Origin of the sequence: Comamonas avium (assembly GCF_014836675.1) — a bacterium.
Taxonomy (GTDB): domain Bacteria; phylum Pseudomonadota; class Gammaproteobacteria; order Burkholderiales; family Burkholderiaceae_C; genus Comamonas; species Comamonas avium.
The window spans coordinates 114421-171598 of the sequence record NZ_JACSQK010000006.1 but is presented as its reverse complement, the minus strand read 5'-3'; the positions used below and the strand labels follow the sequence as shown (position 1 = coordinate 171598).

Sequence of the window (57178 nt, the reverse complement as noted above, 5' to 3'; positions counted from 1 at the left end):
GCAGATCCAGCCGGTTCAGCCAGCCTCTGGGCATGTCACTCAATGCCATCGCTGGCTCTGTAATCATCGAAAAATCAGGCTCTGGCACCGGACCAATGTCCTGCCCTGCGTTGCGCAAAGCCTTGTTGAGCCGGATGACGAAGTTAAACAGATTCAGGTCATGCTTGAGAAACAGTTCGTCCTTGATATCGTCCAGCGTGGTGGGTGCAATCGGGTAGGTGGCAACCTTTGTCGGAGCATTCGCAGCCACAAAAGCCAGGATGTGCGAACCCAGGTGAAAGTGGCGCATGATCAACCAGTTGGCCTCGGGCGAGACAAAGGTTTTCATGCTGAACGCCAGCACTTTGTGCAGCAAGATTGAATGCGCCCAGCGCTTGGGCAGCAGCACTTTGAGCACCTGAATCAAGATGATGCTCAAGCGTGCCAAAGGCCGTAAAAAGGGCAGTAAATACTGGCGCGAACCACTGCTGCAGTCACGCAGCCATGCGGCTTTGACCGCATCTGGCAGCGGGGTGCTCTGGTCCAGGTACAGCGCCAGCCAGGGGCTGGGGTCGCGCTCATCCCAGGGCTGCTCCAGAAAATCATTGTGTTTCTTCATAGCCGCTCCTTGATGCTCAAGCCTGCGCAGTCAGCACATGCTGAAACTGCATCAGGTAAATCGCAGCAGTATGGCGGGCAGTCTGGATGATGGCTGGCTGCGCCGTACCCGTGGTGTCCATCTCCAGCGTCATCTGCACCGCCATCAGCCAGCGCTCCAGATGGTGCTCATCGTTGGCACCGTGATATTCCAGAAAACGGAAGGCATCAGGTGGCAGCGGCAAGGCCTGACGCAACAAAGGCAGCAAGCTGGGCACAATGCGCTGGCCCGTGCCTTCAATGATGTAGATCGCCCCCAGCAAACCGATCGGATTGGGTGTGGCCGCCAAGCCATGCAGGTAGGCATTCAGCGCTTCACCACCGGGGTTGCGCCGCAACTGGCTGATGTCGGCTTGCGTCCCCCCGGCTTTCAGATAGTCGCTGTGCAGCACTTTAAAGTCGTGCTGCTCGTCGTCGGCATGCAGATCAATCAGCGCCGCCAGTGCAGCGTAATCCCCTGTCAGCGAGGCTGCGCCTTCGCGCATCCACAGACTGCCTTCACGCACCTGTGGAATCCAGTGCTCCATCCAGCGCACATAGTCGGCGGTGTGCAACTGGCGGGTACGCATTCGCTGCAGCAGCGGTGTGCGCCAGACCTGAGAGCGGTAGTCTTGCCACACGCTGGCCAGCTCAGTCAACAAAGGAGCCAATGCTGCAGGCGCAGCGGCCGGGTCATGCGGCGGTGCAATGGCCGCCACATCAGGCAGTGCATCATTGGCAGGCGATACTGCACTTGCTTTCTGAGCAAAAAAAGGCTTTTGCTCAGTTTCCACTGGCGCATCCTGCTCAACCTCCCAGAGCATGTAACCTGCCGTGAAACGCCCCGACTCAGGGATAAAGCACAGCACCGTATCGCCAGCCTTCAAGCGAGCCGTCTCCTTGTCCAGAAACTCAGCCAGCATGATGAAAATGGACGCCGCACCAGTATTGCCACGCCATGCCAGATTGCTCCACCAGCGCTCTTTAGGAATACCCAGCTGCGCTTTCTCCAGCAACTCTTGCACCACAGGCATGAAGCGCTCAGAGGAGTAGTGGCACAGAAAGTGGTCAATCCCGCGCTCAGGCACCCAGCCCTTGTGGGCCAGATCGGCATATTCATGGATGCAGACGTCAAACAGATGCGGCAGCAAGCGGATGTCTTGGCGCAACGCCAAAGCGCCTGCGGCTTCAGCATCTGCCCACGCGGGAAAGTCCAAGTGGCTTTTGGCCCGGTCTGGCGTCAACCCCAGTTGCATGCACACTGGGTAGTCGCCCGCAAAACTGCGCAAATGCGTCCACTTGAGCTTCAGGCGCAAGCCGGGTGCCCGGGGCAGTGCCTGTGGCCCTCCCAGCAGCACTGCGCCCGCACCATCAGAAAGCATCCAGCGCAAAAAATGGGCATCGAAATCGGTGTCATAGCCTTGTGCTGCGAAACGCGAACGCTTGAACAGCCGCGAGGGCATTTCACTGGCCACAGCCAGCGACTGTGCATGCGCCCCGCTCTCAATGGCCAGCGCAGCCGCTTGCAGTGCACCCACACTGGCCGCACATACACCATGTACAGACAGCGTTTCCATGGGTGGTGCCGCCATCTCACCTTGAATCATGCTGGCAAAACCAGGCATCAGGGCATCGCCGCCCGATGAGCCGCTGGCCAAAAATCCCACCTCATCCAGCTTACGTCCCGCACCTTGCATGCATGCGGCAATCGCAGCAGCCGCCATCTGTGTATTGCTGAATACTGTCTGGCCCTGCGCATCCAGTGCGTAATGGCGCAACTGAATACCGTTTTCACCCAGGATGCGGCGCTTGATGCGTTCAGACAAGCGGTTCAGCGGTGCAACAAAAGCATCCATACCGGCGTTATCCACCGGAGAGCCCGGCAAGAACCAGCCGGCAGACTGCAGATAGACATTGGAATAAGCAACAGGCATAGGTAGTGTCGTTCTGGTTAACAGATATCTTGGGGCGGCAGCAAAGACTGGGTACGAGCCTTGGGCCACACGAGGCCCAGCACAAACACGCGCCCCATGTAGGCAAGCAGCCCCGCTTCGTTCAATGCAGGTGCCACACGGTGCTGGTAGTGCTCACAGTGCAGGCGCTGCAAATCCGACCAATGCGCCTGCGGGTGTTCATGGTGCGCTGTGTGCAGCCCAATATTGAACAGCAAGGGGTTGACCCAGCCCTGAAAATTGCGCGCGTAATTCAACACGGCATGGGGGGACTGGCGCTGCGCCCGGCTCAAGGGGCGACCATCGGCATGGGCGTGCTGCAGATAGTTGGTGGCCAGCAGCCAGTGCAAACCATGCAGCTGCGGCACGATGACAAACAGCAAAGCTTTTTGCCAGTCCAGCACCAGAAAGAAAGCCCAGCTGCCCACCCACAGCACGTACTGCCCCATGCAATAACGAAATGCGCCCGGTGCGCTCAGGCGCAAACGCAGCAGCCAGCGCACAAACAGCGGGTACAGCACCCACGCCGCCTGCAAGGGGTGCACCAGGTAGCCCCAAAGGTTGTTGGTATCACCTCCAAATGCAGGCTGGTAGGTGCGTGCCAAATCTTGCGGGCCATGGCGAAAACGGTGGTGATTGCCCACATGCGCAGGCCAAAAAACAAAGGTGGGGTGGCCTTGCAGCACAGTCAGCACGTAGTCGGTTACCCGGTTGGCCCAACGCCCGCGCCACATGCGCAAGTGCGTGTGGTTGTGGTGAATTACGCCAATGCCCAGTGTCAAAAACAGCAGTGCGGCATACAGCCACCAGACAAATCCGTTGTGCCATTGCCAAGCCACCAGCAGCGGCAGCGCTACCAGATATGCCAGAGACTGCACATCACGCCAATGGCGCAGGCCAGGCAAGCCTGCAAACGCATGCTGCATCAGTCCCATTCAGTGCGTACCACGGCTGCTGGATGCCGGTGCTGCCTCGGCCTGCGTGCGCATCCACCGATCCATGAACGCCAACGCAAAGCCATAGTTGCCTTTGGGCCGTGCGTGGTGCAAATAGTGGCGGCGGCTGGCAGCCAGCGGGTGGTTGTCAGACACACGCGGAAAGAAATCGTAGTTGGAGTGACCAACGAGATTGAGTAGCAGGCTGAGCACCGGCACTGCTGCCAAAGACCAGAAATAAAAATCGTGCACCAGCATGGGCAACAAGATGATGTTGCCCAGCATCAGCGCCTCTACCGGGTGAAAACTGTAGGTGGACCACGGTGTGGTCACGATGGAGCGATGGTGGTCAGTATGAAAGCGCGCCAGCGGGCGGGTATGCAGCAAGCGGTGATTGATCCAGAAGTGCACATCGTTCCAGATCATCAGCACCACAATTTCCAGCGCCACACGCCCCGCGCTGGCACTGGGCGCCAGTTGCGCCCACCCCAGTTGCAACAGCCCCCAGGGCACCACCATGCCAATGCCAAACAGCAGCACCGAGTGCAGTGACTGGCGCCATTCACGCTGCAGTTGATCGGGCTTGAGAGGACGCGTATCCAGCACATGACCAACACCTTTGCGCGAGAGGCTGCGTGTCAAAGCCTGCATGCTTGCACCGCCCAGCAGATACAGGCTGCCAAAAAAGACCAACCCCAGCAGCATGACCTGCCAGGCGCTCAATTGCGTGAACCACTCCCCCGCGCTCATGCGACGCTGCGCCCCCACACATCGCAGACATACGCACACACAGGGCAGCCAACGCTGTTGGCCGAATCCATAAACTTTTGCATGCGAGGGATGATAGCGAAGGCCGCAGCAAAGCACCCAGATGCTACGAAGTATTACTTAACAGGAGCCACCTTGGGCAGCAGTCCGTGCTTGAACTGCGCCAAAGCTGGCTCACGGGTGGCAAGGCGCATTCCCTCCATCACCCATGGATCGGTGCAGGATGAACCGGCCCATAAATCATTGCGCTACTTTGGTGATGGCAGCGCTTAAAAGGCTTCCACCGGCATCTGTGCACAAGTCATATCGCGTGCGTTCACCACGTTCAGCCATGCAGTAATTTTTGGCAATTCATAGCGGTAAAAATAACTGATTGCATTGATCCGGCCTGCGTTAGCCGCTAAGGCCTGCGAAGCATCCTGCTCCAGCACCTTGCACGCCACATCCAGCCATACCCATGCCAGCACGGTGTGGCCAAAGGCTTGCATATAGGGCACGGCATTGGCCAGTGCTTCTTGCGGATTGCCTGTCAGCCATGCGGCCTGCGTAGCAGCGCTGACGTCTTGCAAGGCCTGGTTCAAGTCGTGCGCATACTGCGCAAGCTCGGGCCGGGCGGCTGCCTTCTTGATCGTGGCTTGCATGGTCTGAGCCAGCAGTTGCAAACCCGCACCGTCTTGCATGCGTACTTTGCGCCCCAGCAAGTCAGCTGCCTGAATACCGTGCGTACCTTCATGAATCATGTTCAGGCGGTTGTCGCGCCAGTACTGCTCCACGGGGAAGTCGCGCGTATAGCCATAGCCACCATGAATCTGGATGGCCAGAGAGTTGGCCTCCAGGCAATTCTCACTGGGCCAGCTCTTGGCAATCGGCGTCAGCACCTCCAGCAAAAGCTTGGAGCGGACCGCTTCCTCGGCAGCGCCGGTGCGTCCTTCGTCCACCAAACGGGCACAGTACATGTTCAGCGCCAGTGCGCCTTCGCAATACGCCTTTTGTGCCAGCAGCATGCGCTTGACGTCGGTGTGTTCAATGATGGCTACCTGGGCGCTGGCTGCGTCTTTGCCGCCCTCTGTCGTGGGCCGGCCTTGCGGGCGGTTCTTGGCATATTCCAGGCTGGCGTAATAGCCTGCCAGGCCCAGCATGGTGGCAGCCATGCCAATGCCGATGCGCGCCTCGTTCATCATGTGGAACATGCATTTGAGGCCTTCGTGCGGCTTGCCCACCAAGTAGCCAATCGCCCCTGCACCGCCACGCACCGGGTATTTGCCTTCACCAAAATTGAGCAGCGTGTTGGTGGTGCCGCGCCATCCCAGTTTGTGGTTTAACCCTGCCAGCGCCACATCGTTGCGCTCACCCGTCAGATTGCCGTCGGTATCCACCAGCTTTTTGGGCACGATGAACAGCGAGATACCTTTCACGCCCGCAATCAGTTTTCCGTCCGGCCCGGGAATCTTGGCCAGCACCAGGTGCACGATGTTTTCGGTCAGCTCATGATCGCCCGAGCTGATCCACATCTTGTTGCCCTTGAGGCGGTAGCGCGCCCCCAGTGCATCGCTGTCAAAATCGGCACCGTCGGGCTCAGCACGCGTGAGGATGTCGCTTAGACTGGAGCCAGCCTGTGGCTCAGACAAGGCCATGGTGCCTGCCCAGCGGCCATTGAATTCATTGTCGGCAAACACCTGTTGCTGCATGGGCGTGCCGTGCACGCGCAGCAAGTTGGCGTTGCCCACGGTCAGCAGGTTGGAGCCAATGCTGATGCTGGCGCAGCCAAAGAAACTGTTGGCCGCAGCCTCCACCACATAGGGCAGTTGCATGCCGCCTTTTTCATACGGCTGTGCGGCGCTGAGCATGCCACTGTCGGCAAAGGCTTTGCGGGCATCGTGCGTGCACTGTGGCTGGCTGACTTTCTCGCCATCAAACGTGGGTTCCTGCGTGTCTACCGTGCGATTGAAGGGAGCATATTTTTCGCGTGCAATGCGCTCGCAGGTGTCCATGACCGCATCGAACGTTTCGCGGCTGTGGTCGGCGTAGCGGTCACGGCTGGTCAGATTTTCGGCTTGCAGCCAGTCGTACACCAGGAATTCAAGGGTAGATCGCAACTGAGACATAGTTTTAATAAAAATCAGGCTCTAACGCTTATGCAGAAAGCGCCAGCAGCTATGGTTATTTAAAATTCAAGGCGGTAAAAAAGCCGCCTCCTCGGCCATCAAGGTGCGGCGGCTCAGATTCCTGCGGCCCCAAGGCACGTCGTAGCGCCAGCCCATCGCAGATGGGTGGTGGAGACCAGGCGCCAAAGCGCAGTCAGCAGCAGCGCTACGACCGGCTTTGGCAACGGCGACTCCTGACGCCAGGCCGTGACTTACAGGACTTCAAACACACCGGCAGCGCCCATGCCCCCGCCAATGCACATGGTCACGCACACCAGCTTGCCGCCACGGCGCTTGCCTTCGATCAGTGCATGGCCTGTGAGGCGCTGGCCCGAGACACCATAGGGGTGGCCCAAGGCAATTGCGCCACCATTGACATTGAGCTTTTCGTTGGGAATGCCCAGCTTGTCGCGGCAGTAGATCACCTGTACGGCAAATGCTTCGTTGAGCTCCCACAGGTCAATGTCCTGCACCTTAAGACCCAGCTTTTTGAGCACCTTGGGAATGGCGAACACCGGGCCAATACCCATTTCATCGGGCTCGCAGCCAGCCACCGCAAAGCCCAGAAAGCGGCCAATGGGTTGCAGGCCCTTCTTGCTGGCATAGTCTTCGTGCACCACCACACAGGCACCGGCACCGTCAGAGAACTGGCTGGCGTTGCCCGCCGTGATCAAGCCACCGGGCAAGGCGCTGCGCAGGCCGGAAATAGCCTCCACAGTCGTGCCTTCGCGGGTGCCCTCGTCTTTGCTGACGGTGACTTGCTTGGTGGTCAGGCCCATGACTTTGTCGGCGACACCCATGGTGACGGTGATGGGGGCAATTTCGGCATCAAACAGCCCGGCAGCTTGCGCTGCGCAGGCTTTTTGCTGGCTGGCTGCGCCGTACTCGTCCATGGCTTCGCGACCGATGTTGTAGCGCTTGGCCACTTGCTCGGCCGTTTGCAGCATGGACCAGTAGATCTCGGGCTTCATCTTGGTCAGCTCAGGGTCATGCGCCATATGCTGGTTCACTTCCTGCTGCACGCAGGAAATGCTTTCCAGGCCACCGGCCACCAGCACCTCGTTTTCACCCGCAATGATGCGTTGCGAAGCCAGGGCAATGGCCTGCAGGCCCGAAGAGCAAAAGCGGTTGATGGTCATGCCCGACGTCGTCACAGGCAGGCCTGCACGCACGGCAATCAGGCGGGCAACGTTGCCACCCGTCGTGCCTTCGGGCAGCGACAGGCCCATCACCACATCTTCCACATCGGCACCGTCAATGCCTGCACGCTGCACAGCGTGTTGCACGACGTGGCCACCCAGCGTGGGGCCATACGTCATATTGAACGAACCCTTCCAGCTCTTGGCCAGCGGGGTGCGCGCGGTAGAAACAATCACAGCGGATGTCATAACTTCAATCCTTTAACTCGTACAGTTCAAGCGGCACACACCGCTTACGCAAAGCGCTGGCCTTCAGCGGCCAGACGCGCCAGCAAAGGTGCGGGCTGCCAGAATTTGGCATCGTCGTGCGGGTTCTGAGCAAAGCGCTGCATGGCTTGCACCACGTTGATCAGGCCAAGCTCGCTGGCGTAATGCATGGGGCCACCGCGGTAGATAGGAAAGCCGTATCCAGTCAGATACACCATGTCGATGTCACCGGACTTGCTGGCAATGCCGTCTTCCAGAATGTGAGCGCCTTCGTTGACCAGCGAGAACACCAGGCGCTGCACGATTTCTTCGTCTGAAATCTTGCGCGGCGTGATGCCGATGGCCTTGCGGTGCGCATCAATCATGTCCAGCACTTCCTGGCTGGGGATGGCATCGCGCTTGCCGGCCTGGTAGTCATACCAGCCTTTGCCGGTTTTCTGCCCAAAGCGGCCCAGCTCACACAGGCGGTCAGCACTGGCGCTGTACTTCATGCCGGGTTTTTCGACTACGCGGCGCTTGCGGATGGCCCAGCCAATGTCGTTGCCCGCCAGGTCGCCCATGCGAAATGGCCCCATGGCAAAGCCAAATTTTTCTGCGGCTTTGTCCACTTGCTGGGGCGTGGCACCTTCATCCAGCAAAAAGCCAGCCTGGCGGCTGTACTGCTCAATCATGCGGTTGCCAATGAAACCATCGCACACGCCCGAGACCACGGCGGTCTTTTTGATCTTCTTGGCGATCTGCATGACGGTGGCCATCACGTCTTTGGCGGTGGCCTTGCCGCGCACCACTTCCAGCAGTTTCATGACGTTGGCAGGACTGAAGAAGTGCATGCCCACCACGTCTTGTGGGCGGCTGGTGAAAGCCGCAATCTTGTCCACGTCCAGCGTTGATGTGTTGGAGGCCAAAATGGCACCGGGCTTGGCCACTGCATCCAGTTGCTTGAACACGATCTCCTTAACGCCCAGCTCTTCAAACACGGCCTCAATGATCAGGTCACAGTCTTTGAGGTCGTCATAGCTCAGCGTGGTGCTCAGCAGCGCCATGCGCTGTGCGTACTTGTCTTCCTTGAGCTTGCCCTTCTTGACCTGCGCTTCGTAGTTCTTCTTGATGGTGGCCACGCCGCGCTCCAGCGCTTCGGCTTTGGTCTCCAAAATAGTGACCGGAATACCGGCATTCAGGAAGTTCATGCTGATGCCGCCACCCATGGTGCCCGCACCAATCACGCCCACCTTCTGGATGTTGCGCACGGGTGTATCGGCTGGAATATCGGCAATCTTGGTGGTGGCGCGCTCGGCCATGAACAGGTGGCGCAGTGCGCGCGACTCGGGCGTCCACATCAGGTTCACGAACAGCTCGCGCTCAAAGTCCAGGCCATCCTGGAATTTGCGCTTGGTGGCCGCTTGCACCGCATCCACACACTTGAGTGGTGCGGGGTAATTCTTGGACATGCCCTTGACCATGTTGCGCACAAAGCCAAAGTAGGCATCGCCTTTGGGATGCTTGCACTGGAGGTCGCGCACCAGGGGCAGAGGCTCGTTGCCTGCCACGTGCCGCTCGCCTACTTCCTGTGCAAAGATCAAGACCTCTGCCGCCAGCGTCTGCGCGCTGCCCGAGAGTTTGTCAAACAGCTTTTGCCCCGGAATTTGCGCCAGCATGTCGCTCTGAATGGATTCACCACTGACGATCATGTTCAGCGCCGGCTCCACCCCAATCGCGCGTGGCAGCCTTTGTGTGCCACCCGCGCCGGGCAGCAGACCCAGCTTGACTTCAGGCAAAGCAACAAGGGTGCCGGGTGCCGCCATGCGGTAGTGACAACCCAGGGCCAGCTCCAGCCCACCGCCCATGCACACGGAGTGAATGGCGGCCACAACGGGCTTGCTCGAATGCTCGAGCTGCGCAATCACAGTGTGCAAGTTGGGTTCTTGCAAAGCCGACTCTTTGCCAAATTCCTTGATGTCAGCGCCGCCCGAGAACGCCTTGCCTGCACCCGTGATCACGATGGCTTGCACCGCAGCATCGGCGTTGGCCTTGTTCAAGCCTTCAATCACGGCACGGCGGGTGGACAAACCCAGACCATTGACAGGCGGGTTGTTGAGCGTGATCACGGCCACTGCGCCGTGAACCTTGTATTCAGCCGTCATGGCTTGTCTCCTTCAGTTCTATGAAAAAAGAACGGGCGTTCTGCAATTCATTCTAGGAAGGGATGCCAGTGAGCGCTATCGCGTTTTGCCCTCGAATTGTCTCGATTGGGACATGCCTCAAAAGGCAAGTTCCGAACAGCGGAACTATGCAGTCACACAGCGTTTGTTCTTTATCAGAAAAGACCGGGGTGCCACCCTGCTTTCTGACGCCATAAATCCGATCAACGGCATGCCATGTGCTCACGCGTGGCTCACTTCTTGCGACAGTTTGTTTGCATCAACTGCACATGCCGTGCCTTGTGGGTGTGGCTGCAATAAAACGCTGGGGAAACCCATACCCATGCGCCCAAGCGCCGCCCCAACAATGTGCATTGCGCGTGCAGCGGGCACACGCAATCCCAAGCTATTTACGGAAGGCTCACTCCAATATGCAACGCAAAACATTCATCCGCCTGAGCACATCCTGGGCCGCCGCCACCTTGATGGGCGCAGCCTCCCTCAGCGCCCACGCGGCCGAACCCATTTTGATCGGTGTTCCGATCCCCATGACGGGCCCCAACACCCAGTACGGCGATGAAGTGAAAGCCGGTTTGCTGACCGCTATAGAAACCATGAACGCCGCAGGCGGCATGAATGGCCGCGAGTACAAGCCCGTGTTTGTGGACGATGCCTGCGAACCCAAGCAAGCCGTACCCGCTGCCAACCGTGTGCTCAACTCCGGGGCCAAATTTGCGGTCGCCCACGTGTGCTCGGGCGTGACTATTCCGGCCTCGAAGATTTATGAAGAAGAAGGCATTGTGGCCATCACCCCCGGTGCCACAGCCCCGCAGGTGACCGACGGCCTCAAAGGCCACTACTTCTTTCGCACCATTGGCCGCGATGACCAGCAAGGGCCTTTCGCTGCCAAGTTCATTGCAGAAAAGCTCAAGCCCAAGGCTGTGGCCGTGCTGCACGACAAGCAAACCTACGGTGCCGGTGTGGCCCAGCACGTGAAAAACACGCTGGACAAGCTCAAAGCCCCCGTGGTGATGTATGACGGCCTGAACGCCGGTGACAGCGATTACTCCGCCGTCATCACCAAGCTCAAGAGCGCCAAGGTGGACGTGGTGTTCTTTGGTGGCTACCACCCAGAAATGGGCCTGCTGCTGCGCCAGGCCAAAGAGCAAGGTCTGAAGACACAGTTTGTAGGCGCAGAAGGTGCATTCAACCAGGGCCTGATTGAAATCGCCGGCCCGGCAGTGGAAGGCATGATGTTTACCTTCCCGGCTGACTTCAGCCAGCGCCCTGAGAACAAGGGCATTGTGGAGGCCTTCAAAAAGGCCAACCGCTCTGCCAACGGTGCCTACCAGATGCCTGCCTACGCAGCCCTGCAAGTGCTGGACAAGTCGATGAAGGCCGTGGGCGCCGATGCCAAGAAAGTGGCTGACTACATGCACGCCAACACCTTTGACACCGCCATTGGCAAGGTGGCCTTTGATGCCAAGGGCGATTTGAAGGACTTCGAGTTTGTGGTGTTCAAGCTGGCCAAAGATGGCAGCCGCACACAGGTGAAATGATTGAGTGTTTAACCCACCCACAAAAAGGGCACCTTGCGGTGCCTTTTTTTATATGCGCCATTGCAGAGCACATTAGAAATAAGAGCTGCCAGCGCTTACCTACTGGTGTTTTCCAATAGTTTTAATACTGAAAACCAATGTACAAGCGCGCTGAAAGCTATAGTTTCAAACCTCCAGCCATTCCTTGCGAATGTGCTGATTGCTGTTGAGCGACTGGGGTGTGCCGTCAAACACAATGGCCCCGTGGCCCATGACCAGTGCACGGTCCGAGATGCGCATGGCAATGGTGAGCTTTTGCTCAATCAGCAGTACTGAGACGCCACGCTCCTTGATCTTTTTGAGGTACTCGCCCACCAGTTCCACAATTTTGGGCGCAAGGCCTTCGGTGGGCTCATCGATGATGATGAGATCGGGATCTCCCATCAGGGTGCGGCACAGGGTCAGCATTTGCTGCTCGCCCCCCGACATGACACCCGCCTCGGTGTGCTGGCGCTCCTTGAGGCGCGGAAACATGGCGTACATGTCATCAAAAGTCCAGCGGCTGCCTTTGCCGCGGCCTTTCTGGCCCAGCAGCAAGTTCTGGTGCACGGTCAGGTTCGGGAACACGTCGCGGCTTTCGGGCACATAACCCAGGCCCAGATGGGCAATCTCAAACGCCTTCTTGCCATCCAGACGCTGGGTTTTCCACTCGATATCACCTTCCCAGTCCACCAGCCCCATGATGGCCTTGGCGGTGGTGGAGCGGCCCGATCCATTGCGCCCCAGCAGGGCCACAATCTCACCGGGCTGCACCTCAAAATCTACACCGTGCAGCACATGGCTTTTGCCGTAGTAGGCGTGCAAGTTATTAATCTTCAACATGGCACATTCCTCTCAATGCAAAGCCGCTTGCTCATCGGCCACCGCTGAGCCCAGATACGCCTCTTGCACGCGGGCATTGGCACGCACGTTTTCGGGCGTATCAAAGGCAATCACCTCGCCATAAACCACCACGGCAATCTTGTCGGCCAGCCCAAACACCACACCCATGTCGTGCTCTACCGTCAGCAAGGTTTTGCCTTCGGTCACTTCGCGGATGAGCTGGATAAAGCGCCGCGTTTCACTGTTGCTCATGCCCGCGGTGGGCTCGTCCAGCAAGATCACATCGGCACCGCCGGCAATGGTGATGCCGATCTCCAGCGCGCGCTGCTCGGCGTACGTCAGGTTCACGGCCAGCTCATCGCGTTTTTTCTGCAGCCCGATCTGCTCCATCAACTGCTTGGCGCGTTCATTGACCGCATCCATGCGCGACAGAAACCGCAAAAAGGTGTAGCGGTAACCCATGCTCCACAGCACCCCGCAGCGCAGGTTTTCAAACACGCTGAGCTTGGGAAAGATGTTGGTGATCTGAAAGCTGCGCGACAGGCCCAGACGGTTGATCTCGTACGGCTCTTTGCCGTTGATGGACTGGCCGTGCAGCAGTACATCGCCGCTGGTGGGGGCAAAGCGCCCGCTGATCAGGTTGAACAAGGTGCTCTTGCCAGCGCCATTGGGGCCGATGATGGCCACGCGCTCACCGGCCTGCACAGCCAGGTTGGCACCACGGATGATTTCGGTCTTGCCAAAGCTTTTGCGCAGATCGCGCAGCTCCAGCGCATAAGGTGTTGCGGCGCTCATCAGACGGACTCCCTACGCTGGATGTCATGTTCAATTTCTTCCTGAATCTCTCCCCACTGGCGCATGTACTGCCTGCGCACCAGCTCAAACAGGCCCAGCCCTGTCAGAAAGATCAAACCAGCGCCCACCCAGCTGTCCACACTGTGCACATTGAGTGTGGTGCCCATGAAGCGCAGCTCACTGCCCAGCCCGCTGTTGAGCTGCAGGTGGTAGAGCATTTCCACCAGCGCAGCAAAGCCCACCACCATGGCCAGCCCCGTGCCCAGCAGCGCCAGATACGCACCAAAGATGCGGCCCAGCTTGCCGTATTTGGCAAGGCGCAGATTCATCATGATCAGGCCGGCAATGCCACCGGGCGCATACATCACCATGAACAGGAACACCAGCCCCAGGTACAGCATCCAGGCCTTGGTAATTTCAGACAGGAACACGGTGGCCAGCACCAGCAGCACGCCGCCGATGATGGGGCCAAAGAAAAAGGTGGCGCCCCCAAAAAAAGTGAACAGCAAATAGGTGCCCGAGCGGATGATGCTCACGCTGTCCATGGCAGTGACGATCTCAAAGTTGATGGCCGCCAGCCCCCCGCCAATACCGGCAAAAAAGCCGGCAATGATGAAGCCCATATAGCGCACACGCTGCGTGCTGTAACCCACAAAGGCCACGCGCTCGGGGTTGTCGCGCACTGCGTTGAGCATGCGGCCCAGCGGTGTGGCGGTGAAGGCAAACATCAGCGCCGTGCAGACAAAGCAGTAAAACGCGATCAGGTAGTACACCTGTATGCCCGGGCCAAAATCTGCGCCAAAAAATGTGGGGCCGTACACGCGGTCGGTGGTGATGCCGCCTTCGCCCCCGAAAAAGCCGGGGAACATCAGCGCCATCGAGGCCACCAGCTCGCCCACACCGAGCGTGATCATGGCGAAGGTTGTGCCTGATTTTCTGGTGGTCACCCAGCCCAGCAGCGCGGCAAAGAACATGCCGGCCAAGCCGCCCACAATCGGAATCAACCACACGGGAATGGGCAAATGCCCGCCAGCGGCGCGGTTCATGGCATGAATGGCAATGAACGAGCCCAGCCCCGTATACACCGCATGCCCAAAGCTGAGCATGCCGCCCTGCCCCAGCAAGATGTTGTAGGACAGGCAAATGATGATGGCGTAACCCATCTGGCTGAGCATGGTCAGCGCCAGCGAGCTGGTAAATACATGGGGGGCCGCAATCAGCAGCAGCGCGAACACGCCCCAGACAATGACGCGCCCCACATTCAAGGGCTTAAAACGGTAGTAGTCAGGCACATTCATGGCAGCTTGCCCGGCAACAGGCATGGTTTCGTTGCGCATTTGCGGATGCAATATGGCGGACATGGCTCAGTCCTCCCGCGTACCCATCAGGCCCTTGGGGCGGAAGATGAGCATGAGTACCAGGAACAGATACGGCAGGATGGGCGCCATCTGCGAAATCGTCAGGCTGAGCACGGGCCAGCCAAAGCTGTCGGGCGTCAGGTTCATGCCCATGCTGTTAAACAGCGAAGCCCAGGAGTAGTCCAGCGCCACCGCAAAGGTCTGCACAATGCCAATGAGCAGCGAGGCCAGAAACGCGCCGGCCAGCGAGCCCAGCCCCCCCACAACCACCACCACAAAGATGATGGAGCCTACCGACATGGCCATCGATGGCTCAGTCATGTAGGTGTTGCCGCCAATCACACCGGCCAGCCCGGCCAGTGCACAGCCACCGCCAAACACCAGCATGAAAACGCGCGGCACGTTGTGGCCCAGCGCCTCCACCATTTCAGGTTTTTTCAGGGCCGCCTGAATGACCAGCCCAATGCGTGTGCGGGTCAGCACCAGCCACACGGCCAGCAGCATGAGCAGCGCCAGCAGCATGATGAACGAGCGCGATTTGGGGAACTGCGTGCCATACAGCGTAAACAGCGGCCCCTGCAGCGCGGCGGGCAAGGCGTAAGGCACGGCACTGCGGCCCCAGACCAGTTGCACCACTTCCAAAATCAGGTATGACAGGCCAAACGTCACCAGCAGCTCGGGCACGTGGCCGTACTTGTGCACTTTGCGCAGGCTGTAGCGCTCAAACACAGCGCCCAGCACACCCACCAGCAACGGTGCAATGAGCAGCGCTGGCCAGAAACCGATGACCCCGGAGAGCATGTAGCCAAAGTAAGCGCCCAGCATGTAGAAGCTGGTGTGGGCGAAATTGAGAACGCCCATCATGCTGAAGATCAGCGTCAGCCCCGAGCTGAGCATGAACAGCAGCAGTCCATAGCTCACGCCGTTGAGCAGCGATATGGTGAAGAACTCAAGCGTCATCGAAAGGCCTTGGTTTCGGAGCGTTGGGGACAGAGAGCGGTTTGGATCCGACTCAGGACGGGCGCTTCATCTGGCACGAGGTGGGCGTGCTGGCCACATAGGGCTCGAAGTACTTCACCGGAGCGAAGGTGTAGCCCGTGTTCTCGGCGTCATAGGGGTTCTTGCCGCCGGCCTTTTCCCAGCGCGTGATGTACAGGCCCTGCTGCAGTTGGTGGTCGCTCTTGCGCATCTCCACTTCGCCATTGAAGCTCTTGACCTTGATGCCTTCCAGCGCCGCCGCCACCTTGACGGGATCGGTGCCGCCGGTCTTGGCAAACGCCGCATCCAGCAGCGTGAACACGTGGTAGATCGAGCTTTGCGTGAGGTCGTCGTTCATCTTTTTCTTGAACTCGGCCATCAGAGGCTGGATGGGGCCGCCCATGTTGTAGTGGCCGTAACCCACGGTGTAAACCTTGCCGTCGGAGGCCGCGCCCATGGCCGTGGGCGAGCCCGAACCGAAGGCGTAGTAGGTGTAGAACTTGACGTTGTTCAGCCCCGCGTCATTGGCGGCCTTGAGCAGCAGCGACAGGTCCGAGCCCCAGTTGCCCGTGATCACCGTGTCGGCGCCTGACTGCTTGATCTTGGCGATGTAGGGCGCAAAGTCGCGCACTTGTGCCAGCGGCGCGAAATCGTCACCCACCACCTGCACGTCGGGCCGCTTGGCCTTGAGCATTTCCTTGGCGTATTTGGAGACCTGCTGACCGTGCGAGTAGTTCTGGTTGATCAGGTAGACCTTCTTGACCTCGGGCACGTCCTTCATATAGGTCGTCAGCGCCTCCATCTTCATGGAAGTGTCGGCATCCAGGCGAAAATGCCAGTAGCTGCACTTGCTGTTAGTCAGGTCAGGGTCTACTGCGGCGTAGTTCAGGTAGACGACTTCCTTGCCCTTGTTGCGCGCGTTGTGCTTATCCAGCGCATCCATGATGGCCAGCGCCGGACCCGAGCCATTGCCTTGCACCACGTAGCGCGCGCCCTGATCCATGGCCGAGCGCAGCACGGCCGTGGTTTCCTGCGGGCTGAGCTTGTTGTCCAGCGGGATGATCTCGAACCTCACGCCCGAGGCGTTCTTCCTGTTGAAGTCCTCGGCCATCAGCTGGAAAGTCTTGAGCTGGTTCGTGCCCACGGCGGCCATCAGGCCTGACAACGGGTCGATCCAGCCGATCTTCACGGTCTCGCCCTTTTGCGCCCAGGCCCCCGACGCACAGACTAGCATGGCCGAGGCTGCCGCCACCGAATGCACGATCCACTTCATGACTCTGCCTCCTTTTTCCGCTTGATTCGGATATCTGTATTGGCACCAGACTAACGCCTGAATGACAACGCCTCCTCGGGGAATGCCTTAGAAACTATCGCGCATGCGACTTGGCCGCAATCCTTGACACATTGACAACAAATAACCACCGATCAGACCGAAAAACCGTGTTTTGCCTGATTTCAGGCAAAAAAAAGGGGCACCTCGCGCCCCTTTGCGAAGTTCACTGGCCAGTTATGCCGTCATGAGGGTCGCTTCATCTGGCACGAGGTGGGCGTGCTGGCCACATAGGGCTCAAAGTACTTCACCTGCTTGAAGGTGTAGCCGGTGTTTTCCATGTCGATGGGGTTCTGGGCATCGGTTTTTTCCCAGCGGCTGATGTACAGGCCCTGCTGCAACTGGTGGTCTTGCTTGCGCATTTCGACATCACCGTTGAAGCTCTTGAACTTCATGCCCTCCATGGCAGCGGCCACCTTCACGGGATCGGTGCTCTTGGCGCGCTGGAAAGCCTCCGTCAGGATGGCAAAGCCGTGGTAGACCGCACCGGTGTACATGTCATCGTTGAATTTGGCCTTGAAGCCCTTGATGACGTTGTTGATGGGCCCCGGCATGTTGGTGTACGAGTAACCCACCGAATACACACGGCCCGCAGCGCCTGCACCCATGGCCGTGGGCGAACCAGTGGCCACCGCGTAGTAGGTGTAGAACTTGACGTTGTTCAGCCCCGCATCGTTGGCCGCCTTGATCAGCAGCGACAGGTCAGAGCCCCAGTTGCCGGTAATAACGCTGTCAGCACCTGACTGCTTGATCTTTGCAATGTAGGGTGCGAAGTCACGCACCTGTGCCAAAGGTGCCATATCGTCACCCACAATTTCAACGTCAGGGCGTTTGCGCTGCAGCATCTCCTTGGCGTACTTGCTGACCTGGTGGCCGTGCGCATAGTTCTGGTTGATCAGATAGACCTTTTTGACCTCGGGCACGTCTTTCAGGTACGAGGTCAGCGCCTCCATCTTCATGGAGGTGTCGGCATCCAGCCGGAAGTGCCAGTAGCTGCATTTGCTGTTGGTCAGGTCAGGGTCTACTGCGGCGTAGTTCAGGTACACCACTTCCTTGCCCTTGTTGCGGGCGTTGTGCTTTTCCAGCGCATCCATGATGGCCAGCGCCGGACCAGAGCCATTGCCCTGCACCACGTAGCGCACGCCCTGATCCATGGCTGAGCGCAATGCGCTGGTGGTCTCCTGCGGGCTGAGTTTGTTGTCGATGGCGATGATTTCAAACTTCACGCCGGCCGGGTTGTTCTTGCTGAACTCTTCAGCCAGGTACTGCCAGCTTTTCATCTGGTTGGTGCCCAGCGCCGCCATCAGGCCGGACAGCGGGTCTAACCATGCGATCTTGACGGTCTCGCCTTGCTGGGCCATCGAGGCACCGGCGCAGCTGAGCAATACGGAAGCGGCCACGGTCTTCAACACAAACTGCATGCTTGTCTCCTGCGTTGTAGGAATAGATTGAGGGCTGGTAGGAACTCACCGAAACACCCAGCAAGCGTAGTCAGTACACCGAGAAAACCGCATGGTGGTTTCACTCTTGGGACTATCCCCCTCCGTAGGAACCTGCATAAAAAAAGAGCACCCAACGCTTATGCATACTTACCTTTACATACATTCAGCATGCAAAACTAAGCAGGGCAAGCGCCAGTCGCTCATTTATTTAAAAGATCGTCAACAGCGGGGAGCAAACCCCGCTGTACCGCCAGCTACGCCGATGGCAGCTTGTAATCCTTGAGCTGTTCCCGCAGCTTGGTCTTGAGCATCTTGCCCGTAGCACCCAGCGGAATGGCATCCAGAAACACCACGTCATCCGGGATTTGCCACTTGGCAGTCTTGCCTTCGTAAAAAGCCAGCAGCTCTTCGCGGCTCAATTCAGCACCGGGCTTTTTAGAGACCACCACTATTGGGCGCTCGTCCCACTTGGGATGCGGCATGCCCACGCAGGCCGCCATGGCCACTGCGGGGTGGCCCATCGCAATGTTTTCAATGTCGATCGAGCTGATCCACTCCCCGCCAGACTTGATCACGTCTTTGGTGCGGTCGGTGATTTGCATGAAACCGTCTTCATCGATGGTGGCCACGTCTCCCGTGGGGAACCAGCCCAAGCCCTGCTCGTCCATCACCAGCGGGCTGTCGCCCTTGAAGTAACGCTCAATGATCCACGGCCCGCGTACCAGCAGGTCTCCGTAGGTTTTTCCATCCCAGGGCTGCTCATTGCCCTCGGCATCCACAATCTTCATCTCCACGCCATAAATGGCGCGGCCTTGCTTTTGATTGATCTTGAACTGGTCTTCCTTGGACAGTTTCAAGTGCTTGTTCTTGAGCGTGCACAGCGTGCCCAGCGGGCTCATCTCGGTCATGCCCCAGGCGTGCAGCACCTTCACGTTCAAGCCCTCTTCAAACGCGGTAATCATGGCAGGCGGGCAGGCTGCACCACCAATCACCGTGCGGCGCAATGTGCTAAAGCCCAGCTTGCTGGCCTGCACATGGCTCAACAGCATCTGCCAGACCGTGGGCACGCCCGCAGCGTAGGTGACCCCTTCCGCTTCCATCAATTCGTACAACGATTTGCCGTCCATCGCCGGGCCGGGGAACACAACCTTGGCCCCTGTCAGCGCTGCTGAATACGGAATGCCCCAGGCGTTGACGTGGAACATGGGCACCACGGGCAGCACCGCATCGCGCGCCGACAGCCCCATCACATCAGGCAGTGCAGCAGCGTAGGCATGCAATACGGTCGAGCGGTGGCTGTACAGCGCCGCCTTGGGGTTGCCTGTAGTGCCGCTGGTGTAGCACATGCTGGAGGCGGTGTTTTCATCGAGCTGCGGCCAGCGGTAGTTTTTGCTCTGCCCGCCAATCCACGCCTCATAGCTGATCAGCCCCGCAATGCCGCTGTCCGCAGGCAGCTTGTCGGCATCACACAAGGCCACCCATTGGCGCACGGTGGGGCATTTGGCATGCACCGCCTGCACCAAAGGCAGGAAGGTCATGTCAAAGCACACCACCTGATCTTCCGCGTGGTTCACAATCCAGGCCACCTGCTCCGGATGCAGGCGCGGGTTGATGGTGTGCAGCACGCGGCCAGAGCCACTGACGCCAAAGTACATCTCCATATGCCGGTAGCCATTCCACGCAATCGATGCCACGCGGTCACCATGGGCCAGCTTCAGGCCATCCAGCGCATTGGCCAGCTGCTTGGCACGCGCCCCCAGATCAGCATAGGTATAACGGTGAATATCGCCTTCTACACGGCGAGAGACGATCTGCGCATCATGGTGGTGCCGTGCTGCAAACTCAATCAACGACGAAATCAGTAACTGCTGGTTTTGCATCAATCCTTGCATGGATGTTGCTCCTTGGGTGTTCGAGTAAAGACCATGCGCTGCACCAGCACACAGGCTGGCAACACTTTAATCCTGCATCCTAAGCGCAGCCCCCACAGCGCCGATTGCGGGCTTTCCAGCATGCATGTGTCGCCAATGTGCCAGTTGGACGGCTTTTCACAGCCCATTTCCTGCACGCAACAAGGTTTCACAGCTTGGCCACAATGGCTGCATGCATTCATCCGATGGTTCTCGCGCCATAGCGTGGCAAGAAGGCTTTGGCCGCCTTGGCAGCGCTTTCCTTACCCACTTACAACCCACACCCTTGCCCAATGCGCAATGGGTGGCTCGCAGCCCTGAAGTTGCCAGTCTCGCAGGCTTGCCTGATGGGTTTCTGTACACCGATGCGGCCCTGCAAGCCTTCACCGGCAACACCGTATTGCCCGGCAGCCAGCCCTATGCAAGCGTCTATAGCGGCCACCAGTTTGGCGTGTGGGCAGGCCAGCTGGGTGATGGCCGGGCCATTCATCTGGGTGAAACCGCTGCAGGCTGGGAGCTGCAACTCAAAGGCGCAGGCCGCACGCCCTATTCACGTGGCGGTGATGGTCGGGCAGTACTGCGCTCGAGCATCCGCGAGTTTTTATGCAGTGAGGCCATGCACGCGCTCGGTATTCCCACCACACGCGCACTGTGCCTGACGGCGTCAGATGGCCCCGTCTACCGCGAAGAAGCCGAGACCGCCGCCGTGGTGACCCGCGCGGCACCCAGCTTTGTGCGCTTTGGCCATTTTGAACACTTTGCCGCGCGCGACATGCACCACGAGCTGCGTCAGCTGGCCGACTATGTGATTGACCGCTACTACCCCGCTTGCCGCAATGGCTGGCAAAGTGGCAGCGCCAGCACAGGCAACGCCTACGCAGCGCTGCTGTATGAGGTGGGTCAGCGCACCGCACAGATGGTGGCGCACTGGCAGGCCGTGGGCTTTTGCCATGGGGTCATGAACACCGACAACATGAGTATCTTGGGTCTCACGATTGACTACGGCCCCTTTCAGTTTCTGGATGCTTTTGACCCCAGCCACATCTGCAACCACAGTGACCATCAGGGCCGCTACGCATTCAACAAGCAGCCGCAAGTTGCCTACTGGAACCTGTTCTGTCTGGGTCAGGCCCTGCTGCCGCTGATTGAAGACGAAGACATCACCGTGCAGGCGCTGGAGGCCTACCGCCCCACGTTCAGCCACGCATTTCGCCGCCTGATGTGCCACAAGCTGGGCCTGCCATCGGCCGCCGACAGCCATGAGGCAGCGGTCACGCCCGTCATTGGGCAGTTGCTGGACATTCTGGCCGCCAGCCGGGTCGATCACACCATCTTCTGGCGCCGTCTGTCCCTGTCCGCCCAAGACAACGATTACGAGCGCGCACGCGAGCTGTTTTTAGATACCGCTGCGTTTGACCGCTGGTTGCTCACCTATCAAGAGCTGTCAGCCCAAACAGGCAAAGCGCCGGATGCCCATGCAATGCTCAGCACCAATCCGGCCTTTGTGCTGCGCAACCACGTCGGTGAATTGGCCATTCGGGCCGCACAAGCCGGTGATTTCAGCATGGTGCAATCATTGCAGCAGGTGCTAAGTCAGCCTTTTGTCGATCACCCAGCGCACAGCGCCTGGGCTGATTTCCCGCCCGACTGGGCCTCATCTATTGCGATCAGTTGCTCGTCATGACATTCCCCATCCAAAAGACCGACACCGAATGGTTTGAAGCATTGCAAGCGCAGGGTGCTGAACCAGTGGCCTACCAGGTCACACGCCACGCGGCGACAGAGCGCCCGTTCACGGGCAAGTACGAGCAGCACTGGGCCGATGGCAGCTATCACTGCGTCTGCTGTGGTGCGCAGCTGTTTCATTCCGACACCAAGTTTGATGCCGGTTGCGGCTGGCCCAGTTTTTACAAAGCCGTTCCCGGGGCAATCACCGAAATAGTAGATCGCAGCCACCACATGGTGCGCACTGAAACTGTGTGCAGCCAGTGCGGCGCACATTTGGGTCATGTGTTTGAAGACGGCCCCCAGCCAACGGGGCTTCGCTACTGCATGAATTCAGCCTCGCTGAACTTTCACGACCCAGCCTCACAGGGCAGCGCCTGCACCCCGCACGAAGACAGTCTGGACAGCGCCCACACCGACAGCGGTGACAGTGGTGATGGCAGCAATTGACCTTTGCATCGCTGAAAGCCTGCGCCTTGAAGGTTTTAGGGCCAGCATGTCTGCAGTGCTATGGCATGCTTGGCATCTTTTTCGCATGACCGCGGGCTTCTCCCAGTCCGAATGCATTTCATGAAACTGCTGATCGACTTTTTCCCCATTATTTTGTTTTTCGTGGCCTTCAAGGTCTGGGGCATCTACGCCGCCACGGCCGTTGCCATCGTGGCCACCATCATCCAAATAGCCTATCTGCGCATCAAAACTGGCAAGGTAGAAACCATGCAGTGGCTCAGTCTGGGTGTGATTGTTTTGTTTGGTGGCGCTACGTTGCTGGCCCACGATGAAAACTTCATCAAATGGAAACCCACCGTGCTGTACTGGCTGATGGGTGGCGCATTGCTGGTCGGTCATCTGATCTTCAAGAAAAATTTCTTGAAGAGTCTGATGGGCGCGCAGCTGCAATTACCAGAGTCCGTATGGACCACGTTGAACTGGGCCTGGACCATCTTCTTTGCGGTCATGGGCGTACTGAATCTGTGGGTGGCCTTTAACTTTGATACCGATGCCTGGGTCAACTTCAAGATGTTTGGCGGTATTGGCCTGATGCTGGTATTTGTCGTAGGCCAGGCCCTGTACTTGGGCCGCTACCTCAAGGAACCCGAGCAGACTTCGGCCAAGGAGCCGGGCAATGAGTGAAGGCATCACCGCCGCAGCCATCGAGCAAATGCTACGTGACAAGCTTGCACCCACGCAACTGCAAGTGATTGACGAAAGCGCAGCGCACGCTGGCCATGCAGGGGCCAATGGCACTGGTTTTGGCACGCACTTTCGCGTCCGTATCGCTGCACCTGCTTTTGAAGGCAAAAGCCGTGTTGCACGTCACCGCGTTGTGTATGATTCCTTGCAACACTTTATCGACCAAGGATTGCACGCCCTGGCGATTGAAGTGCTGTAAGCAGACGATTAGCTAGACCTGCCAACGGTCGTTGGCGGGCACCAACCACTTATCTTTTTCTTGGATTTCCGCATGAAAAAACAGCTTTTGCCCAGCCTTTTGGCTGCCGCCGTGTTGGGCACTGTCGCCCTTTCGGCTTCTGCGCAAAACTTGGCCATCGTCAACGGCAAGGCCGTGCCCCTGGAGCGCGTGACTGTGCTCAAGCAGCAAATTGAGCGCTCTGGCCGCCAAGTGCCTCCTGAGATGGACGCCCAGATCAAGGAAGAAGTCATTGCCCGTGAAATCTTCATGCAAGAAGCATCCAAACGCGGTCTGGACGCCACACCGGAGTACAAGCAGCAAATGGATCTGGCCCGCCAGACCATCCTGATCCGCGACCTGTTCACCGACTACCAAAAGAAGAACCCGGTCACCGACGCCGAGATCAAGGCTGAATACGAAAAATTCGTACAAGCCAACGCAGGCAAGGAATACCGCGCCAGCCACATCCTGGTGGAATCTGAAGACCGCGCCAAGGCCATCATTGCAGAAGTGAAGGCTGGCAAAAAGTTTGAAGACATCGCCAAGAAAGAATCCAAGGACCCAGGATCGGGAGCGCAAGGCGGTGATCTGGGCTGGGCCAGCCCTGCCAACTATGTGCCTGAGTTCACTGAAGCCATGGTCAAGCTGCAAAAGGGCGGCCTGTCTGATGCGCCCGTGAAGAGCCAGTTTGGCTGGCACGTCATTCGCGTGGACGACCTGCGCGATGCCCAGTTGCCTGGTCTGGAAGACATCAAGCCCCAGATCGCCGAGCAGCTGGAACAGCAAAAGATGATGCAGTTCCAAGAAGCGCTGCGCGCCAAGGCCAAGGTGCAATAAGCCACTGCGCCAGCACCCACAAAAAAAGCGACCCTCAGGTCGCTTTTTTTGTGGTCTGCACGGCCTGTTTATGCACCCCGTGTAATGGGCACCTGTGCGTCGCGTCCATAGGTGCCGTACTTGCCCAGCTCCCACTTTGCAATCGCGTTGCGGTGCACTTCATCCGGGCCATCTGCAAAGCGCAGCGTGCGCGATGTGGCGTAGGCGTGGGCCAGCGGGAAGTCCTGGCACAAGCCACCACCACCGTGCACCTGCATGGCCCAGTCGATCACATCGCAGGCCAGTTGCGGAGCAACCACCTTGATCATGGCAATCTCGGAACGTGCCACCTTGTTGCCCACGGTATCCATCATCCATGCCGCCTTGAGCGTCAGCAGACGGGCCATGTCAATGCGGCAACGCGCTTCAGCAATGCGCTCTTGCGTCACCGTTTGCTGGGCAATGGTCTTGCCAAACGCCACGCGGCTGGAAGCGCGCTTGCACATCAGCTCCAATGCACGCTCTGCCTGGCCAATCAAGCGCATGCAGTGGTGAATACGGCCAGGGCCAAGGCGGCCCTGGGCAATTTCAAAACCACGGCCTTCACCCAGCAGCACATTGCTGACAGGTACGCGCACATTCTCAAAGTACATCTCCATGTGACCGTGCGGCGCATCGTCAAATCCCAGCACGCTCAAGGGGCGCACTACACGCACACCCGGGGTATCGGCAGGAACCAGCACCATGCTTTGCTGTGAGTGCTTGGCGGCCTCTGGATCGGTCTTGCCCATGGTGATGTAGATTGCACAGCGCGGGTCACCCGCTCCCGAGATCCACCATTTGTGGCCATTGATGACGTATTCATCGCCCTGGCGCTCAATGCGTGTGCAGATGTTGGTGGCGTCGCTGGAGGCGACCTCAGGCTCGGTCATCGCGAAGGCGGAGCGAATCTCACCGCGCAGCAGTGGCTGCAGCCATTGGTCGCGGTGCTCCTGGGAACCATATCGGGCAATGGTTTCCATGTTGCCGGTGTCAGGCGCCGAGCAGTTGAACACTTCGGATGCCCAGCCCACACGCCCCATGATCTCGGCCAGTGGCGCGTACTCCTGGTTGGTCAGCCCCGCCCCCTGAACACCAGCGATTTCAGCCGTGTCTTTGGGCAAAAACAGATTCCACAAGTCTTGCTCTTTGGCTTTTTCTTTCAGGCCTTCAATGACTTTCAGTGGTGTCCAGCGCTTGCCTGCCTGCGTATTGGCTTCCAGTTCATGGTGAAAGGTTTCTTCTGCAGGGTAGACGTGCTCTTCCATGAAACGCAGCAAGCGTGCCTGCAATTCCTTGGTCTTAGGGGAGTAATCAAAATCCATGGAGTGCTCCTTTTCGTTAACTAGCAAACATGGGCATGCACTGCCCCCCGGCAGCTACAGGCCGTCTAACACACAAGGGGGTAAGGGGGGTTGTGACCGGCGCTGTTCAAGCGCCGTGTTTCTGTGCGTACGACCATGCCAGCTGTGCCATCGGACGTGCCGTATCGCCTGCTGCCTTGGCCTGTGCGCTGGAAGCTGTTCCGGCCTCCACACGTTTGGCAATGCCCTGCAAGATGGCCGCAATGCGGAACATGTTGTAGGCCAGATAAAAGTTCCAGTCTGCCTTGAGCTGCTCAGGCGTTGCCAGACCTGTGCGCTCGCAGTAGCGACGCATATATTCCGCCTCGCTGGGAATGCCTAGCGCCTGAATATCCAACCCACCGATGCCACGCCCCAGGCTGACAGGAATGTGCCAGGCCATGCAGTGGTAGCTAAAGTCTGCAAGGGGATGGCCCAGTGTGGACAACTCCCAGTCGAGCACGGCGATGACCTTGCCAGCATCAGGAGCAAACATGACGTTGTCCAGCCGGTAGTCACCATGCACGATGGAGACCTTGCGCTCGTCCCTGGCGCTATCGGGCATGTTCGCTGGCAGCCACGCCATCAACTGGTCCATCTCTTGGATGGGCTGCGTGACGGAGGCTGTGTACTGCTTGCTCCAGCGTCCAATTTGGCGTTCAAAGTAATTGCCGGGCTTGCCGTAGTCTGCCAGACCCTGCTGGCGCACATCCACGGTGTGCAGCGCCGCTATCACGCGGTTCATCTCGTCGTAAATTTCACCGCGCTGCGCGTTGGTCATTGCGGGCAGAGACTGGTCCCACAGAATGCGCCCCTCTTTGAACTCCATGATGAAGAAGGCGCGGCCAATGATGGACTCGTCCTCACACAATGCGTACATGTGCGGCACAGGGACATCGGTACCCGCCAGGCCGCTCATGACCTTGAACTCACGCTCAATGGCGTGCGCAGACGGCAACAGCTTGGCTACCGGGCCGGGCTTGGAACGCATGACGTAGCTGCGCCCCGGTGTGATCAATTTGTAGGTAGGGTTGGACTGCCCCCCTTTGAACATCTCTACCGTCACTGGCCCCTCAAAGCCTGCAACGTGCTGCACCATCCATGTGCTCAGCACTTGGACATCAAATTCATGTGCCTCAGAGACGGGTTTGGTACCTACAAAATGGTCAAAGTTGCTCATACGTCTTTAAAGGTCAGTTTCCACGATGCGCAAAAGCCCATCGCGGTCGCGCACCACCAACCCACCCGGCTCGATCCGGATGATGTTCTCGCGCTCCATGCCCTTGAGCTCTTGGTTCACGCGCTGGCGTGATGCCCCGAGCAGCTGGGCCAACTCTTCCTGCGCCAGTTGCAGGCCGATACGAATCTCCTCGCCATTGGCAAGGCTGGGAATGCCATAGCTGCGAGCCAGATGCAGCAGTTGCTTGGCCAGACGTGCCCGCAGTGGCAACGTGTTCAAGTCTTCCACCAAACCATAGAGCTGCCGAATGCGGCGCGCCGCCAGCCACAGCATGGCTTCGTAAAACTCTGTGTGTGTTGCCAAAATGCGTTTGAAATCTGCCTTGGCCACGCACAGCAGCGTGGTGGAGCCGTGCGCATACCCGTCGTGGGTGCGTCGATCCCCGTCGAAAATGGAGGTATCCCCAAACCACAGCCCAGGTTCGACATAGGTCAGCGTAATTTGCTTGCCCGTGATCGATGTGGAACTGATGCGAACCGCCCCCCTGGCGCACGCAAACCATTCTTCCGGCGCTTCGCCGCGGGCGCAAATTAACGCACCATCTTTGAATCGTTTGACGTAAGCGCATCGCAGAATGTCGTGCCTGAGAGAAGGTGAAAGGGATGAAAACCAGCGACCTGAGTTGATCGCTTCACGTTCTTCGATAGTAAGAATCGGATCGTCCATAGCCTGTCGTTTCTGTGACTGAAAACCAGACCATTGTCGCGTCAGAGACCAGCACGTTTCGCGCTTGAGCAGACCTCACATGGCCAATTTGTCCAGAAAGTGACACTTTTCGCTTTACAAAGCCAAAACACAAAGGGTTAACCCTTAACTTATTGTCTTCAAAGGACTTCTTTCAATAAGCCTGCATTCGTGCTTAGCGCGAATATGTGGTTTTTTTATTCGAAATTTCCGCTGTGCGGAACATGGTTATCCCCGCCGATGAGCCGACAGGCATGCCCAACAGCGGCCCAGCATGCAAAAAACAGCACGAAGTAATTCGGACCACAGCCCATATCTGCGCCACCAAGACTGCATGCGCCAGCGGCCATAAAAAAAGCATGGCAAGAAAACCTGCCATGCTTTTTGGGTGACTAACAGCGCTGACGTCATCAGCGCCAAAAGCCATTCGGATGTTCAGCTACGCTTGCTTATCTGTGTGCACTGGCACCACTGGAATGCGCGCACCGTGAAGATCAATCACGCAGGACACATCACCGATCTGCACCGGGGTGCCGTGAAAGCTGGCTTCCCATCCGTCAGTGAGTTTGAAGTTCATCGTTTCATTGACCAGCGTTCGCTCACCCTTCAACAATTGCATATCACTCGCACTTAACTCAATGCGCTGTGGATACGCGTTGTTGTGGGTTTTCCAGTGCTCGCGCAAGATAGCGATCAGGGTGTCATAGAGATTGGGCATGGCACTAATTTTAAGGGACAGCACCCTTACCGCAGTGCGGCAAGGGTGTGCTTATGCCTTTACCTGGTCGCTGCGCTGAACTGCATCAGAACTGGAAATCTGCACGCACCCAGACAGTGCGGCCAGGTTCTTGCAAGCGAGCGAACCCGGGATAACCAAAGCCTGCATTGCCTGCCAAGTTCAAATGCTCTGCATAGTCTTTGTCAAACAAGTTATCAACACCCGCGAGCAACTTGAGGTGCGAATTCACGCGATAGCTCGCATTGATGGCCAAGGTGCCAAAACCAGAGCTGGCCCCCAGATCACGCCCCACAATGTTGCCCTCATCCAAGCTATACCGGTGCTGGCCCGGGACCAGACGCCACAGAGCACCGGCGGTCCATGCATCTTGGGCGTAATCCAGCCCTAAGCGCAGTTCGGCAGGTGGAATTTGAGGCAAGGGCCGGTGATCAGTACGGTTGTCCGACCAGGTTCCTGCCAATGTGGCCTGCCCTGTCCATGACTGCGTCAAGCGGTAGCTGCCGCCCAGCTCCAAGCCCGCAGTACGTGCATCTACATTACGCACACTGGAGGTCATGCCCGGGTAATTGAGCAAGATGTAGTCCTGCACCACGCCCATATAAGCAGACACCCAGGCCTGAGCCTTGTCACTTTTCCATTGCGCGCCCACATCCAGCTGGGTGGTTTTTTCGGGCTTGAGTGTTACGAATGCATTGCCTTTGCCCACCGCACTATTGCCCGGCGAGATCAGCTCCCAGTAATCAGGGAAGCGCTGAACATGGCCAACCCCTGCATAGACCGTTGTGCCATCCGCAGCCACGTGCTCCCAGCGCAGAAAGCCACTGGGCATGGCCGAGCTACTGCGTGTATCGACCTGTGCCGTGCCATAGCGCTGCGCCTTGGCTTGATCCAGACGCAAGCCCCCTACCCAGCGTGTCTGCACACTGGCCTGCCAGCCCAATTCTGCAAACCATCCCCAGTTAGAAAACTTGGCATCGCGCACACGCTCTTTTGTCTGGAAAGGCAGCAGTGGCGTTCCTGTGCGCTTGTCGTGCGGGCTGGTGTACATATCCATGCCTGTGGTCAGCTCCCATTGCGCCGCGGGTTGCACAGTGGCTGCGACGCGCCCTCCTGTTGTGATGCGGCGCACATTGCTGGCCATGCCACCCGCCATCATTCCTGACGCTGGGGGTGTTCGCAGCTTGAAGTTATCCATCACATGGTCTGCGTTGTGGTGGTAAAGCTGTGCCTCCACTTTGGATAGCCAGCTGTTGATTTGGCGCTTTTCAAAGCGCAGCCCCCAGCTTTCTCGACGAAACTGGGTGCCGTCCATACCGCGCGCACCATACCGCGCCTCACCATCTCCAGCGCCAGCGCTTAACTCCAGCAAAGTCTGGGCATCGGGGGTCCAGCCCAGCGCAACGTCCGTGTTCCATTTTTCATAGGCTGAAGGCACGCGACGCCCGGCACCATCTTGGTAATCCTGGCTGTGCGCGCGGTTGGCACTCATCCGAGCAAACATGCTGGCATTCCCCAGCTCCAGCTCCACACGCTGGTCATTGCGGCCATGGCTGGCACCTAGCACGCTGGCAGAACCACGCGCACCAGGCTCGGTAAATTCAGGTGGCAGGCGATCAAAACGCACCACCCCCGCCGATGCACCAGGCCCCCACAGCACGGTTTGCGGCCCTTTCACCAAGGTGAGCTGGTCATAGGTCTCTGGGGAGATGTACGAACTGGGCGCATCCATGCGCGAGGGACAAGCGCCCATCAACTGCGAGCCATTGGTCAATAGCGGCAGCCGTGAGCCAAACTGCCCCCGAAACACGGGGTCGCTGTTCGATCCACCACTGCGGATGGCAGAAAAACCAGGAATGCTCTTGAGGTAATCCGCCGCATCACTGGCAGGAATAGGTTGCCGCGGCTGTTTAGGGTCGGTGACCACCTGCGCGAAAGAGTGATCGTGAATCGCCGTCACAACGACTTCTGGCAGTCGCTCACCTTGCTCAACAGGCATTGCAGCCCGGCTGACAGAGGCCATTGAAAACACGGATGCACACGCCCAGACACACACGCCGGGGGTCAAAGGGCCACGCGGTGCCCAAAATTGTTTATTCATCTTGCAAAAATCCGCGCCCCTTCCCTGCTGCAAAAGTCACAAGCGTGCAGGCACGCCTGCCCTGCGTGCATGCGGGTCAAGGCAAATTTGAATGAGGGATCGGCGCATCCACAAGGAATGCGCCCGTTTCAAACGCGCGCGGAAACGGGAGGTCCACGGGGCGGCAATTGCGCCGCCACCTGCAAGGAGGGAGGGAAATGTGCCGGGCGCCGCCAGTTTTCCAGGTAGGCGGGCTCAGGGTATTGAGCCAGTTGCAATGACCACGCAGGCGGCGGACTCAGTGCAATACAGAGCAAACATTGCGGATCTTGGTGATCGCTGTGTGGATTGCTGCTGTGGTCTTGATCGACCTGTGCCCCCACCCAAAGCGGCATCTGAACCAGGGTGCTAGCCGCACCCTCTGCCTCTGAAATACAGAGGCTTTCGTGCATCGCAACAGCCAGCGAATCGCTGCTCGTCGCCAGCCCACGCACGCGCGCACCAGAAAGCAGCGCTACCAGCCATAGCGCTGTAAACACCATAAAAACGATGGTGTGCAATCGACGGTTGTGACGCAGCTGCTCTAGCATGGGCGCCCATTATCAAATATGCGCGACTGCGCGCACCGCAGATCAAATAGCAAAGACAGTGCAATCTGCGGCAGATTTGCGCCTGCGCAACTTCTCTGAACAACGTGGCACAATCGCCCCGCTGCTTTCCTGCAGCAATTCGCTAGGGGTGCCCTGTGTCGCAGACAGAGGGCTGAGAGAGTCCCTTTGAACCTGATTGAGATCATCCTCGCGCAGGGAAGCTGTTCAGCTGGCCTATGCACCCGCACGCTTTGAGCGCTGCCCGGGTGCTCGCCTGTCACGGCCCCTGCTTCGTTGGCATACGGAGCATTTAATGAGCCCCTCTTCTTCCACACCCGCTAACCAGGCGCTGTCACAGACTTTGCCGTCTGAACGGGTGTTTGCCTTGCGCGACCACGCGGCCCTGTGGTTCAGCCTGGGCGTTGGCTTGCTGGTCATGCAGGTTGGTGCCTATTTATTGCCGGCACTGTCTACCCAGCAAGCCGTATTGGCGATTGTTTTAGGCTCAGCTTTAGGTGCAGGCCTTTTGGGCTGGATGGCCAAAATTGCCTGCGATACAGGCTTGTCCAGCGCAGCACTGATGACGCATGTGTACGGTCGTCAATTTGCCAAACTGCCTATTTTGCTGAATCTGGTGCAGCTCATTGGCTGGGGCACATTTGAACTGGTGGTCATGCGCGATGCCAGCGTTGCCATTGCACGTCAGGCAGGTGGCATGGTGTCCACGTTCTGGCCTGTGGTGATGACACTGGTCTGGGGTGGCGTGATTGCGCTGCTGATCAGTGGCTCCATGCTCAAGCTGGTGCGCCAGCTGATCGCACGTGTGGCACTGCCACTGGTGATCGCTTCACTGCTATGGCTGACATGGCACTTTGTGGGCCTGGCAATGGAGCAAGGCTGGCACAGTCTGTGGCATCGTGAAGGCACGGGCGGCATGGGCTGGTTACCCGCCATGGATCTGGTCATTGCCATGCCTATTTCCTGGCTCCCCCTCGTGGCCGACTATGCACGCCACGGCCGCGATGGCCGTAGCGCCCTGCGCGGCACATGGCTGGGCTATGCCGCAGCCAATATGTGGTGCTACGGTCTGGGTGTCCTGGTGACACTGACGCTGCCTAGCGCCGACTTGGTCACCGCCTTGCTGCTGGCCCAGGGTGGATTGATTGCACTGACCTTGATCTTGATTGACGAAGTAGACAATGCATATGGCGACACCTACTCAGGGGCCATGGCCGCGCACAGCATCGTGCCGCGCTGGACTCTACGCCGCTGGGGCCTGGCTCTGACGCTGGTGTGCGTTCTGCTTGCACTGGTACTGCCCATGCACAGCATTGAGCCATTTTTATTGATGCTCAGCTCCGTGTTTGTGCCTTTGTTTGGTGTCATCCTGGGCCGTCTGGCATGGCAGTCAGCACCTCAGCGCCTGTCCCAAGCTGCCCAGTGGCTGCAAGATGCACACCATACCCATTGGCCTGCAGTGCTGCTGTGGCTGTCGGGCGTGGCGTTTTACCATCTCCTGCCCTCGATTGCAGCAGAAGCTGGCCGCTCAGTGCCAACATTGATTGTCTGCTTTGTCTTGGCGCGCTGGTTACCGCGCACACCAGCATCCCGCGTGTGATCAAGTGAGGGCAATTTGCAAGTTGTGTCTAGACGTTTCATCACTTAATATCGGCCGCAACGCGATGACGTCAGGATTTCGCTCTGCTTTTTGCGTGTCAAATCCAAAATCAGAAGCGCCATCCAAGGCATGATTCATGCCATTGCAGGCAACGCGTTATACGTAAGTGCCTCAACCATTGATTCACAGGAGTTATTACCGCGTGCTGCCTCAACTTGCCCTTCACCTGACCGGCCGCCTGCGCCGCGGCGGCATTGCTGCCCTGTTGCTGACAGGCGCTCTCGCCTCCGCCCCTACGTTGGCCCACGCACAAGAGTTTTTGAGCATCAAGGGCAAAACCGTCAACATCCGTGCAAAACCCAGCACGCAATCCGAAATTGCCTGGGAGCTGATCAACGGCTACCCCGTAGAAGTGATCGCCAAGCAAGACGATTGGGTCAAGGTCAAAGACTTTGAGGGGGCATTGGGCTGGGTGCACAAACCCCTGACATCGACCGAACCTCACTTTCTGGTGAAAGCCGACACCGTCAATCTGCGCTCGGGCCCTGGCACCAGCCACAGCGTGGTCACCAAGCTGAAGAAATACGACATTGTCAAAACCATTCAAAAGCAAGACGAATGGGCCAAAGTGCAAACGTCTGAAGGCCAGGAGGGGTGGATGCTGGAAAAACTGGGCTGGGGCTGGTAAGAGCTGCAATGTGGCAACTCTCCACCCAAAGAAAAACGGCGCTTTCAGCGCCGTTTTGTATTTTTAACGTGCCCGCCCTGAAGAACGCTTAGCTACGGAAGATGACTTGTGGCAGCGGCGCAAAGCCATGGTTCAGTGGCCCCTGCCCTTTGCCTGTGTGCACCTGCGCCCCGGAAGCAATGGCCCCGACAATGTAGGTGCGCGCACTTTCCACAGCAGCCACCAAATCAAAGCCCAGAGCCATGTGCGCGGCAATCGCCGATGACAGCGTACAACCCGTACCGTGTCCGTTGTGCGTGTGAATGCGCTGCGAGCCCAGTTCTTTGCGCAGGCCGCCAGCGCCTGCCAGCAAATCCATCACCCAGTCACCAGGCAAGTGACCACCTTTGAGCAACACATGGGGTGCGCCCATCTCCAGCAGGGCCTGGGCTGCAGATTCCATGTCACTGATGGCCGTAATCTTGCCGCCGATCAACCAGCCTGCCTCATCCAAATTGGGCGTAATCACGGTGGCCAGTGGAAACAGCTCGCGCACCAGCACATCTACGGTTTCGTCATGAATCAGCCTGTCGCCACTGGTCGCCACCATCACTGGGTCAAGCACTACATTGGTGATGCCATAGCTGCGGATCGCCTCGGCCACCACGTGCACCACTTCGGGGGCATGCAGCATGCCGATTTTGATGGCGTCGACACCAATATCCTGCATCACTGCGTCGATCTGGGCCTTGAGCATTTCCGGCGGAATGCCATGAATGCCTCGAACACCCAATGTGTTTTGCGCCGTGATGGCGGTAATGGCGGTCATGCCATAACAGCCCAAAGCGCTGAAAGTTTTAAGGTCGGCCTGAATGCCTGCGCCGCCACCACTGTCAGAGCCGGCGATAGAGAGCACACGGGGATAGCGCGGCAACTGGGTAGATGCACTGCTTGAAGGCAGGATTTGCGTAGTCATGCCAAAAATTATGACCCAAGCCAAGGCTTGTTCACATGCTGGCCTCGCAGTTGCCCCCCATATGATGTAATTGTCGCTTGCGGACGAAACAGGGGTGTCCTGCTGCGCCAAGCCTATCGCTTACGCGGCAAGCGACTGAGAAACACCCTGGGGCAATCGACATCACAGCATGTGCCCCGTTACCCGATCCAGATCATGCTGGCGTGGGGAGTTTCACCAGAGCGGCGGCCCGAGACGGCTGCAACGCCCGTTTTGTCCATGGCGATACCTAGCAACGGACGAAATACTGACCATGATCGCTCTCACCGCACCCTCTCACATTGCTATTTTGGGCGCAGGCCTGATGGGCCGTTTACTGGCTTTGGAGCTGGCGCGCGAAGGGCACCGCGTGGAAGTCTTTGAAGCCAAGGGGCCAGAGGCCGATGGTGCCGCTGCACGGGTGGCTGCCGCCATGCTGGCGCCTTTGGCTGAATCTGCGATCACCGAGCCCGGCGTAGTGCGCATGGGTCAGTACGGCCTGAACCGCTGGCCACAATTGATTGCCCAGCTGGACGATCACGTCTACTTCCAGCAAAACGGCACACTGGTGGTGTGGCACCGCCAAGATGCCGCCGATGCCAACCGCCTGTGCGGCCTGTTTGAGAAAAACCGCCGCATCAACCCCAGCCTGCCTGCACTGGAAACACTGACCAGCGACCGCTTGAATGAAGTAGAGCCAGCCTTGCAAGGCCGCTTTAACCAAGGCGTGTATCTGCCCGGCGAAGGCCAGCTGGACAATCGCCAGTTGCTGGCCACACTGGAAAAAACGCTGACCCGCCTGGGCGTCACCTTCCATTGGCATACCCCGCGCGAAACCACCGATTTCACCCCTGGCACCGCCCACCAGCCTGACCTTGTGATTGACTGCCGGGGCCTGGGTGCCCGCACTGAATGGCAGGACCTGCGCGGCATTCGCGGTGAAGTGGTGCGCGTGCACGCCCCCGAGGTGACACTGCAACGCCCCACGCGCTTGGTGCATCCGCGATACCCCCTGTACATCGCGCCCAAGGAAGATCACATCTTTGTCATTGGTGCTACCGAGATTGAATCAGACGACATGGGCCCGGCCAGCCTGCGCTCGGTCATGGAGCTGCTCAGCGCCCTCTACACCGTGCACTCCGGTTTTGCAGAAGCCCGCATTTTGGAAATTGCCACCCAGTGCCGCCCTACACTGCCTGACAATCTGCCTGCCGTGCGCTGGCTGGATGAGCGCATCTTGCAGGTCAACGGCCTGTACCGCCATGGCTACATGATCTCGCCAGCCATGCTGGACATCACGCTGCAAATCTTGCGCACCGGCAGCACCGAACTGGCGGCCAGTTTTGATGTGGCCGTGCATGACACGGCAGACGCTTAAATTTTGAAACGGGGGGCCTGCGCCCCCTGCCTAAACGCCCATGAACATCACCATCAACCAGCAACCTGTGCAACTGCCTGCCAACGCCTCAGTGGCCGCCGCCATAGAGCACTGGCAAGCCAAGCCGCCGTTTGCGGTGGCCGTGAACACCAACTTTGTACCTAAATCACGCTATGCCATCCACCTGCTCGCCGAAGGTGACCGCATGGAAGTGATTGCTCCCGTCACCGGCGGCTAAACTGCTTGCCGCACATAATTTATACAGTCATATCAGCCTCTAGCACTTATCACAAAAGCGCTGGTAGCTCACAAATTCAGCCATGAGCAAATACACCGCCCCCGCAGACAGCTTGGTGCTGTACGGCCAGACCTTCCACAGCCGCCTGTTGCTTGGCACTTCACGCTATCCATCGCCCGCCGTGCTGGAAGCAGCGGTGGCCCGCGCCAAGCCTGCCATGGTGACGGCCTCGTTGCGCCGCCAGGGCAGCAATGCGGCCGAAACCGGTGCCAGCTTCTGGGAGCTGCTGCGCAAGCTGAATGTGCCCGTGCTGCCCAATACGGCAGGCTGCATGACCACACAGGAAGCCATCACCACCGCGCAGATGGCGCGTGAAGTGTTTGACACCCCCTGGATCAAGCTGGAGCTCATTGGCGATGACTACACCCTGCAACCCGATACGCTGAACCTGGTGGAAGCCGCATCCATCCTGATCAAGGAGGGTTTTCAGGTGCTGCCTTACTGCACCGAAGACTTGGTGCTGTGCCAGCGACTGGTAGACGTGGGCTGCCAGGCCGTCATGCCATGGGCCGCGCCCATTGGTACGGGCCGTGGTCCCGCCAACCCCTACGCCATGCAAATGCTGCGCGAGCGCCTGAAGGTGCCCCTGATTGTGGATGCCGGCCTGGGACGACCCAGCCACGCTTGCACCGTGATGGAGTGGGGTTTTGATGCCGTGCTGCTGAACACCGCTGTGGCCCTGTCTGAAGACCCCGTGCGCATGGCCGGTGCCTTTGCCGATGCCACACAAGCAGGCCGCGATGGCTATCTGGCTGGTGCCATGGCCGAGCAAACCGCAGCCCAGCCCAGCACCCCCGTTCTGGGCACACCGTTTTGGCACCATGACTGAGCAGCACATCCCTGGCATGGTTGCCGCCATCATTGCTGCCCACGCAAGCACCTTTGCACCAGAAGGCAACCGCTTGCCTGCGCAACCCACACCTGTGGCTACTAGCCAAGACCCCGTCTACCTGGCCGCACTGCAAGCGTGCAGTGCGCTGGGCTTTATCGCCATCGATGCGCAATGTCTGGCACAGGCATGGCAAAACCAGAGCCAGCGCACAGGCCTGTTTGATGCAGCGCACTGGCCCGATGCGCCGCAAGACTTTGGCCTGGCCGGCGCTGACCCACAGCTCGCCTTCCCGCAATGCCCACGTGCCCTGGGCCTGTACGGCGTACTGCCCAGCGCCGAATGGGTAGGCCGCATGGCACGTGCCGGTGTACCCACAGTACAGCTGCGCTTTAAAAGTGACGACCAGAACGCCATTCGCAATGAAGTTGCAGCCGCCGTACAAGCAGTACAGGGCACCAAGGCCCTGCTGTTCATCAACGACCACTGGCAAGCCGCCATCGACGCAGGGGCCTACGGCATTCACGTTGGGCAGGAAGATCTGGATGCACTGCAAGGCGCGCAGCTAAACGCCATCCACGCCAGCGGCCTGCGCCTGGGTGTCAGCACCCATGGCTACGCCGAAATGGTGCGTGCCCATGCCGTGCAGCCCAGCTATATCGCTTTGGGCGCGGTATTTCCCACCACCCTCAAAAAGATGGAAACCGCACCGCAAGGTGTGGCCCGCCTGCAAGCCTATGTGCGCTTGATGCAGCAATACCCGCTGGTGGCCATTGGCGGCATTGCAGCAGAGCAGTTTCCTGCCATTTTGGCCACAGGCGTCGGCTCTGTGGCCGTTGTGCGCGCCTTGGTCAACGCCCCCGAGCCTGAGGCTGCTGCCCACCATTTGCTGGCCTGCATGCGCTAAGCGATCACCGCCTTTTCCATAGATCACCCAATCTGGCACAGCTTGTGCTTTGTATACAAAAGCAGCACGCAGGATGCCCCCACGCACCTGAAGTGGGCAACTGGTGAGCAACGTTTTCAATTGATCTATGGAGGGAAATACCATGAAAAAATCTCTGATCGCTTTTGGTGCCGCCTTGGCATGCATGGGTGCTGCACAAGCGCAAAGCAATGTGCAGTTGACTGGCTTGGTCGATATGTATGTGGGCTCGATGAAGACCGCAGGCAAAGAGCGCACCAGCGAAGTCGGCTCTGGCGGCATGACCACCTCCTGGTGGGGCATGAACGGCACAGAAGACCTGGGCAATGGCCTGAAAGTAGGCTTTGCACTTGGCGCTTTCTTCCGCGCTGACACCGGCACCCCTGGCCGCTTTAATGGGGATGCGTTCTTTGCTCGCGATGCCAACGTGTCTTTGTCTGGCGGTTTTGGTACTTTGAAGCTGGGCCGCTCCATGGCCCCTAACTTCTTGCCAACCATCCTGTTCAATCCCTACGGTGACTCTTTCACCGTCTCTCCTTTGGTGCTGCACTCCGTAGGCAACAACGCTGCAGATACAGGCTGGAGCAACCAGATCACCTACAGCACACCCACATTTGCGGGCCTGCGCGCCAATCTGCAGTACCAGTTTGGTGAACAAGCCGACAAATCTGGCACCAACAACGTTGGCGCCAACGTGTTCTACAACCAAGGCCCCCTGGCTTTGACCGCCGTGTATGAGCAAGCCGACATCGGCAACCCCGGGCTGGCCAACTACAACGCCCTTGGTTATTCCAAAGACAAGTGGATGGTGGGTGCAGCTTATGACTTCAGCGTGGTCAAGCTGTACGCCACTTACGGCCAAGCCACGCAAGACTTCAGCACGGGTGCTGATGACATCAAAAAGAAAACCTATTCTCTGGGCCTGGATGTACCTGTGACCAAGGCTGGCACAGTCAAAGTGGCCATGGCACAAACCAAGACAGACTCTGTCTCCGGCAAGTGGACGACAGCCACCGTGGGCTACGATCACTTCCTGTCCAAGCGCACTGACGCCTATGCAGCCGCCATGTATGACAAGAACAGCGCACTGATCGACAACAAGTCCGGCACCAGCCTGGCAGTCGGTATCCGCCACCGTTTCTAAGCCCGTGCTCTACGTAAAAAAGCCCCGAGTTCGGGGCTTTTTTTGTGTCTCTTAACTTTATTTAATAGCTTTCAACGCTTTCCACACAATGATTTCAGATACTTATCTATCTGAATCGCTTTATTCATCAGCGCTAACAGCTCACTTTTTCAGTGCATCCTTACGTTGCCCTTCCTGCAGCACCTGCAGGCGCAAATCCACTGCTTGCAATAGCGCTGCATCACCCGCTTCCTGCGCCCAGCGCCGCTCTACCAGCAGCCACGCCATGGCCGCCCTGCGCCAGCCTTGCTGTGAGGCCACATCCACCGCCAGTTGCACCTGCATGGGGGTAATGGCCCCGGCGCGCAGTGCCACACCGGCTGCCGTCAGTTGCGACAGTGCCTGCCCCGCAGGCAGGCCCGCAGCCACTGGTGCACCCCCCAACAACTGTGCAGCCATGGCTTGCTGTGCCTGCGGCAGCAACGGCACATCGGCAGCGGTGTGCGCTCCTTTCAGATAACGGGCGTAAGCCTGCTCCGCAGGTTCAGCGCCAGCGCCGTAGCGCTCGTAGCGTGGACAGTCCGTCAGCTCCAGCGCTGCAGTTTGCGCTGCGCATTCCAGCAAGGCCATGCGTGCCATCTGGCTGGGCAGGCCGGTGGCGGCCACTTCGTTAAAGGCTTTGCTCCACTCCACATCGGCCACGCGCGTCTGGCCCTTCAAATACGCCTGCACAGCGCGCTCTGAGGCAGATTGCGCCTCCAGCGCCCATTTCGGGGCTGGAGGTTTGCTGCCACATGCGGCCAGCCAGACACTGACCAAGCCCAGTGCAATGGGCCATCGCAAAGTATTTTTCATGGCAGCTTGACCTCGGCTTCTTTGGCAAACGGCCATTTGCGCTGCAAATCGGCCAGCATGTCTTCGATCTTGCGCAGATTGCTTTCCACCTCATTGCGCAGTTGCCCAATATCGCTGCTCGCATCGTTCACATTGGTGCTGATGGATTCGGCATTCACCAACACTGCATCGAGCCTCTTCAAGCTGCCACGCGTTTCTTTCAGCAATTGGTTGAGTGTCTCCACGGTGGCTCGCACTTGCGGCATGACGCCGTTGGCATCAAACACCTGCTGGTCTGCACGCTGCACCACATGGTCCATGCGCGCCAGCAACTGGTTGGTACGCTCCAGCATCTCCACCGTTTTTTGCGCATTCTCTGGGGTGCCCAGCAACACCTCCATCGCCCCGCTTTTGCCATTGAGTTTTTCGCCCAGCTGGCGTATTTGATCCATCGATTTGCCCAGGGCAGAGTCTTGCGCAGTCATCAGACTCAGGTTGTTGAGCAAGTCTTTGGCCATAGCCACAATCTGCGGAATCTCGGCAGTAGCATCGCCACGCAGCACCGGACGCTCTGCGCCATCGTGCAAGGGAGGGTCCTGCAATATCCCGCTATAGGCCTTGATGGTGGTGCCACCCACAATGCCTTTGACCAGGGTGAATACGCTCGACTCTCGCAGCCAATGGGCATCTTTGCGAGGCACGGCCACCACAATGCGCACGTTCCCATCGTTGGCCAGCTCCAGCTTGCTTACCCGGCCAATGGGAAAACCAGAGAACGTCATGTCCATGCCCACGGACACGCCTTCCGAATCATCCGAAGTCAGCACCAGAGTCTGAGTGGGCTCAAAAGCACCGCGTGCATACAGCAGGTACAGACCAGACCCCACGATCAACGCGATCGTGAACAGCAGCAACGCTGCCGCTTTGCGCTCCAAATGGGCCACGGGCCGCAGTGATGGCGTGGCTTCTGGCTGTGGTGCCGCAGAAGACTGCATTCGTGTATCAGACAAGATGCGCTTACCCTTCTCGTTCAGTAATAGTTACCCATGAGCGATGCCAGCTCAATCATTAACAGCACAGCAAACATGCGCGCCAGACCGCTGAGTTCTTCACCGGGCCGCATTTGACGATGCGTACGATGGGCATAAAGGCCCGTGGCTACCGGAATGATGGCAACGGCCCAGCTTGACAGCCACGTCTTGAGCACAAACACCAAAGTCACTGAGGGGTTAAACACGTGCCCAAACATGCGGGTATAGCCAGGCAAACCGGCCAGCGTAAATCCATAAACACCAATATACGCGGTGACCAGCGCCACCACGCACGACAGCGCCGCCAGTGTCACGCAGGCGTACAGGCCTGAAATCACCCGTGGCAATACCTCGAGGCGCATCAGTGCTTCGCCACGGCTTTGCCTGGCGTCCCACTCACCAGACTGGCGTATCAACGCCAGCTCTGTCGCATTCGGAATGGTGCAGCGCATCGCCACAAACAAGGCAGCTGTCAGCGGAATCAGCTCCAGCACCAGCACCCGAATGACCATCTCCAGCGCATAACGCGACAGCCCATAGCTGATGGCCGTCACCACCACAATGCGCGTGATGACCAGGCAAATCAAGGCCGCCAAAATCGTAAAGCCCAGGAGAATGGACGCCGTATCCTTGTACATGCGCTGCAAAATGGGGCGCAAAGATTGCCATCGGTATGTCGAAGGTGAAAGCAGCAGCACCCATACCATGGCAGCCAGATAAAAGATGCGCCCCCACGCCAGTGCAATGTCGCGTGCCGCATGCCAGATGCGCAGGGATAAGGAACGTTGGATGGAGCGCATGCTTGGCATCATAGGCAAAAAGCTTGTGGTTTTACCAGCGCAGCGCCCTTGCACCCCTGCGCGGCGATCTGGGTGGTGCGCACAGGCCTGCAGCCGGCACCGCGCCAGTGACGACACTGCCGCCTTGCAGGCACGCATAAAAAAACCGCCCCAAAGGGCGGTTTGCATGCTGTGCAGGCCTACTCCATCAGTCACCCAGCTTGGACAAATCGCGCACCGCGCCCGTATCGGCCGAGGTCACCAGCAAGGCGTAGGCCTTGAGTGCCGCAGACACTTTGCGTGGGCGGGGGTTCGCGGGCTTCCAGCCCTTGGCGTTTTGCACTTCACGGCGTTTGGCCAATTCTTCATCACTGACCAGTACGTTGATGGAGCGGTTGGGAATGTCAATGCGGATGCGATCACCGTTTTGCACCAGGCCAATCGCGCCGCCAGCTGCTGCCTCGGGCGAGCAGTGACCAATCGACAAGCCCGACGTGCCGCCCGAGAAACGGCCATCGGTCAGCAGCGCACAGGCCTTGCCCAGGCCCTTGGATTTGATGTAGCTGGTGGGATACAGCATCTCTTGCATGCCGGGGCCGCCCTTGGGGCCTTCGTAACGCACGATCACGATGTCACCCGCCTTGACCTTGTCGGCCAGGATGTTGGCTACGGCCTCGTCTTGCGACTCGGTCACATGGGCTGTGCCTTCGAACACCAAAATGGATTCATCCACACCGGCTGACTTCACCACGCAGCCGTCCACGGCAATATTGCCTGTCAGTACAGCCAGACCGCCTTCTTTGCTGAATGCGTGTTCGTATGAGCGGATGCAGCCTTCGGCACGGTCCAGATCCAGGCTGGGCCAGCGGGTGCTCTGGCTGAATGCGGTTTGTGTGGGAATGCCTGCGGGGCCCGCCAGGTAGAAATGCTTGACCGCCTCGTCCTGTGACACGGCGATGTCCCACTTGGCCAGTGCCTCGGCCATGCTGTCGCCGTAGACCGTGGGCACATCGGTGTGCAGCTTGCCAGCGCGCGCCAGCTCACCCAGGATGGCCATGATGCCGCCTGCGCGGTGCACATCTTCAATGTGATATTTCTGCGTATTGGGTGCCACCTTGCACAACTGGGGCACCACGCGCGAGAGACGGTCGATGTCGGCCATCGTGAAGTCGATCTCGGCCTCTTTGGCAATCGCCAGCAGGTGCAAGATGGTGTTGGTGGAGCCGCCCATGGCGATATCCAGCGTGATGGCATTTTCAAACGCCTTAAAGCCCACCGAGCGGGGCAGCACGCGGTCGTTGTCGTTCTCGTAGTAATCGCGGGCCAGCTCAACAATGCGACGCCCGGCAGTCAGGAACAGCTCTTCACGATCCGAGTGCGTCGCCACTACCGTGCCATTGCCCGGCAGGGACAGTCCCAGCGCCTCGGTCAGGCAGTTCATGGAGTTCGCTGTGAACATGCCTGAGCAAGAACCGCAGGTGGGGCAAGCCGAGCGCTCCACCTGCGCCACTTCTTCATCGGAGTAGCGGTCATCGGCGGCAATCACCATCGCATCCACCAAGTCCAGCTTCTTGAACTCGATCACGTTGGTGGTGGGATTGGCCAATTTGGTCTTGCCCGCTTCCATGGGGCCACCGGAGACAAAGATCACCGGGATGTTCAGGCGCATGGCGGCCATCAGCATGCCCGGAGTGATCTTGTCGCAGTTGGAGATGCACACCAGCGCGTCCGCGCAGTGGGCATTGACCATGTACTCCACAGAGTCAGCAATCAAATCACGGCTGGGCAGCGAATACAGCATGCCGTCGTGGCCCATGGCAATGCCGTCGTCCACCGCAATGGTGTTGAATTCTTTGGCCACGCCGCCGGCTTTTTCAATCTCGCGCGCCACCAGCTGGCCCATATCCTTCAAGTGCACGTGGCCGGGCACAAACTGTGTGAAGGAGTTAGCAATGGCGATGATGGGCTTGTCAAAGTCGCCATCTTTCATGCCAGTGGCACGCCACAAGGCACGGGCACCGGCCATATTGCGGCCACCGGTGGAGGTTTTGGAACGGTAAACAGGCATGGTGGAGCTAATTGTTGGTTTGCAAAAATGTCTCAAGGCTCGCAAAAGCCAATTCAAACATTATGTCCCACCATGTTCACCCTGCGGGTACGTGACACCCCGCACACCAAGGCAAGCGGTCTCGCGATTGGCGAAAGCTGCCCTCAACGCTTGCGCCGGCCTGTCAGCAGTTCACGTTGTTTGTCGAGGCGCTCTTGCTTGCGCTTGTCCATCTTTTCCATGGCTTTGCGCTTGGTCAGGCCTGATTGATCGGCGTAAGTGAACCAGGCCATCGTCACCGCAAATCCACCTAGCACCCACCACCAGGACATGGCGGCAATGCCAGCCACATCCACCACCTCCAGATGCACCAGCGCCTTGAGTACGGCCAATACCACCGCAGCCATCAGCAACCACATAAGCTTGTCACCCTATTCACAGTTTGTTCACACAGAGACAAGCAGCGTTCACGCACCGCACCCTACAATGGCTGCCAACATCTCCCCCACTAGAGGAAAGTGTAACGATGAAACGTTTCATGATCACCTTTGCGCTGGCCCTGAGCGCAATCACACCAGCCATGGCCGACCAAGCCTTGGCATCTTCCAAGAACTGCATGGCTTGCCACGCAGTGGAGAAGAAACTGGTTGGCCCTTCATTCAAGGACGTTGCCAACAAATATGCGGGCCAAGGTGACGCCGTCAACAAGCTGGCTGCCAAAATCGTGAAAGGTGGCAGTGGCGTCTGGGGGCCCGTGCCCATGCCTGCCAACAGCCAGGTCAGTGAAGCCGATGCCAAGAAACTGGCTGCCTGGGTGCTGTCGCTCAAGTAAGCCATATCTCACTGCGTCTAGGAAAAAAAGCCACCTCATGGTGGCTTTTTTCATAGCTGCTAGCGCTTACAGGCTGGTTGTTTCAGATATAAAACACTTCAAAAACAATACTGAGCAAGCGCTGAGTGCTCTTTTTTTAAATAGCATCACAGCCGTGTATCGCGCGGCGTCACATCCATAGGATCTGGTTTCACAACATCCACGCGGGCTGGCGCTGCATGCAGACTGGAGCGCAGTTGCTGCTCCAACTGCCCGACATAGGCGGCTGTCGAGTTATCACTCTCCAGGGCACGCGCTTGCAGATGCGCCTCCAGAGTGTCTATGCGATCGAGCAAGCGGCGCTCCTCTTCCTTGTGCAAATTTTCAATGGCGATACGCAGTTCAGTGAAGCGTGAAGCTTCAGCCTTGTCTGCCAGCTCACGCTGTGCTGCCATTTCCTTGGAGTGTGCACGCGCTTCCAGCAGCCAAGCTCCTTGCATGGCAATCACATAGGCAATGAACACAATCGCCATCAAGGCAGTCAGCGCGACAAGAATCAAGCCCAGCGGAGCCTGCACCGTGGTGATGCCCAGAGACATCGGCACTTCCTGCGCCAAATAAGGAAAGTTGAAAAAGGCGAGAACACCGATCACTGCGATGATCAGAACCAACAATGCAATACGCGACTTCATACCGGTTTCCTTTAGCTCTATTTGTATAGGTCAGAGTTTTACCCCAAGAGACACCATCCACAAGCCAGTGGCACGCGCATTCTCGCTCTGCATCATCTCCTACAACTGAAAATAAAAATGCCACCCTCAGGTGGCATTTGTAAACACAGGCAAGAGATTACGCTGACATCCAGCAGATCAGCGGCTATGCGCCTCTGCGCTGCTCATTTCAGCGGGCTGCATCGCTCACGCGCTGCAGCTGGGCTCCAGCCCAATCAATTGGTTTTCGACAATTGATCCAAGATGGCTGGATTTTCCAGGGTGCTGGTGTCCTGGGTAATGGCTTCACCCTTGGCAATCGAGCGCAACAGGCGACGCATGATCTTGCCGCTTCGTGTTTTGGGCAGGTTCTCACCAAAGCGAATGTCCTTGGGCTTGGCGATCGGGCCGATTTCTTTGGCCACCCAATTGCGCAACTCTGTGGCCAAGGCTTTGGCCTCTTCAGGGTCAGTGGGCATGGGACGCTTGAGCACCACGAACGCACAAATGGCTTCACCCGTCATATCATCCGGGCGCCCTACCACAGCAGCTTCCGCGACCAGGTCCGTCTTGGAGACCAGTGCAGACTCAATCTCCATCGTTCCCATGCGGTGGCCCGAGACATTGAGTACATCATCAATACGGCCCGTGATTCGAAAGTACCCACGGTCTTCGCTGCGCACCGCACCATCGCCTGCCAAGTAGGTTTTCCCACCCAGCTCTTCCGGGAAATAGCTCTTTTTGAAACGCTCAGGGTCACCCCAGATATTGCGAATCATGCTGGGCCATGGGCGCTTGACCACCAGCATGCCACCCGCGCCGTTGGGCAGGTCGTTGCCTGTTTCATCGACGATGGCTGCCGTAATGCCGGGCAAAGGAAGTGTGCAAGAACCAGGGACCAGCGGTGTTGCGCCTGGCAATGGCGTAATCATGTGACCACCGTTTTCGGTCTGCCAGAAGGTGTCCACAATCGGGCAACGCTCACCTCCCACATTGCGGTAGTACCACATCCATGCTTCAGGATTGATCGGCTCCCCCACACTGCCCAGGATGCGCAAGCTGGAAAGATTCCAGTTCTTGGGGTGCACTTTTTCATCTGTCTCGGCCGCTTTGATCAGCGAGCGAATGGCTGTCGGAGCGGTGTAGAAAACGGTACAGCCATGGCGCTCAATCATTTGCCAGAAACGCCCAGCGTGCGGGAAGGTGGGTACGCCTTCAAACACAATTTGCGTGGCCCCAGCTGCCAGCGGGCCGTAAGCCACATAGGTATGGCCCGTGATCCAGCCAATATCCGCCGTACACCAAAATACGTCCGTCGGCTGCATGTCAAATGTCCACTCTACCGTCTGCTTGGCCCACAGCATGTAGCCACCTGTGGAGTGCTGCACCCCCTTGGGTTTTCCTGTGGAGCCACTGGTGTAGAGAATGAACAGCGGGTGCTCGGCATCCACTGCCACCGGCGGGCAGTCTGTACTTTGCCCGTCCAATAATTGCGCAAATGTCATGTCACGCCCAGCCACCATATGGGTGGCTGTCGCTGTGCGCTCGAACACAAAAACGTGGCCTACGTGTTCGCACCCACCCATTTGCAAAGCGTCATCGACAATCGCTTTGAGCGGCAGCTCCTTGCCACCGCGCATTTGGTAGTTGGCCGTAATCACCGCCGATGCGCCCACGTCCACAATACGCTCTTGCACGGCCTTGGCCGAGAAACCGCCAAACACCACACTGTGCGTTGCACCAATGCGTGCGCATGCCTGCATGGCCACCACACCCTCAATCGTCATGGGCATGTAAATCAGGACACGGTCACCCTTTTTAATGCCCTGCGCCTTCAACCCATTGGCAAACTGCGCCACACGGTTGAGCAATTCGCGGTAGCTGACCTTCGTCACCTGACCATCATCTGCTTCAAAAATAATTGCGGTCTTGTGCTCAACCGCAGTCCCCATATGCTTGTCCAGGCAGTTGGCACTGGCATTGAGTTCACCATCTGCAAACCAGCGGTAAAAAGGCGCATTGCTTTCATCCAGAATCTGGGTGAAAGGCTTGCTCCACACCACATTTTCACGGGCCAGGCGCGCCCAATAAGCTTCGTAGTCTTTTTCCGCCTCCGCACACAGCGCCTCATACGCTGCCATGCCAGCCACACGGGCGGCTTTCTGGGTGGCCTCAGAAGGTGGAAACACACGGTTTTCAACCAACACAGATTCAATTGCAGAACTTGGTGCGCTCATGGATTTATCTCCTTACTCTTTTAGGGATAGTTTGCGCGCAAATGTCGGGTGCAGCACTTACATACCACTGACTCCATAGCGTACAAACTGGAGCAAAATTAAAGACTTAGCAAGGGTTAACACTAATTCGAGCCTCTACAATCGCTAGCCCGCGCCTTAAAACGCGGTCTCTCGCTCACTTCAACCGCTAATTCAATTTATGCCCTCTGTCGACCCGCATTCCGAGTCACCCGCACAGCCCATGTCCCGCTCACCCATGCGCCCACTGCCCAGTTTGATTTTTGCCAGCCGTTGGCTGCAGCTGCCCTTGTACCTGGGTCTGATTGCCGCCCAAGCCGTGTACGTCTGGCACTTCCTGGTCGAGCTTTGGCATTTGATTGAAGCGGCCTTTGGCAGCCAGACAGCGCTGCAAGCCCTCGTCACCAGCATTGGTTACAAGCCCGATGCGCCACTGACCGGGTTGAATGAAACAGTGATCATGCTGGTGGTCCTGGCCTTGATTGACGTGGTCATGATCTCCAACCTGCTGATCATGGTGATTGTGGGTGGCTACGAAACTTTCGTCAGTCGCCTCGGCCTGGACACCCATCCAGACCAGCCCGAATGGCTCGACCACGTCAATGCGTCTGTGTTGAAAGTCAAACTGGGCCTGTCCATCATCGGCATCAGCTCGATTCACTTGCTCAAAACGTTTATCAACGCAGGCAATTACGACGTCAAAGTATTGATGTGGCAAACCATCATTCATGTCGTGTTCCTGCTCAGTGCCCTGGCAATTGCCTACACCGACAAGTTAATTCACAGCCAGCACCCCACTGCGCACTAAAAAACTAACACTTGAACGAAAAAACCGGCCCATGCGCCGGTTTTTTCGTTTTGCACTCTTTTGACAGCGCCTGACGACACAATGCCGACGGATGTCACACGAAGCCAATGCCACCCCACAATTAAGCATTGACAGCCATATACCCAATAGTTACAATGATCGACTCATTAACAACCTGCCATGCAGGTAATCCATGTTTTAACGGCATGGATTCATCCGGCATCAGCCCTGCGCTTGCAGAACGCTGGTGCCACAGCGCTGGATTTCTGGCACTGATGCACGGATATGTTTGGATCATGTAACGCACATCCGTGCTTTGCCTCTGCCCTCTCTTGCGGCCCTTGCGCACACCACGCTGCCATTCGGGCCCAGTCTCACACCCTTCATTGCGGCCTTGTCAGGTATTTGGCACGGCCGGTGCATCGGTTGGCATGACTTTCAGCTTCGCGTGTAGGCCGTTCAAGCTCTGCTTGTAACGCGGCTGCACTGTGTGTAACCCCCAAGAACAACTTAAGGGAGGACAACCAGTGGCCAAACAAATTCGCATCGAAAACGTCTTCAAGGTCTTTGGCGATCAGCCAAAGCAGGCCTTGGACCTGGTGCGCCAAGGGCTTTCCAAGCAACAAATCCTCGAACGCACCGGTCAATCCATCGGTGTATTCGATGCCAACTTCACCATCGAAGCCGGTGAAATCTTCGTCGTCATGGGCCTATCGGGCTCAGGCAAATCCACCCTTGTGCGCATGCTCAATCGCTTGATTGAGCCCACCAGCGGCCGCATCGTGGTGGATGGGCAAGATATCAACGAGCTCAGCGACAAAGACCTGCGCGCACTGAGGCGCAAAGACATCTCCATGGTGTTTCAGTCTTTTGCTCTCATGCCGCACATGACCGTACAAGACAACACTGCCTTTGGTTTAGAGATGGCTGGCGTTGCCCCCGCCGCGCGCCAGCAAGCCGCACAAGAAGCCTTGGAGCAAGTGGGTCTGGCCGGCTGGGGACCCAGCTACCCTGACGAGCTTTCTGGAGGCATGCAGCAGCGCGTTGGCTTGGCACGCGCTTTGGCATCCGACCCCTCCATCTTGCTGATGGATGAAGCATTTTCTGCCCTGGATCCCATCATCCGCACCGAGATGCAGTCTGAACTGCTGCGCCTGCAGGAAACCAAACGCCGCACCATTGTGTTCATCTCGCACGATCTGGATGAAGCCATGCGCATTGGTGACCGCATTGCCATCATGAAAGACGGCCAAGTCATTCAAGTTGGCACCCCTGATGATATTTTGCGCAGTCCAGCCAACGACTATGTACGCAGCTTCATCAAAGGCGTGGATGCCGCCGCCGTATTCAAGGCCTCGGACATTGCACGCCAGGCACTGACCATCATCTCGGAGCACAACGACCGAGGCTGCCGTGCAGCGTTGCGTCTCATCGAAGACTCTGATCGCGACCACGCCTATGTCCTCAATGCACGCCAGCACCTGCAGGGCGTAGTGTCTGCCCAGTCATTGCGCGATGCCCTGCAGGGACATAAAGGCGCGCTGGGCTTGAAACATGCGTTTATCGAAGGCGTGCTGCCACTGGATGCAGCCACCCCCGTCGCTGATCTTTATGGCCCCATGGCCACGGCCCCCTGCCCCCTGCCTGTATTGGGAGAGAGCCGCAAATTCCTGGGCGTCATCAGTCGCACGACCATGCTGCGCTTCTTGGACCGCGACACGCCTCCAGTCCCACCACCACAGCCAGTGCAGCCACCGGTCACGCTCAACCCCTTGTTTTCCACTGGTGACGCGGACTCGCCCACGATGCTGCAAGAGCATTCCGACAGCGCCGCAACGCCCACGCAACAAGGAGAAAAAGCATGAGTGAGGTGACGAACAGTACCGACCCCTGGAACACCAGCAGCGCGCCCGAAGCCGTAGATCCATGGGCTGCAAGCACAACTGCAGAAACAGCCGCAGATCCATGGGCATCGCCCACAGCCACCACACCGGATGCAGGTGCAGGTTCCGATTGGCTGGCAGCCAGCACCCCCTCTACGGATGCCCCACTGAGCCTATGGGATCAACTGCGCACCGAAGGTCTGCCAATTGAAGCCTGGATCAACCAAGGCCTTGGCTGGGTGGTCGATAACTTCCGGCCTTTCTTCCAAAGCGTACGCGCTCCCATCGACGCCACCCTGTCAGGCGTTGAGCAGCTCATGCTGGCGCTGCCTTGGCCTGTACTGACCATACTGGTGGCGTTGGTTGCCTGGCAGTTTGCGGGCCGTGGTCTCGCCATTGGCACGGCATTGTCACTGCTGGCTGTCGCGGCACTGGGCATCTGGCCCGAAGCCATGGTGACCCTGTCATTGGTGCTGACCTCGTTGGCGTTTTGTATTGTGATTGGGCTGCCGCTGGGCATTTTGATTGCCTCTAGCGACCGCACCCAGCGATGGACGCGCCCAGTGCTGGATGCCATGCAGACCACCCCAGCCTTTGTCTACCTGGTCCCTGTGGTGATGCTGTTTGGTATTGGCAATGTCCCCGGCGTGATCGTGACCATCATCTTTGCGCTGCCCCCGCTGGTACGTCTGACCAACCTGGGTATTCGCCAAGTACGCCCCGATTTGATTGAAGCCAGCCGCGCCTATGGTGCCTCGCCTTGGCAGCTGCTGTGGAAAGTGCAATTGCCGCTGGCCATGCCCAACATCATGGCTGGCATCAACCAGGCACTGATGCTGTCGCTGTCCATGGTGGTGATCGCTTCCATGATCGCCGTAGGCGGTTTGGGACAAATGGTGCTGCGCGGCATTGGCCGTCTGGACATGGGCCTGGCCACCGTAGGTGGTTTGGGCATTGTGCTCTTGGCGATTGTGCTGGACCGCATCACCCAGGCCATGGGCCAGCCCCATCGCGGTGGAGAGCGCTGGTGGCACCGTGGTCCCTTGGGTTTGCTGCTCAAACCCCGCAAAACTTCTTAATTAACCAGTCAGTAGCTGTCGGCACTTACTGAGTAAGCGCCGCAGCCACATTCCATTCATTTTCAACAGGAGGACGAGAGATGACATCTATCACCCATGCCACCCGCACCCTGGCCGCCGTGGCCGCCAGCACCCTGGCTTTAACCTGTTTGAGCGCCAATGCCAACGAGACGCCGGGCAAAGGCATCAAAGTTCACCCTTTGAAAAGCTCGATTGCTGAAGAATCATTCCAGACACTTCTGGTCATGAAAGCGCTGGAGCAACTGGGCTACGACGTTCAGCCATTCAAAGAAGTGGAGTACCCCACCGCACACTTGGCCATCGGTAATGGTGACGCCACATTCATCGCAACACACTGGAACCCGCTGCACGCTGACTACTACAAGAATGCCGGTGGTGAGGCCAAGCTCTACCGCAAGGGTGTGTACTCGGACAACGCAGCCCAAGGCTATCTGATCGACAAAAAAACCGCCGACGCCCACAAGATCACCAACATTGCGCAGTTGCAAGATCCAAAAATTGCCAAGCTGTTTGATGCAGATGGTGACGGCAAGGCAGATTTGACTGGTTGCAACCCCGGCTGGGGCTGTGAAGCCATGATCGAGCACCACCTGGACGCCTACAAGCTGCGCGATACGGTCACTCACCAGCAAGGCACCTATTCGGCGCTGATTGCAGACACTATCACCCGCTACAAATCTGGAAAACCTGTTCTTTACTACACATGGACCCCCTACTGGGTCAGCAACGAACTCAAGCCGGGTAAAGATGTGGTGTGGCTGGAAGTGCCTTTTTCTTCAGCACCCGGTGAGCAAAAAGGTGTCGATACCAAACTGGCCAACGGAAAGAACTACGGTTTTGTTGTGAACAAGCAGCACATCCTGGCCAACAAGGCATGGACAGATGCGAACCCGGCTGCGGCCAAATTGTTTGAAGTGATGCAACTGTCCGTCTCCGACATCAATGCTCAAAATTACATGATGAGCCAGGGCCAAGGCAAACCTGCCGACATTGAGCGCCACACCAACAGCTGGATCAAAGCACACCAGAAAACTTTCGATGGCTGGCTAGCCCAGGCTCGCGCTGCCGTGAAATAAAAAAAGGAGGCTTTAGCCTCCTTTTTTTGTGCCATTTGCCCGACACAGCGCAACTCCAATTCACTCAAGCAAGTTAGCAATTCGACGGCCTGCAGAAAGCACCCATAATCAACAACATTCTGTTTCATTGCACTAACTACCCATGAGTGACAAAGCCATCTCCACGGTTCAAGGTACTGACGAACTGCTTGTCAGCCTCTGCAACTCTGTCACCCGCGTGCTGAATGTCGCGACCACTTGCCAGATTCAGTACTCCGGCATGGTGCAGCGAATCAAAAAGACCTATCTCAAACCAGAAATCGGCTGCTTTGTACTGTTTGATGGCGGGTTTTCTGGGCTGGTCATCATCAACTTCTCTGCAGCGGCGGCTATGGAGCTGTATCGCAGCTATCTGCTGAACATGGGTATGTCAGAAAGCGACTTGGCCAGCTCACATACCTCTGACGAAGTCAGCAACGTAATGGGCGAGTTGATGAACCAAGTAGTGGGGGATTTCACTGGCAAAGTGCGCCGCGAGCTACAAACGCACATCACCCAGAATCAGCCCAAGATGTTGGTACTCAACAAGCAAGTACAACTTAGTGTGGATGCCAATCTCGACAATCCTGAAGCGCGTCGAGTGACCTTCTACACGGCAGCCAACAATATCTTTTACTTGGAGCTGGCCGTTGACAGCACCGAGTTCATCAAACTGCATGAGTTCGATGCGGATGAAGTTATCGACCCTGACGCCATCATTGCCCAGGCAGGTACATCTGGCGCACGCTCCACACCGTCCGCCTCGAGCACTAACGATACGGAAACAGAAGCACTGTTGAAATCACTAGGCATGTAAAAAGCGCAAGCCTTTTTTATTCATCCTATTGAAGAGACTGAATCTTTGCATGTGCAATTGCGTTTCCCGCCGTATTCGAACAGTAGGTGCCCACATAAAAGTAGCATTCACTCATTGGCAATAATTCGCACTGCACCATCAATCATCTAGCTCAAGACAACTAGCGCTTGGCCCTTTATTGCAAGTATTGCATCTGCCCATGTCCCTGACCCTTGGTTCGGTTGAACAAGACCCTGCACTTGTAACTGCCCACGTCGACCTTGAACGCCTGTCACGTGAACAGCAAGCGTTGCTTGATAGCGCAGGTGTGGGCATTGCATTCATCAAAAATCGGGTGGTCGTGCGCTGCAATCCACACTTTGCAAAGATTTTTGGCTTTAGCCATCGCGATCAAGTCGTAGGCATTCGCAGCGCCAGCCTGCACCCTTCCCGTGAAGAGTTCAAGGCACTGGGACGCTCCGCTTACCCAAGCATGATTCAGGGAAAGACATTCAAAACAGAGCGTCGACTGCGTCGCAACAGCGGCCACCTTTTCTGGGCCAGCCTGACAGGCCATCTCATCAATGCCAAGGCCCCGCATGAAGGGGCCATATGGATCGTGGATGACATTGATGAGCAGCGTCATCGCAAAGCATTGCTGTCTTCGGCGATCCGTGAAAAACAGCTGCTATTTGAAACCGCTGCAGTGGGTATTGCGTACTTTCGCCAAGGTGCCTTAACACGATGCAACCCGCACCTTGGCACTATGCTGGGCTACGAGCCTGAAACCTTACTCAACCTCACCAACGTACCCACATCATTGCTTGCGAACATATCGCCACTGAATGTGCTTTCGCAGATGAGTGCAAGCAGTTCCGGCAATTTTGAAGGCGAGCTGACCCTGGCCCACCAGCAAGGGCACCGCATCGAATGTGAAGCACGTAGCCGCTGGGTAGACCCGCTGGATCGTTCACAAGGTGAGGTCTGGATTTTGGTGGACATCACTGAGCGAAAGAACATTCAGGCCATGCTCACCAAAGCACAGGCCGAGCTAGAACGCCAAGTCCATGAACGCACCAATGAACTCAGTGCGACGATCCAAACCTTGCACCAGGAAGTTGAGGATCGAAAACGTGTTCAGGAACGAATTCATTGGATGGCGCACTATGACCCACTCACGGGTCTTCCCAATCGAACGTTCATGGCAGATCGCAGCCAAGAAGCCATTACACAAGCACGCAACAATGCCAGCCCTCTGGCCGTGATCTTTTTGGATTTAGACCGTTTTAAACACGTCAACGATTCCCTGGGCCACAAGGTAGGTGATGCTTTACTTCAGCAAATTGCCAAGCGACTGCGCGCGGTGGTCCGCGAGAAAGACACGGTGGCACGCCTGGGCGGAGATGAGTTTGTCTTGCTCTTACCCGGGGCCAATGCCCAAGGTGCTGCGCGTGTCGCCGGAAAGTTGCAAGAGGCGTCGTTACGGCCTTATCAAATTGGTCACCACGAGCTCAGCATGGCCCCTTCAATGGGTATTGCACTTTTCCCGCAAGACGGGGAAGACATTGACAGTTTGACCCAGTCGGCAGATGTGGCGATGTACCACGCAAAACTGGAAGGCCGCAACACTTACCGTTTCTTCACGCCCCAGATGCACGCCAAGTCGGTGCGTGCATTGCAGCTTGAAAATGCCATGCGGCGCGCTTTAGAACGCAACGAATTCACGCTGCATTATCAGCCGCAGATCTGTCTGCACACTGGAGAAATCCGCAGCGTAGAAGCGTTGCTGCGCTGGAATCAGCCCGAGCTTGGGTCTGTGTCACCAGGTGAATTCATTCCAGTCGCAGAAGACAGCGGCCAAATTTTGCAAATTGGTGAATGGGTACTGCGCAAAGCTGTCGCACAACTGCAGACTTGGCATCAAGCAGGTTTTGGGCAGTTAAAAGTTGCAGTCAACCTATCGGCCATTCAGTTTCACCAGCCGCAGCTGCCCGAGCTAATCAGCCGCATCTTGCTGGAATCGGATATTCCACCTACAGCACTTGAATTGGAGCTGACAGAAGGCGTTGCCGTGCACGATCCCAAAGCAGCAACTCTGACCATGGACGCCCTGCGCAAAAGTGGCGTTTGGTTATCCATCGATGATTTCGGAACCGGTTACTCATCGCTCAGCCAGCTCAAGCGATTCCAAATTTACAAACTCAAAATTGATCAGTCTTTTGTACATGACCTCGACCATGACAGCAATGATCGGGCAATCGTCAGCGCTATCATTCGCATGGCTCAGGCTCTAGGAATACAAACGACTGCAGAAGGCGTGGAAACACAAGAGCAGCTGGACTTTTTACGTGAGCAAGGCTGCGATGAGGCACAAGGGTATCTATTCAGCAGACCTGTTCCCGCAGAGCAAATCAGCGAGTTACTCTGTGCCTACCAGCCATGGAGCCCGCCCCCATCGCCTGCCTTCAGCTAGGAATGCATGCCACTTAAACGGAGAGTGCTGCGTAGATTCCCATTCTTGAGCAAAGGAAGGATGGCAGCGACAAAGCCAATGCAGCAAGAAAAAGCAGCCTCTAGATTTTCTGGATACCGCTTTATTGCAGGGTTGAGCACAACAAACGACATGCAACACGTCATATGAAAGACATGTGCGACCTGTGCCCAAACAATACCTTTGCGACTGCAGCGGCATCCATTACACACGCCAACAAATAAAAAAACCGGCTATTTAGCCGGTCATGCATGAAGCGTTATCTGCTAGTGCAAATGGCGGGGCCGATGACCATTGCCACCACCTCGGGGACCACTGCCTCCACTGGGAGGTAACTTTCCAATCTCAAGCGAGCTCAGCAAGCTGTCAAAGCGCTGCATAAACAGCTTATCAATCTCGGAAACCACACCGGTCAGCTCCGAGGCCTCAAAGTGACGCTCCATCATTTGAATCACATCTTGAACCAGCATATCGCGCTGCACTTTCATGATGGCAGCAGGGTTGGGACCCACAAACAGCATGATGAAGTCATCACGTGCCTGGTCTGAACGCTCGCCCTCTTCTTCGTCAAATTCAGCATCGTAAAACGTCACTTCAATAGCGGCGCCTTCTTGTGCAAGTTCGTTGAGTCCCATGCAGACATCGTCCAATGCCTGGCGGAAGTTCTCATCTCCAGATACTGTCCAGCACATTTGCAGCATCGACTCTTTGGCGTTGAACTGGATGCCTGGCTCTTCTTCATAAGCACTGGCAGCGCCAGCAGCCAGCGAGCGCGCGCCAGCATACGACCACAGCGGCTTAAGTGCATCTTGCAACTGCTCGAAGGTCACATCAGCGCGCAACAGCACTTGGCCGTGAACGTGAATTTCAAATGGAGCGTTGTAGCTAGACATTGTTTTCTTCAGTTAAAAACACACAATCAATGTGTGTGAGATTCCAGTTGATAGATTCTTGTACATTTTCGCATGCCACTTGCTCTTCTGCCCTTTTCTTGGATTGTCCGCCACACATTAGGTGACATTAAACCGGCTAAGAAGCAGCAAAACAGTGAGCACAGCGCAACAACCAGACTTGGACAAACAAAGCCAAACACAATCCAGGCGCAGATGCGACAGCAAGCAAGTGGAAAACAGCCAAACCGCTGTACAGGAATGCCAACTCTGAGTTGTATGGATATTAAAACGCCCAACGCTGCGCAATCAGAGCGCGATGGGCAATGCCTTACAACTGCAATTTTTCTATCATCAAAAATTCTTTGGGCTCAGGCCACTTTAATGACGATGCAATCGCAGAGAGGTTTAAACAAAAAAACCCTAAGTCACTGATAACCTAGGGTTTACTGTTATGAACAGAAGACTATAAATACAAAATACTTGGTGCCCCGGGCCGGAATCGAACCGGCACGCCTGTTTAATAGGCGGCAGATTTTAAGTCTGATGTGTCTACCAATTTCACCACCGGGGCTTCAACACCAATCAATGGTGTTGAATCTTTAAAGCATAACCGATGTTGGCAAACATAAAACGCATGTCTTATGAAGCGCCAGCAACGTTTCCTTATGAAAAAAGGAAGCCTTGGCTTCCTTTTACATTTGGAGCGGGAAATCGGGTTCGAACCGACGACCTCAACCTTGGCAAGGTTGCGCTCTACCAACTGAGCTATTCCCGCATTATGGAGGCGCGACCCGGAGTCGAACCGGGCTAGACGGATTTGCAATCCGTTGCATAACCGCTTTGCTATCGCGCCATCCTAAGGAGTTACTACCCCTCAAACTGGAGCGGGAAATCGGGTTCGAACCGACGACCTCAACCTTGGCAAGGTTGCGCTCTACCAACTGAGCTATTCCCGC

51 protein-coding genes, 4 tRNA genes and 1 riboswitch (1 of these 56 cut by a window edge) are annotated in these 57178 nt (G+C 57.5%); of the genes, 21 read left to right on the top strand and 34 right to left on the bottom strand.

All coding sequences use genetic code 11. From position 1 onward, the window contains the following. The 7 genes from H9646_RS13170 to H9646_RS13140 form a co-directional block, all read right to left on the bottom strand. Positions 1-598: the 5' portion of a DUF6999 family protein gene (locus H9646_RS13170; RefSeq protein ID WP_191723826.1), read on the bottom strand. The gene continues 356 nt to the left of window position 1, outside the view; the window shows 598 of its 954 coding nt (coding positions 1-598); its start codon is at positions 596-598; its stop codon lies off the left edge, out of view. Positions 599-614: 16 nt separating this feature from the next. Further along, positions 615-2549 carry an iron-containing redox enzyme family protein gene (locus H9646_RS13165; RefSeq protein ID WP_191723825.1) on the bottom strand — a complete coding sequence of 645 codons (1935 nt, stop codon included), beginning with the start codon at positions 2547-2549 and terminating at the stop codon, positions 615-617. Between the two features lie 17 nt (positions 2550-2566). Further along, positions 2567-3502 carry a fatty acid desaturase gene (locus H9646_RS13160; RefSeq protein ID WP_191723824.1) on the bottom strand — a complete coding sequence of 312 codons (936 nt, stop codon included), beginning with the start codon at positions 3500-3502 and terminating at the stop codon, positions 2567-2569. Next, positions 3503-4252 carry a sterol desaturase family protein gene (locus tag H9646_RS13155; RefSeq protein WP_191723823.1) on the bottom strand — a complete coding sequence of 250 codons (750 nt, stop codon included), beginning with the start codon at positions 4250-4252 and terminating at the stop codon, positions 3503-3505. Positions 4253-4539: 287 nt separating this feature from the next. Beyond that, positions 4540-6375, bottom strand: coding sequence for an acyl-CoA dehydrogenase (locus H9646_RS13150; RefSeq protein ID WP_191723822.1), 1836 nt, complete (start codon positions 6373-6375; stop codon positions 4540-4542). A gap of 251 nt (positions 6376-6626) precedes the next feature. After that, positions 6627-7802 (bottom strand): acetyl-CoA C-acyltransferase, encoded by a 1176-nt coding sequence (locus H9646_RS13145; RefSeq protein WP_191723821.1) that lies wholly within the window; start codon positions 7800-7802, stop codon positions 6627-6629. A 44-nt stretch (positions 7803-7846) separates the two neighbouring features. Next, entirely contained in the window at positions 7847-9961 is a 2115-nt protein-coding gene (locus H9646_RS13140; RefSeq protein WP_191723820.1) for a 3-hydroxyacyl-CoA dehydrogenase NAD-binding domain-containing protein, read from the bottom strand. A gap of 428 nt (positions 9962-10389) precedes the next feature. Between H9646_RS13140 and H9646_RS13135 the strand changes: the two genes are divergently transcribed. Then, positions 10390-11517 carry a high-affinity branched-chain amino acid ABC transporter substrate-binding protein gene (locus tag H9646_RS13135; protein ID WP_191723819.1) on the top strand — a complete coding sequence of 376 codons (1128 nt, stop codon included), beginning with the start codon at positions 10390-10392 and terminating at the stop codon, positions 11515-11517. A 165-nt stretch (positions 11518-11682) separates the two neighbouring features. On the opposite strand, the gene H9646_RS13130 is transcribed toward H9646_RS13135, so the two are convergent. The 7 genes from H9646_RS13130 to H9646_RS13100 all read right to left on the bottom strand — a co-directional run bounded on the left by H9646_RS13130 (position 11683) and on the right by H9646_RS13100 (position 20173). Beyond that, positions 11683-12378: an ABC transporter ATP-binding protein gene (locus H9646_RS13130; protein WP_191723818.1), complete on the bottom strand. Its 696-nt coding sequence runs from the start codon at positions 12376-12378 to the stop codon at positions 11683-11685. A 12-nt stretch (positions 12379-12390) separates the two neighbouring features. After that, a complete protein-coding gene (locus H9646_RS13125) occupies positions 12391-13173 on the bottom strand; it encodes an ABC transporter ATP-binding protein (protein WP_191723817.1) in 783 nt (260 codons plus the stop codon). Next, on the bottom strand, positions 13173-14510 hold the full coding sequence (locus tag H9646_RS13120; RefSeq protein WP_191724060.1) for a branched-chain amino acid ABC transporter permease: 1338 nt from the start codon (positions 14508-14510) through the stop codon (positions 13173-13175). Before H9646_RS13120 ends, H9646_RS13125 begins: the two co-directional genes overlap by 1 nt. Before the next feature lie 27 nt (positions 14511-14537). Next, a complete protein-coding gene (locus tag H9646_RS13115; protein WP_191723816.1) occupies positions 14538-15491 on the bottom strand; it encodes a branched-chain amino acid ABC transporter permease in 954 nt (317 codons plus the stop codon). Positions 15492-15543: 52 nt separating this feature from the next. After that, positions 15544-16782 (bottom strand): branched-chain amino acid ABC transporter substrate-binding protein, encoded by a 1239-nt coding sequence (locus tag H9646_RS13110; protein ID WP_191723815.1) that lies wholly within the window; start codon positions 16780-16782, stop codon positions 15544-15546. A 242-nt stretch (positions 16783-17024) separates the two neighbouring features. Continuing rightward, entirely contained in the window at positions 17025-18260 is a 1236-nt protein-coding gene (locus H9646_RS13105) for a branched-chain amino acid ABC transporter substrate-binding protein (RefSeq protein ID WP_191723814.1), read from the bottom strand. 275 nt (positions 18261-18535) lie between these two features. Beyond that, positions 18536-20173 carry a 3-(methylthio)propionyl-CoA ligase gene (locus H9646_RS13100; protein WP_191723813.1) on the bottom strand — a complete coding sequence of 546 codons (1638 nt, stop codon included), beginning with the start codon at positions 20171-20173 and terminating at the stop codon, positions 18536-18538. A gap of 211 nt (positions 20174-20384) precedes the next feature. Here H9646_RS13100 and H9646_RS13095 point away from each other — a divergent pair, with 211 nt between their 5' ends. The 5 genes from H9646_RS13095 to H9646_RS13075 all read left to right on the top strand — a co-directional run bounded on the left by H9646_RS13095 (position 20385) and on the right by H9646_RS13075 (position 24167). After that, positions 20385-21875 (top strand): protein adenylyltransferase SelO, encoded by a 1491-nt coding sequence (locus H9646_RS13095; protein WP_191723812.1) that lies wholly within the window; start codon positions 20385-20387, stop codon positions 21873-21875. Then, positions 21872-22366, top strand: coding sequence for a peptide-methionine (R)-S-oxide reductase MsrB (gene msrB, locus H9646_RS13090; RefSeq protein WP_191723811.1), 495 nt, complete (start codon positions 21872-21874; stop codon positions 22364-22366). Before H9646_RS13095 ends, msrB begins: the two co-directional genes overlap by 4 nt. Before the next feature lie 120 nt (positions 22367-22486). After that, positions 22487-23050: a septation protein A gene (locus H9646_RS13085; RefSeq protein WP_191723810.1), complete on the top strand. Its 564-nt coding sequence runs from the start codon at positions 22487-22489 to the stop codon at positions 23048-23050. Continuing rightward, positions 23043-23309, top strand: coding sequence for a BolA family protein (locus tag H9646_RS13080; protein ID WP_191723809.1), 267 nt, complete (start codon positions 23043-23045; stop codon positions 23307-23309). Before H9646_RS13085 ends, H9646_RS13080 begins: the two co-directional genes overlap by 8 nt. 72 nt (positions 23310-23381) lie before the next feature. After that, positions 23382-24167, top strand: a complete 786-nt coding sequence (locus H9646_RS13075) for a peptidylprolyl isomerase (RefSeq protein ID WP_191723808.1) — start codon at positions 23382-23384, stop codon at positions 24165-24167. Positions 24168-24235: 68 nt separating this feature from the next. Here H9646_RS13075 and H9646_RS13070 read toward each other — a convergent pair whose 3' ends face one another. The 6 genes from H9646_RS13070 to H9646_RS13040 form a co-directional block, all read right to left on the bottom strand. Next, positions 24236-25510, bottom strand: a complete 1275-nt coding sequence (locus H9646_RS13070) for an acyl-CoA dehydrogenase family protein (RefSeq protein WP_191723807.1) — start codon at positions 25508-25510, stop codon at positions 24236-24238. Between the two features lie 106 nt (positions 25511-25616). Then, a complete protein-coding gene (locus H9646_RS13065) occupies positions 25617-26708 on the bottom strand; it encodes a phosphotransferase family protein (RefSeq protein WP_191723806.1) in 1092 nt (363 codons plus the stop codon). A gap of 6 nt (positions 26709-26714) precedes the next feature. Continuing rightward, a complete protein-coding gene (locus H9646_RS13060) occupies positions 26715-27434 on the bottom strand; it encodes a Crp/Fnr family transcriptional regulator (RefSeq protein ID WP_191723805.1) in 720 nt (239 codons plus the stop codon). Between the two features lie 457 nt (positions 27435-27891). Next, on the bottom strand, positions 27892-28170 hold the full coding sequence (locus tag H9646_RS13050) for a hypothetical protein (protein WP_191723803.1): 279 nt from the start codon (positions 28168-28170) through the stop codon (positions 27892-27894). Between the two features lie 85 nt (positions 28171-28255). Further along, the gene (locus H9646_RS13045; protein ID WP_191723802.1) at positions 28256-30289 is read right to left on the bottom strand and encodes a TonB-dependent copper receptor; all 2034 of its coding nucleotides are present in this window, start codon (positions 30287-30289) and stop codon (positions 28256-28258) included. A gap of 128 nt (positions 30290-30417) precedes the next feature. Continuing rightward, entirely contained in the window at positions 30418-30858 is a 441-nt protein-coding gene (locus tag H9646_RS13040; protein ID WP_191723801.1) for a hypothetical protein, read from the bottom strand. A gap of 134 nt (positions 30859-30992) precedes the next feature. Further along, positions 30993-31094: riboswitch (TPP riboswitch) on the top strand. A gap of 77 nt (positions 31095-31171) precedes the next feature. On the opposite strand from H9646_RS13040, the gene H9646_RS13035 reads away from it, so the two are divergent. Beyond that, complete coding sequence (locus H9646_RS13035; RefSeq protein WP_191723800.1) at positions 31172-32476, top strand: purine-cytosine permease family protein; 1305 nt, start codon at positions 31172-31174, stop codon at positions 32474-32476. A gap of 202 nt (positions 32477-32678) precedes the next feature. After that, positions 32679-33164 (top strand): SH3 domain-containing protein, encoded by a 486-nt coding sequence (locus H9646_RS13030; protein ID WP_318244922.1) that lies wholly within the window; start codon positions 32679-32681, stop codon positions 33162-33164. 88 nt (positions 33165-33252) lie between these two features. Here H9646_RS13030 and thiD read toward each other — a convergent pair whose 3' ends face one another. Beyond that, positions 33253-34119, bottom strand: coding sequence for a bifunctional hydroxymethylpyrimidine kinase/phosphomethylpyrimidine kinase (thiD, locus tag H9646_RS13025; protein ID WP_191723799.1), 867 nt, complete (start codon positions 34117-34119; stop codon positions 33253-33255). 292 nt (positions 34120-34411) lie between these two features. Here thiD and thiO point away from each other — a divergent pair, with 292 nt between their 5' ends. The 5 genes from thiO to H9646_RS13000 all read left to right on the top strand — a co-directional run bounded on the left by thiO (position 34412) and on the right by H9646_RS13000 (position 38711). Further along, positions 34412-35515 carry a glycine oxidase ThiO gene (thiO, locus tag H9646_RS13020; protein ID WP_191723798.1) on the top strand — a complete coding sequence of 368 codons (1104 nt, stop codon included), beginning with the start codon at positions 34412-34414 and terminating at the stop codon, positions 35513-35515. Positions 35516-35555: 40 nt separating this feature from the next. Further along, positions 35556-35753 carry a sulfur carrier protein ThiS gene (gene thiS / locus H9646_RS13015; protein ID WP_191723797.1) on the top strand — a complete coding sequence of 66 codons (198 nt, stop codon included), beginning with the start codon at positions 35556-35558 and terminating at the stop codon, positions 35751-35753. An 82-nt stretch (positions 35754-35835) separates the two neighbouring features. Next, on the top strand, positions 35836-36642 hold the full coding sequence (locus H9646_RS13010; RefSeq protein WP_191723796.1) for a thiazole synthase: 807 nt from the start codon (positions 35836-35838) through the stop codon (positions 36640-36642). Between the two features lie 16 nt (positions 36643-36658). Continuing rightward, positions 36659-37549: a thiamine phosphate synthase gene (gene thiE / locus H9646_RS13005; RefSeq protein WP_404813106.1), complete on the top strand. Its 891-nt coding sequence runs from the start codon at positions 36659-36661 to the stop codon at positions 37547-37549. 142 nt (positions 37550-37691) lie between these two features. Then, positions 37692-38711, top strand: coding sequence for a porin (locus H9646_RS13000; protein WP_191723794.1), 1020 nt, complete (start codon positions 37692-37694; stop codon positions 38709-38711). 141 nt (positions 38712-38852) lie between these two features. Here H9646_RS13000 and H9646_RS12995 read toward each other — a convergent pair whose 3' ends face one another. The 5 genes from H9646_RS12995 to H9646_RS12975 all read right to left on the bottom strand — a co-directional run bounded on the left by H9646_RS12995 (position 38853) and on the right by H9646_RS12975 (position 43800). Continuing rightward, the gene (locus H9646_RS12995; RefSeq protein WP_191723793.1) at positions 38853-39545 is read right to left on the bottom strand and encodes a hypothetical protein; all 693 of its coding nucleotides are present in this window, start codon (positions 39543-39545) and stop codon (positions 38853-38855) included. Then, positions 39542-40534: an MlaD family protein gene (locus H9646_RS12990; RefSeq protein ID WP_370551198.1), complete on the bottom strand. Its 993-nt coding sequence runs from the start codon at positions 40532-40534 to the stop codon at positions 39542-39544. Before H9646_RS12990 ends, H9646_RS12995 begins: the two co-directional genes overlap by 4 nt. Positions 40535-40554: 20 nt before the next feature. Further along, a complete protein-coding gene (locus tag H9646_RS12985) occupies positions 40555-41355 on the bottom strand; it encodes an MlaE family ABC transporter permease (protein ID WP_191723792.1) in 801 nt (266 codons plus the stop codon). Positions 41356-41542: 187 nt separating this feature from the next. Next, the gene (ilvD, locus tag H9646_RS12980; RefSeq protein ID WP_191723791.1) at positions 41543-43402 is read right to left on the bottom strand and encodes a dihydroxy-acid dehydratase; all 1860 of its coding nucleotides are present in this window, start codon (positions 43400-43402) and stop codon (positions 41543-41545) included. Positions 43403-43545: 143 nt separating this feature from the next. Further along, positions 43546-43800: a TIGR04438 family Trp-rich protein gene (locus tag H9646_RS12975; RefSeq protein ID WP_191723790.1), complete on the bottom strand. Its 255-nt coding sequence runs from the start codon at positions 43798-43800 to the stop codon at positions 43546-43548. A gap of 107 nt (positions 43801-43907) precedes the next feature. Here H9646_RS12975 and H9646_RS12970 point away from each other — a divergent pair, with 107 nt between their 5' ends. Further along, positions 43908-44213, top strand: a complete 306-nt coding sequence (locus H9646_RS12970) for a c-type cytochrome (protein WP_191723789.1) — start codon at positions 43908-43910, stop codon at positions 44211-44213. Between the two features lie 146 nt (positions 44214-44359). Here the strand turns inward: H9646_RS12970 and H9646_RS12965 are convergent, their stop codons facing one another. Continuing rightward, positions 44360-44884 carry a LapA family protein gene (locus tag H9646_RS12965; RefSeq protein WP_225214187.1) on the bottom strand — a complete coding sequence of 175 codons (525 nt, stop codon included), beginning with the start codon at positions 44882-44884 and terminating at the stop codon, positions 44360-44362. Between the two features lie 254 nt (positions 44885-45138). Next, positions 45139-47139 (bottom strand): acetate--CoA ligase, encoded by a 2001-nt coding sequence (acs, locus tag H9646_RS12960; protein ID WP_191723788.1) that lies wholly within the window; start codon positions 47137-47139, stop codon positions 45139-45141. Between the two features lie 199 nt (positions 47140-47338). On the opposite strand from acs, the gene H9646_RS12955 reads away from it, so the two are divergent. Beyond that, a complete protein-coding gene (locus H9646_RS12955; protein ID WP_370551197.1) occupies positions 47339-47965 on the top strand; it encodes a TIGR00645 family protein in 627 nt (208 codons plus the stop codon). A 121-nt stretch (positions 47966-48086) separates the two neighbouring features. Here the strand turns inward: H9646_RS12955 and H9646_RS12950 are convergent, their stop codons facing one another. After that, positions 48087-48263: a hypothetical protein gene (locus H9646_RS12950; RefSeq protein ID WP_191723787.1), complete on the bottom strand. Its 177-nt coding sequence runs from the start codon at positions 48261-48263 to the stop codon at positions 48087-48089. A 229-nt stretch (positions 48264-48492) separates the two neighbouring features. On the opposite strand from H9646_RS12950, the gene proV reads away from it, so the two are divergent. The 5 genes from proV (at position 48493) to H9646_RS12925 (ending at position 55311) form a co-directional block, all read left to right on the top strand. Beyond that, positions 48493-49830 (top strand): glycine betaine/L-proline ABC transporter ATP-binding protein ProV, encoded by a 1338-nt coding sequence (gene proV, locus H9646_RS12945; protein WP_191723786.1) that lies wholly within the window; start codon positions 48493-48495, stop codon positions 49828-49830. Beyond that, positions 49827-50927, top strand: a complete 1101-nt coding sequence (gene proW / locus H9646_RS12940; protein WP_191723785.1) for a glycine betaine/L-proline ABC transporter permease ProW — start codon at positions 49827-49829, stop codon at positions 50925-50927. The genes proV and proW overlap by 4 nt, the downstream gene beginning before the upstream one ends. A gap of 80 nt (positions 50928-51007) precedes the next feature. Beyond that, positions 51008-52024 (top strand): glycine betaine/L-proline ABC transporter substrate-binding protein ProX, encoded by a 1017-nt coding sequence (gene proX / locus H9646_RS12935; RefSeq protein ID WP_191723784.1) that lies wholly within the window; start codon positions 51008-51010, stop codon positions 52022-52024. A gap of 142 nt (positions 52025-52166) precedes the next feature. Next, entirely contained in the window at positions 52167-52859 is a 693-nt protein-coding gene (locus H9646_RS12930) for a DUF3334 family protein (RefSeq protein ID WP_191723783.1), read from the top strand. Between the two features lie 199 nt (positions 52860-53058). Then, complete coding sequence (locus H9646_RS12925; protein ID WP_191723782.1) at positions 53059-55311, top strand: bifunctional diguanylate cyclase/phosphodiesterase; 2253 nt, start codon at positions 53059-53061, stop codon at positions 55309-55311. A gap of 284 nt (positions 55312-55595) precedes the next feature. Here H9646_RS12925 and H9646_RS12920 read toward each other — a convergent pair whose 3' ends face one another. Continuing rightward, positions 55596-56222 (bottom strand): DUF6806 family protein, encoded by a 627-nt coding sequence (locus tag H9646_RS12920; protein WP_191723781.1) that lies wholly within the window; start codon positions 56220-56222, stop codon positions 55596-55598. Between the two features lie 72 nt (positions 56223-56294). Here H9646_RS12920 and H9646_RS12915 point away from each other — a divergent pair, with 72 nt between their 5' ends. Beyond that, a complete protein-coding gene (locus tag H9646_RS12915; RefSeq protein WP_191723780.1) occupies positions 56295-56654 on the top strand; it encodes a hypothetical protein in 360 nt (119 codons plus the stop codon). Between the two features lie 49 nt (positions 56655-56703). On the opposite strand, the gene H9646_RS12910 is transcribed toward H9646_RS12915, so the two are convergent. The 4 genes from H9646_RS12910 to H9646_RS12895 all read right to left on the bottom strand — a co-directional run bounded on the left by H9646_RS12910 (position 56704) and on the right by H9646_RS12895 (position 57178). After that, positions 56704-56793 (bottom strand) — tRNA-Leu (locus H9646_RS12910). Positions 56794-56921: 128 nt separating this feature from the next. Further along, a tRNA-Gly gene (locus H9646_RS12905) sits at positions 56922-56997 on the bottom strand. Positions 56998-57001: 4 nt separating this feature from the next. Further along, positions 57002-57075, bottom strand: a tRNA-Cys gene (locus tag H9646_RS12900). 27 nt (positions 57076-57102) lie between these two features. Further along, positions 57103-57178, bottom strand: a tRNA-Gly gene (locus H9646_RS12895).

Bases quoted from the DNA above. Each gene is read 5' to 3' on its own strand.
- H9646_RS12970 (WP_191723789.1), top strand. From the start codon at position 43,908: ATGAAACGTTTCATGATCACCTTTGCGCTGGCCCTGAGCGCAATCACA.
- thiE (WP_404813106.1), top strand. From the start codon at position 36,659: ATGGTTGCCGCCATCATTGCTGCCCACGCAAGCACCTTTGCACCAGAA.
- thiO (WP_191723798.1), top strand. From the start codon at position 34,412: ATGATCGCTCTCACCGCACCCTCTCACATTGCTATTTTGGGCGCAGGC.
- acs (WP_191723788.1), bottom strand. From the start codon at position 47,139: ATGAGCGCACCAAGTTCTGCAATTGAATCTGTGTTGGTTGAAAACCGT.
- H9646_RS13085 (WP_191723810.1), top strand. From the start codon at position 22,487: ATGAAACTGCTGATCGACTTTTTCCCCATTATTTTGTTTTTCGTGGCC.
- H9646_RS12995 (WP_191723793.1), bottom strand. From the start codon at position 39,545: ATGAAAAATACTTTGCGATGGCCCATTGCACTGGGCTTGGTCAGTGTC.
- H9646_RS13000 (WP_191723794.1), top strand. From the start codon at position 37,692: ATGAAAAAATCTCTGATCGCTTTTGGTGCCGCCTTGGCATGCATGGGT.
- H9646_RS13045 (WP_191723802.1), bottom strand. From the start codon at position 30,289: ATGAATAAACAATTTTGGGCACCGCGTGGCCCTTTGACCCCCGGCGTG.
- H9646_RS12985 (WP_191723792.1), bottom strand. From the start codon at position 41,355: ATGCGCTCCATCCAACGTTCCTTATCCCTGCGCATCTGGCATGCGGCA.
- H9646_RS13120 (WP_191724060.1), bottom strand. From the start codon at position 14,510: ATGCGCAACGAAACCATGCCTGTTGCCGGGCAAGCTGCCATGAATGTG.
- H9646_RS13155 (WP_191723823.1), bottom strand. From the start codon at position 4,252: ATGAGCGCGGGGGAGTGGTTCACGCAATTGAGCGCCTGGCAGGTCATG.
- H9646_RS13110 (WP_191723815.1), bottom strand. From the start codon at position 16,782: ATGAAGTGGATCGTGCATTCGGTGGCGGCAGCCTCGGCCATGCTAGTC.
- H9646_RS13165 (WP_191723825.1), bottom strand. From the start codon at position 2,549: ATGCCTGTTGCTTATTCCAATGTCTATCTGCAGTCTGCCGGCTGGTTC.
- H9646_RS12975 (WP_191723790.1), bottom strand. From the start codon at position 43,800: ATGTGGTTGCTGATGGCTGCGGTGGTATTGGCCGTACTCAAGGCGCTG.
- H9646_RS13115 (WP_191723816.1), bottom strand. From the start codon at position 15,491: ATGACGCTTGAGTTCTTCACCATATCGCTGCTCAACGGCGTGAGCTAT.
- H9646_RS13135 (WP_191723819.1), top strand. From the start codon at position 10,390: ATGCAACGCAAAACATTCATCCGCCTGAGCACATCCTGGGCCGCCGCC.
- H9646_RS13130 (WP_191723818.1), bottom strand. From the start codon at position 12,378: ATGTTGAAGATTAATAACTTGCACGCCTACTACGGCAAAAGCCATGTG.
- H9646_RS13100 (WP_191723813.1), bottom strand. From the start codon at position 20,173: ATGCAAGGATTGATGCAAAACCAGCAGTTACTGATTTCGTCGTTGATT.
- proW (WP_191723785.1), top strand. From the start codon at position 49,827: ATGAGTGAGGTGACGAACAGTACCGACCCCTGGAACACCAGCAGCGCG.
- H9646_RS13160 (WP_191723824.1), bottom strand. From the start codon at position 3,502: ATGGGACTGATGCAGCATGCGTTTGCAGGCTTGCCTGGCCTGCGCCAT.
- H9646_RS13145 (WP_191723821.1), bottom strand. From the start codon at position 7,802: ATGACATCCGCTGTGATTGTTTCTACCGCGCGCACCCCGCTGGCCAAG.
- H9646_RS13050 (WP_191723803.1), bottom strand. From the start codon at position 28,170: ATGCCCAATCTCTATGACACCCTGATCGCTATCTTGCGCGAGCACTGG.
- H9646_RS13070 (WP_191723807.1), bottom strand. From the start codon at position 25,510: ATGGATTTTGATTACTCCCCTAAGACCAAGGAATTGCAGGCACGCTTG.
- H9646_RS13095 (WP_191723812.1), top strand. From the start codon at position 20,385: ATGCATTCATCCGATGGTTCTCGCGCCATAGCGTGGCAAGAAGGCTTT.
- H9646_RS13060 (WP_191723805.1), bottom strand. From the start codon at position 27,434: ATGGACGATCCGATTCTTACTATCGAAGAACGTGAAGCGATCAACTCA.
- H9646_RS13150 (WP_191723822.1), bottom strand. From the start codon at position 6,375: ATGTCTCAGTTGCGATCTACCCTTGAATTCCTGGTGTACGACTGGCTG.
- H9646_RS13065 (WP_191723806.1), bottom strand. From the start codon at position 26,708: ATGAGCAACTTTGACCATTTTGTAGGTACCAAACCCGTCTCTGAGGCA.
- H9646_RS12925 (WP_191723782.1), top strand. From the start codon at position 53,059: ATGTCCCTGACCCTTGGTTCGGTTGAACAAGACCCTGCACTTGTAACT.
- H9646_RS13035 (WP_191723800.1), top strand. From the start codon at position 31,172: ATGAGCCCCTCTTCTTCCACACCCGCTAACCAGGCGCTGTCACAGACT.
- H9646_RS12950 (WP_191723787.1), bottom strand. From the start codon at position 48,263: ATGATCCAAACATATCCGTGCATCAGTGCCAGAAATCCAGCGCTGTGG.
- H9646_RS13040 (WP_191723801.1), bottom strand. From the start codon at position 30,858: ATGCTAGAGCAGCTGCGTCACAACCGTCGATTGCACACCATCGTTTTT.
- H9646_RS13075 (WP_191723808.1), top strand. From the start codon at position 23,382: ATGAAAAAACAGCTTTTGCCCAGCCTTTTGGCTGCCGCCGTGTTGGGC.
- H9646_RS12965 (WP_225214187.1), bottom strand. From the start codon at position 44,884: ATGAAGTCGCGTATTGCATTGTTGGTTCTGATCATCGCAGTGATCGGT.
- H9646_RS12955 (WP_370551197.1), top strand. From the start codon at position 47,339: ATGCCCTCTGTCGACCCGCATTCCGAGTCACCCGCACAGCCCATGTCC.
- thiS (WP_191723797.1), top strand. From the start codon at position 35,556: ATGAACATCACCATCAACCAGCAACCTGTGCAACTGCCTGCCAACGCC.
- msrB (WP_191723811.1), top strand. From the start codon at position 21,872: ATGACATTCCCCATCCAAAAGACCGACACCGAATGGTTTGAAGCATTG.
- proX (WP_191723784.1), top strand. From the start codon at position 51,008: ATGACATCTATCACCCATGCCACCCGCACCCTGGCCGCCGTGGCCGCC.
- H9646_RS13105 (WP_191723814.1), bottom strand. From the start codon at position 18,260: ATGCAGTTTGTGTTGAAGACCGTGGCCGCTTCCGTATTGCTCAGCTGC.
- H9646_RS13010 (WP_191723796.1), top strand. From the start codon at position 35,836: ATGAGCAAATACACCGCCCCCGCAGACAGCTTGGTGCTGTACGGCCAG.
- H9646_RS13125 (WP_191723817.1), bottom strand. From the start codon at position 13,173: ATGAGCGCCGCAACACCTTATGCGCTGGAGCTGCGCGATCTGCGCAAA.
- H9646_RS12930 (WP_191723783.1), top strand. From the start codon at position 52,167: ATGAGTGACAAAGCCATCTCCACGGTTCAAGGTACTGACGAACTGCTT.
- H9646_RS12920 (WP_191723781.1), bottom strand. From the start codon at position 56,222: ATGTCTAGCTACAACGCTCCATTTGAAATTCACGTTCACGGCCAAGTG.
- H9646_RS12915 (WP_191723780.1), top strand. From the start codon at position 56,295: ATGCCACTTGCTCTTCTGCCCTTTTCTTGGATTGTCCGCCACACATTA.
- H9646_RS13080 (WP_191723809.1), top strand. From the start codon at position 23,043: ATGAGTGAAGGCATCACCGCCGCAGCCATCGAGCAAATGCTACGTGAC.
- ilvD (WP_191723791.1), bottom strand. From the start codon at position 43,402: ATGCCTGTTTACCGTTCCAAAACCTCCACCGGTGGCCGCAATATGGCC.
- thiD (WP_191723799.1), bottom strand. From the start codon at position 34,119: ATGACTACGCAAATCCTGCCTTCAAGCAGTGCATCTACCCAGTTGCCG.
- H9646_RS13140 (WP_191723820.1), bottom strand. From the start codon at position 9,961: ATGACGGCTGAATACAAGGTTCACGGCGCAGTGGCCGTGATCACGCTC.